59 protein-coding genes, 1 tRNA gene and 1 pseudogene (2 of these 61 only partly in view) are annotated in these 55289 nt (G+C 66.3%); 15 read left to right on the forward strand and 46 right to left on the reverse strand.

Features of this window, described 5'->3' with window-relative positions; all coding sequences use genetic code 11:
- The 8 genes in view from SPI01S_RS02815 to SPI01S_RS02850 are tightly spaced (at most 16 nt apart) and all read left to right on the forward strand, a layout consistent with a single transcriptional unit that may run on beyond the window.
- Window positions 1-344: the 3' portion of a bifunctional cobalt-precorrin-7 (C(5))-methyltransferase/cobalt-precorrin-6B (C(15))-methyltransferase gene (locus SPI01S_RS02815; protein WP_066717858.1), read on the forward strand. The gene continues 853 nt to the left of window position 1, outside the view; 344 of the gene's 1197 nt are visible here — the last part of the coding sequence; the start codon falls outside the window, past its left edge; it ends in the stop codon at window positions 342-344.
- Window positions 341-688, forward strand: coding sequence for a cobalamin biosynthesis protein (locus SPI01S_RS02820; RefSeq protein ID WP_066717861.1), 348 nt, complete (start codon window positions 341-343; stop codon window positions 686-688). Before SPI01S_RS02815 ends, SPI01S_RS02820 begins: the two co-directional genes overlap by 4 nt.
- Window positions 685-1470, forward strand: a complete 786-nt coding sequence (gene cobM / locus SPI01S_RS02825; RefSeq protein ID WP_066717864.1) for a precorrin-4 C(11)-methyltransferase — start codon at window positions 685-687, stop codon at window positions 1468-1470. The genes SPI01S_RS02820 and cobM overlap by 4 nt, the downstream gene beginning before the upstream one ends.
- A complete protein-coding gene (locus SPI01S_RS02830) occupies window positions 1467-2786 on the forward strand; it encodes a cobyrinic acid a,c-diamide synthase CobB (RefSeq protein ID WP_066717867.1) in 1320 nt (439 codons plus the stop codon). The genes cobM and SPI01S_RS02830 overlap by 4 nt, the downstream gene beginning before the upstream one ends.
- On the forward strand, window positions 2783-3520 hold the full coding sequence (gene cobF, locus SPI01S_RS02835) for a precorrin-6A synthase (deacetylating) (RefSeq protein ID WP_066717869.1): 738 nt from the start codon (window positions 2783-2785) through the stop codon (window positions 3518-3520). Before SPI01S_RS02830 ends, cobF begins: the two co-directional genes overlap by 4 nt.
- On the forward strand, window positions 3517-4119 hold the full coding sequence (gene cobO / locus SPI01S_RS02840; RefSeq protein WP_066717870.1) for a cob(I)yrinic acid a,c-diamide adenosyltransferase: 603 nt from the start codon (window positions 3517-3519) through the stop codon (window positions 4117-4119). Before cobF ends, cobO begins: the two co-directional genes overlap by 4 nt.
- Entirely contained in the window at window positions 4116-4760 is a 645-nt protein-coding gene (bluB, locus tag SPI01S_RS02845; protein WP_066717872.1) for a 5,6-dimethylbenzimidazole synthase, read from the forward strand. The genes cobO and bluB overlap by 4 nt, the downstream gene beginning before the upstream one ends.
- Before the next feature lie 16 nt (window positions 4761-4776).
- Window positions 4777-5187 carry a DUF1636 domain-containing protein gene (locus SPI01S_RS02850; RefSeq protein WP_066717875.1) on the forward strand — a complete coding sequence of 137 codons (411 nt, stop codon included), beginning with the start codon at window positions 4777-4779 and terminating at the stop codon, window positions 5185-5187.
- A 113-nt stretch (window positions 5188-5300) separates the two neighbouring features.
- Here the strand turns inward: SPI01S_RS02850 and SPI01S_RS02855 are convergent, their stop codons facing one another.
- Window positions 5301-6050, reverse strand: a complete 750-nt coding sequence (locus tag SPI01S_RS02855) for an SDR family NAD(P)-dependent oxidoreductase (RefSeq protein ID WP_066717878.1) — start codon at window positions 6048-6050, stop codon at window positions 5301-5303.
- A gap of 4 nt (window positions 6051-6054) precedes the next feature.
- Window positions 6055-6423, reverse strand: a complete 369-nt coding sequence (locus tag SPI01S_RS02860) for a DoxX family protein (protein WP_218017571.1) — start codon at window positions 6421-6423, stop codon at window positions 6055-6057.
- 219 nt (window positions 6424-6642) lie between these two features.
- Between SPI01S_RS02860 and SPI01S_RS02865 the strand changes: the two genes are divergently transcribed.
- Window positions 6643-6981 (forward strand): winged helix-turn-helix transcriptional regulator, encoded by a 339-nt coding sequence (locus SPI01S_RS02865; RefSeq protein ID WP_281179417.1) that lies wholly within the window; start codon window positions 6643-6645, stop codon window positions 6979-6981.
- A gap of 124 nt (window positions 6982-7105) precedes the next feature.
- Here SPI01S_RS02865 and SPI01S_RS02870 read toward each other — a convergent pair whose 3' ends face one another.
- From SPI01S_RS02870 to SPI01S_RS22095, 3 genes and pseudogenes are all read right to left on the reverse strand, one after another.
- On the reverse strand, window positions 7106-7426 hold the full coding sequence (locus SPI01S_RS02870; RefSeq protein ID WP_066717885.1) for a hypothetical protein: 321 nt from the start codon (window positions 7424-7426) through the stop codon (window positions 7106-7108).
- Window positions 7427-7508: 82 nt separating this feature from the next.
- Complete coding sequence (locus SPI01S_RS02875; protein ID WP_066717891.1) at window positions 7509-8723, reverse strand: ISNCY family transposase; 1215 nt, start codon at window positions 8721-8723, stop codon at window positions 7509-7511.
- 439 nt (window positions 8724-9162) lie between these two features.
- Window positions 9163-9244, reverse strand: a pseudogene (locus SPI01S_RS22095).
- Window positions 9245-9348: 104 nt separating this feature from the next.
- On the opposite strand from SPI01S_RS22095, the gene SPI01S_RS22575 reads away from it, so the two are divergent.
- Window positions 9349-9570 (forward strand): hypothetical protein, encoded by a 222-nt coding sequence (locus SPI01S_RS22575; protein WP_169804446.1) that lies wholly within the window; start codon window positions 9349-9351, stop codon window positions 9568-9570.
- A 130-nt stretch (window positions 9571-9700) separates the two neighbouring features.
- On the opposite strand, the gene SPI01S_RS02880 is transcribed toward SPI01S_RS22575, so the two are convergent.
- The 11 genes from SPI01S_RS02880 to SPI01S_RS02930 all read right to left on the reverse strand — a co-directional run bounded on the left by SPI01S_RS02880 (window position 9701) and on the right by SPI01S_RS02930 (window position 20303).
- Complete coding sequence (locus SPI01S_RS02880) at window positions 9701-10126, reverse strand: hypothetical protein (protein WP_066717895.1); 426 nt, start codon at window positions 10124-10126, stop codon at window positions 9701-9703.
- 67 nt (window positions 10127-10193) lie between these two features.
- Window positions 10194-11600, reverse strand: coding sequence for an ISNCY family transposase (locus SPI01S_RS02885; protein WP_066717898.1), 1407 nt, complete (start codon window positions 11598-11600; stop codon window positions 10194-10196).
- A gap of 188 nt (window positions 11601-11788) precedes the next feature.
- Window positions 11789-12403: a retropepsin-like aspartic protease family protein gene (locus SPI01S_RS02890; RefSeq protein ID WP_066717901.1), complete on the reverse strand. Its 615-nt coding sequence runs from the start codon at window positions 12401-12403 to the stop codon at window positions 11789-11791.
- Window positions 12400-13170, reverse strand: a complete 771-nt coding sequence (locus SPI01S_RS02895; RefSeq protein ID WP_066718878.1) for an MBL fold metallo-hydrolase — start codon at window positions 13168-13170, stop codon at window positions 12400-12402. Before SPI01S_RS02895 ends, SPI01S_RS02890 begins: the two co-directional genes overlap by 4 nt.
- A 25-nt stretch (window positions 13171-13195) precedes the next feature.
- Window positions 13196-13975 (reverse strand): TatD family hydrolase, encoded by a 780-nt coding sequence (locus SPI01S_RS02900; RefSeq protein ID WP_066717908.1) that lies wholly within the window; start codon window positions 13973-13975, stop codon window positions 13196-13198.
- On the reverse strand, window positions 13972-15477 hold the full coding sequence (gene metG, locus SPI01S_RS02905) for a methionine--tRNA ligase (RefSeq protein WP_066717917.1): 1506 nt from the start codon (window positions 15475-15477) through the stop codon (window positions 13972-13974). The genes SPI01S_RS02900 and metG overlap by 4 nt, the downstream gene beginning before the upstream one ends.
- Window positions 15478-15536: 59 nt before the next feature.
- On the reverse strand, window positions 15537-16520 hold the full coding sequence (locus SPI01S_RS02910) for a DNA polymerase III delta subunit-related protein (protein WP_084253233.1): 984 nt from the start codon (window positions 16518-16520) through the stop codon (window positions 15537-15539).
- A gap of 5 nt (window positions 16521-16525) precedes the next feature.
- Window positions 16526-17692 (reverse strand): D-alanyl-D-alanine carboxypeptidase family protein, encoded by a 1167-nt coding sequence (locus SPI01S_RS02915; RefSeq protein WP_066717919.1) that lies wholly within the window; start codon window positions 17690-17692, stop codon window positions 16526-16528.
- Window positions 17693-17724: 32 nt separating this feature from the next.
- The gene (locus SPI01S_RS02920) at window positions 17725-18570 is read right to left on the reverse strand and encodes an SPOR domain-containing protein (RefSeq protein ID WP_066717921.1); all 846 of its coding nucleotides are present in this window, start codon (window positions 18568-18570) and stop codon (window positions 17725-17727) included.
- Window positions 18554-19591: a lytic murein transglycosylase gene (locus SPI01S_RS02925; protein WP_066717923.1), complete on the reverse strand. Its 1038-nt coding sequence runs from the start codon at window positions 19589-19591 to the stop codon at window positions 18554-18556. The genes SPI01S_RS02920 and SPI01S_RS02925 overlap by 17 nt, the downstream gene beginning before the upstream one ends.
- Window positions 19592-19748: 157 nt before the next feature.
- The gene (locus tag SPI01S_RS02930; RefSeq protein ID WP_066717924.1) at window positions 19749-20303 is read right to left on the reverse strand and encodes an FxDxF family PEP-CTERM protein; all 555 of its coding nucleotides are present in this window, start codon (window positions 20301-20303) and stop codon (window positions 19749-19751) included.
- Between the two features lie 249 nt (window positions 20304-20552).
- Between SPI01S_RS02930 and SPI01S_RS02935 the strand changes: the two genes are divergently transcribed.
- Window positions 20553-20642: transfer RNA gene (locus SPI01S_RS02935), tRNA-Ser, on the forward strand.
- Window positions 20643-21612: 970 nt separating this feature from the next.
- Here SPI01S_RS02935 and rpmE read toward each other — a convergent pair.
- From rpmE to SPI01S_RS03010, 15 genes are all read right to left on the reverse strand, one after another.
- Complete coding sequence (gene rpmE / locus SPI01S_RS02940) at window positions 21613-21843, reverse strand: 50S ribosomal protein L31 (RefSeq protein ID WP_019369383.1); 231 nt, start codon at window positions 21841-21843, stop codon at window positions 21613-21615.
- A gap of 82 nt (window positions 21844-21925) precedes the next feature.
- Window positions 21926-22153, reverse strand: coding sequence for a hypothetical protein (locus SPI01S_RS02945; protein WP_066717927.1), 228 nt, complete (start codon window positions 22151-22153; stop codon window positions 21926-21928).
- Window positions 22154-22172: 19 nt separating this feature from the next.
- Window positions 22173-22652, reverse strand: a complete 480-nt coding sequence (fabZ, locus tag SPI01S_RS02950; RefSeq protein ID WP_010543557.1) for a 3-hydroxyacyl-ACP dehydratase FabZ — start codon at window positions 22650-22652, stop codon at window positions 22173-22175.
- A complete protein-coding gene (locus SPI01S_RS02955; RefSeq protein ID WP_066717930.1) occupies window positions 22649-23419 on the reverse strand; it encodes an OmpH family outer membrane protein in 771 nt (256 codons plus the stop codon). The genes fabZ and SPI01S_RS02955 overlap by 4 nt, the downstream gene beginning before the upstream one ends.
- Window positions 23419-26172, reverse strand: a complete 2754-nt coding sequence (bamA, locus tag SPI01S_RS02960) for an outer membrane protein assembly factor BamA (RefSeq protein WP_084253256.1) — start codon at window positions 26170-26172, stop codon at window positions 23419-23421. Before bamA ends, SPI01S_RS02955 begins: the two co-directional genes overlap by 1 nt.
- Before the next feature lie 68 nt (window positions 26173-26240).
- Window positions 26241-27374, reverse strand: a complete 1134-nt coding sequence (locus SPI01S_RS02965) for a M50 family metallopeptidase (RefSeq protein ID WP_066717932.1) — start codon at window positions 27372-27374, stop codon at window positions 26241-26243.
- Window positions 27371-28528 (reverse strand): 1-deoxy-D-xylulose-5-phosphate reductoisomerase, encoded by a 1158-nt coding sequence (locus SPI01S_RS02970; protein ID WP_066718883.1) that lies wholly within the window; start codon window positions 28526-28528, stop codon window positions 27371-27373. The genes SPI01S_RS02965 and SPI01S_RS02970 overlap by 4 nt, the downstream gene beginning before the upstream one ends.
- Entirely contained in the window at window positions 28525-29325 is an 801-nt protein-coding gene (locus tag SPI01S_RS02975; protein WP_066717935.1) for a phosphatidate cytidylyltransferase, read from the reverse strand. Before SPI01S_RS02975 ends, SPI01S_RS02970 begins: the two co-directional genes overlap by 4 nt.
- On the reverse strand, window positions 29322-29990 hold the full coding sequence (uppS, locus tag SPI01S_RS02980; protein ID WP_066717938.1) for a polyprenyl diphosphate synthase: 669 nt from the start codon (window positions 29988-29990) through the stop codon (window positions 29322-29324). Before uppS ends, SPI01S_RS02975 begins: the two co-directional genes overlap by 4 nt.
- A 108-nt stretch (window positions 29991-30098) precedes the next feature.
- Window positions 30099-30656 carry a ribosome recycling factor gene (gene frr, locus SPI01S_RS02985; RefSeq protein ID WP_066717941.1) on the reverse strand — a complete coding sequence of 186 codons (558 nt, stop codon included), beginning with the start codon at window positions 30654-30656 and terminating at the stop codon, window positions 30099-30101.
- A 33-nt stretch (window positions 30657-30689) separates the two neighbouring features.
- Window positions 30690-31418 carry a UMP kinase gene (pyrH, locus tag SPI01S_RS02990; protein WP_066717944.1) on the reverse strand — a complete coding sequence of 243 codons (729 nt, stop codon included), beginning with the start codon at window positions 31416-31418 and terminating at the stop codon, window positions 30690-30692.
- A 123-nt stretch (window positions 31419-31541) separates the two neighbouring features.
- The gene (gene tsf, locus SPI01S_RS02995; protein WP_066717947.1) at window positions 31542-32471 is read right to left on the reverse strand and encodes a translation elongation factor Ts; all 930 of its coding nucleotides are present in this window, start codon (window positions 32469-32471) and stop codon (window positions 31542-31544) included.
- Between the two features lie 83 nt (window positions 32472-32554).
- On the reverse strand, window positions 32555-33322 hold the full coding sequence (gene rpsB, locus SPI01S_RS03000; RefSeq protein ID WP_066717949.1) for a 30S ribosomal protein S2: 768 nt from the start codon (window positions 33320-33322) through the stop codon (window positions 32555-32557).
- A 435-nt stretch (window positions 33323-33757) separates the two neighbouring features.
- The gene (gene pssA / locus SPI01S_RS03005) at window positions 33758-34582 is read right to left on the reverse strand and encodes a CDP-diacylglycerol--serine O-phosphatidyltransferase (RefSeq protein ID WP_066717951.1); all 825 of its coding nucleotides are present in this window, start codon (window positions 34580-34582) and stop codon (window positions 33758-33760) included.
- Window positions 34579-35307 (reverse strand): phosphatidylserine decarboxylase, encoded by a 729-nt coding sequence (locus SPI01S_RS03010; RefSeq protein ID WP_066717953.1) that lies wholly within the window; start codon window positions 35305-35307, stop codon window positions 34579-34581. The genes pssA and SPI01S_RS03010 overlap by 4 nt, the downstream gene beginning before the upstream one ends.
- 196 nt (window positions 35308-35503) lie before the next feature.
- On the opposite strand from SPI01S_RS03010, the gene SPI01S_RS03015 reads away from it, so the two are divergent.
- The gene (locus SPI01S_RS03015) at window positions 35504-36127 is read left to right on the forward strand and encodes a class I SAM-dependent methyltransferase (protein ID WP_066717955.1); all 624 of its coding nucleotides are present in this window, start codon (window positions 35504-35506) and stop codon (window positions 36125-36127) included.
- Between the two features lie 100 nt (window positions 36128-36227).
- On the opposite strand, the gene manD is transcribed toward SPI01S_RS03015, so the two are convergent.
- The 5 genes from manD to SPI01S_RS03040 form a co-directional block, all read right to left on the reverse strand.
- The gene (gene manD / locus SPI01S_RS03020; RefSeq protein ID WP_066717958.1) at window positions 36228-37436 is read right to left on the reverse strand and encodes a D-mannonate dehydratase ManD; all 1209 of its coding nucleotides are present in this window, start codon (window positions 37434-37436) and stop codon (window positions 36228-36230) included.
- Window positions 37437-37605: 169 nt separating this feature from the next.
- Window positions 37606-38394: an SDR family NAD(P)-dependent oxidoreductase gene (locus tag SPI01S_RS03025; RefSeq protein WP_066718884.1), complete on the reverse strand. Its 789-nt coding sequence runs from the start codon at window positions 38392-38394 to the stop codon at window positions 37606-37608.
- Window positions 38395-38399: 5 nt separating this feature from the next.
- Entirely contained in the window at window positions 38400-39416 is a 1017-nt protein-coding gene (locus tag SPI01S_RS03030) for a phosphotransferase family protein (protein WP_066717959.1), read from the reverse strand.
- On the reverse strand, window positions 39413-40498 hold the full coding sequence (locus SPI01S_RS03035) for a Zn-dependent alcohol dehydrogenase (protein WP_066717960.1): 1086 nt from the start codon (window positions 40496-40498) through the stop codon (window positions 39413-39415). Before SPI01S_RS03035 ends, SPI01S_RS03030 begins: the two co-directional genes overlap by 4 nt.
- A gap of 10 nt (window positions 40499-40508) precedes the next feature.
- Window positions 40509-41792 (reverse strand): acyl-CoA dehydrogenase family protein, encoded by a 1284-nt coding sequence (locus SPI01S_RS03040; RefSeq protein WP_066717961.1) that lies wholly within the window; start codon window positions 41790-41792, stop codon window positions 40509-40511.
- Window positions 41793-41932: 140 nt separating this feature from the next.
- Between SPI01S_RS03040 and SPI01S_RS03045 the strand changes: the two genes are divergently transcribed.
- Window positions 41933-43168 (forward strand): TetR/AcrR family transcriptional regulator, encoded by a 1236-nt coding sequence (locus tag SPI01S_RS03045; RefSeq protein WP_066717962.1) that lies wholly within the window; start codon window positions 41933-41935, stop codon window positions 43166-43168.
- Between the two features lie 21 nt (window positions 43169-43189).
- On the opposite strand, the gene SPI01S_RS03050 is transcribed toward SPI01S_RS03045, so the two are convergent.
- From SPI01S_RS03050 to cyoA, 7 genes are read right to left on the reverse strand one after another with little or no spacing between them, the layout of a single operon-like run.
- Window positions 43190-43717 carry a response regulator transcription factor gene (locus tag SPI01S_RS03050; protein WP_066717963.1) on the reverse strand — a complete coding sequence of 176 codons (528 nt, stop codon included), beginning with the start codon at window positions 43715-43717 and terminating at the stop codon, window positions 43190-43192.
- Entirely contained in the window at window positions 43714-44985 is a 1272-nt protein-coding gene (locus SPI01S_RS03055) for an ATP-binding protein (RefSeq protein ID WP_157084541.1), read from the reverse strand. The genes SPI01S_RS03050 and SPI01S_RS03055 overlap by 4 nt, the downstream gene beginning before the upstream one ends.
- The gene (locus SPI01S_RS03060) at window positions 44982-45647 is read right to left on the reverse strand and encodes an SURF1 family protein (protein ID WP_066717966.1); all 666 of its coding nucleotides are present in this window, start codon (window positions 45645-45647) and stop codon (window positions 44982-44984) included. The genes SPI01S_RS03055 and SPI01S_RS03060 overlap by 4 nt, the downstream gene beginning before the upstream one ends.
- Window positions 45648-45670: 23 nt before the next feature.
- Window positions 45671-46063, reverse strand: coding sequence for a cytochrome o ubiquinol oxidase subunit IV (gene cyoD, locus SPI01S_RS03065; protein ID WP_066717969.1), 393 nt, complete (start codon window positions 46061-46063; stop codon window positions 45671-45673).
- Window positions 46060-46686, reverse strand: coding sequence for a cytochrome o ubiquinol oxidase subunit III (gene cyoC, locus SPI01S_RS03070; RefSeq protein WP_066718886.1), 627 nt, complete (start codon window positions 46684-46686; stop codon window positions 46060-46062). Before cyoC ends, cyoD begins: the two co-directional genes overlap by 4 nt.
- Window positions 46687-46690: 4 nt before the next feature.
- Window positions 46691-48691, reverse strand: coding sequence for a cytochrome o ubiquinol oxidase subunit I (cyoB, locus tag SPI01S_RS03075; RefSeq protein WP_066717972.1), 2001 nt, complete (start codon window positions 48689-48691; stop codon window positions 46691-46693).
- An 8-nt stretch (window positions 48692-48699) separates the two neighbouring features.
- Window positions 48700-49833 (reverse strand): ubiquinol oxidase subunit II, encoded by a 1134-nt coding sequence (cyoA, locus tag SPI01S_RS03080; RefSeq protein ID WP_066717974.1) that lies wholly within the window; start codon window positions 49831-49833, stop codon window positions 48700-48702.
- Window positions 49834-49961: 128 nt separating this feature from the next.
- Between cyoA and SPI01S_RS03085 the strand changes: the two genes are divergently transcribed.
- Together SPI01S_RS03085 and mazG are read left to right on the forward strand one after the other, a co-directional pair.
- Window positions 49962-51293: an MFS transporter gene (locus SPI01S_RS03085; protein WP_066717976.1), complete on the forward strand. Its 1332-nt coding sequence runs from the start codon at window positions 49962-49964 to the stop codon at window positions 51291-51293.
- Between the two features lie 80 nt (window positions 51294-51373).
- Window positions 51374-52126: a nucleoside triphosphate pyrophosphohydrolase gene (mazG, locus tag SPI01S_RS03090; RefSeq protein WP_066717979.1), complete on the forward strand. Its 753-nt coding sequence runs from the start codon at window positions 51374-51376 to the stop codon at window positions 52124-52126.
- A gap of 179 nt (window positions 52127-52305) precedes the next feature.
- On the opposite strand, the gene hflX is transcribed toward mazG, so the two are convergent.
- From hflX to ntrX, 3 genes are all read right to left on the reverse strand, one after another.
- Entirely contained in the window at window positions 52306-53598 is a 1293-nt protein-coding gene (hflX, locus tag SPI01S_RS03095; RefSeq protein ID WP_066717982.1) for a GTPase HflX, read from the reverse strand.
- A 7-nt stretch (window positions 53599-53605) separates the two neighbouring features.
- Complete coding sequence (gene hfq / locus SPI01S_RS03100; RefSeq protein WP_281179423.1) at window positions 53606-54157, reverse strand: RNA chaperone Hfq; 552 nt, start codon at window positions 54155-54157, stop codon at window positions 53606-53608.
- Window positions 54158-54221: 64 nt separating this feature from the next.
- Window positions 54222-55289 carry the 3' portion of a nitrogen assimilation response regulator NtrX gene (gene ntrX / locus SPI01S_RS03105; protein WP_066717988.1) on the reverse strand. Its footprint extends 312 nt past the window's final position, so 1068 of the gene's 1380 nt are visible here — the last part of the coding sequence; its start codon lies beyond the right edge, outside the window; it ends in the stop codon at window positions 54222-54224.

A 55289-nucleotide genomic window follows, 5' to 3' on the forward strand; every position in this document is an offset into this window, starting at 1 on the left:
GTGCCCAACGCGCCCGCGCCAACGCAGCGCGGCTGGGCGTCGAGCGCCTGGACGTTCTGGAAGGCCGCGCACCCGGCGTCCTGCCCGAGGGCCGGGCCGATGCCGTGTTCATCGGCGGCGGCCTGTCGCAGGCGATGCTCGAGGCCCTGTGGGCGCGTCTGCCTGCAGGCACGCGGCTGGTGGCGAACGCGGTGACGCTCGAGTCCGAGGCGCTGCTCGCCCAGTGGAACGGCGCGGCAGGCGGCAGCCTGTTGCGCATCGAACTGGCTGACGCGGTGCCGCTCGGCACCCGCCATGGCTGGCGCGCCCGCTATCCGGTGGTCCAGTGGAGCGTCACGCGATGATCGTCGCAGGCTTTGGCTATCGCACCGGCACGACCGCCGCCTCGCTGCGATCGGCACTCGCCCTGGCGCAGACCGGCGTGCCGCCCGTAACCCATGTCGCCACGGCAGCGGACAAGCTGCCGCTGCTGGCCGCGCTCGGCCTCCCGATGATCGCGGTAGAGGACCTCGCAGCCGTGGCGACGCCCACCCGATCGCCTGCCAGCCTCGCCGCGCGCGGCACCGGCAGCGTCGCCGAGGCGGCCGCGCTGGTCGCCGCCGGCCCCGATGCGCGGCTGCTCGTCGCGCGACAGATCTCCCCCGATCGCATGGTGACCTGCGCCATCGCTGAAGGAACTTCCGAATGACCGTTCATTTCATCGGCGCCGGTCCCGGCGCACCCGACCTGCTGACGCTGCGCGGCCGCGACCTGATCGCGGCGAGCCCGGTGTGCCTCTATGCCGGCTCGCTGATCCCGGAGGCGATCCTCGCGCATTGTCCGCCGGGCGCGCGGATCGTGAACACCGCGCCGATGGACCTGGACGCGATCCTGGCGGAGATCGTTGCCGCGCATGCTGCCGGCAACGACGTTGCCCGGCTGCACTCGGGCGATCTTTCGGTATGGTCGGCGATGGGCGAGCAACTGCGCCGGCTGCGCGCGCTGGGCATTCCGTTCACCGTCACACCGGGCGTCCCGTCCTTCGCCGCCGCCGCCGCCGCGCTCGAGGCGGAGCTGACCCTGCCCGAGCTGGGCCAGTCGCTGGTCCTCACCCGCACGCCGGGGCGCGCCAGCCGCATGCCCGAGCGCGAGAGCCTGACCAACTTTGCCGCGACTGGCGCGACGCTGGCGATCCACCTGTCGATCCACAATCTGGCGACGCTGGTCGCCGATCTGCTGCCCGCCTACGGCGCGGACTGTCCCGTCGCCGTCGTGTGGCGGGCGAGCTGGCCCGACCAGCGCATCGTTCGGGCGACGCTGGCGACGATCGAAGGCGCGGTGGCCGGTAGCATGGAGCGGACCGCGCTGATCCTGGTCGGGCCGGTGCTGGCGGCGGAGGACTTTGCCGAGAGCAGCCTCTATGCCGCCGGCTACGACCGCCGCTTCCGGCCGCAGGACGCGTCCTCGCCGTTCGCCGGGCGCAGCGAATGAGCCCGCCCGGCCTGATCGTCGCGGCGCCGGCCTCCGGCACCGGCAAGACCACGGTGATGCTGGGCCTGCTCCGCGCGCTGCGGGACGAGGGCATCGCTGTGGCGCCGTTCAAGAACGGCCCCGATTATATCGACCCCGCCTTTCACCGCGCCGCCTCCGGACGGCCCTCCCGCAACCTCGATAGCTGGGCGATGGACGGGGCGCTGCTCGACGCGCTGGTCGGAGAGGCGCGGGGAGCCGATCTGGTCCTGGCCGAGGGATCGATGGGCCTGTTCGACGGCGTGGCCCAGCGCGGCGCAAGCGGCACCGGGGCAACCGCCGATCTCGCCCGACGCTATGGCTGGCCGGTGATCCTGGTGGTCGACGTGTCCGGGCAGGCGCAGTCGGCCGCGGCGACGGCGCTGGGCTTTGCGGGGCTGGATCCGGACGTGCCGTTCGCCGGCGTGATCCTCAACCGCGTCGCCAGTCCCCGCCACGAGCGGCTGGTCCGCACCGGCATGGACGCCGCCGGCATTCGCGTGCTCGGCGCCCTCCCGCGGCGTGCGGATCTCGTCCTGCCGGAGCGGCACCTGGGGTTGGTGCAGGCGGTGGAACATCCCGACCTCGACCGCGTGATCGGCGACTATGCCGATTTCCTGCGCGAGCATGTCGATCTCGCCGCAGTGCGCGCGGCAGCGCAGGCGTCGGCGCAGATGGGCGCGGGGGAGGCGGGGGCCGGCGGCCCGCCGCCGCCCGCACAGCGGATCGCTATCGCCCAGGATGCGGCTTTTTCCTTCCTCTACCCGCATCTGCTCGAGGGCTGGTTGCGCGCGGGGGCGGAGATCCTGCCCTTTTCGCCGCTCGCCGACGAAGCGCCGGCGAGGCATGCCGACCTCGTCTGGCTACCGGGCGGCTATCCGGAGCTGCATGCCGGCACGATCGCGGCAGCCGGGCGCTTCCTCGGCGGCCTGCGCGCCCATGCCGAGACGCGGCCGGTCCACGGCGAATGCGGCGGCTATATGGTGCTGGGCGAGGCGCTGGTCGACAAGGCCGGCGAAACGCACCGCATGGCGGGGCTGCTCGGCCTCGTCACCAGCCATGCGCAGCGCCGGATGCATCTCGGCTATCGCCAGGCGATACTCCACGCACCCGTCGCGGGCCTGCCGGCGGGGGCCCGGCTGACCGGCCACGAATTCCATTACGCCACGATCGTTTCGCAAACCGATGCGCCGCTGGCCGACGTGCGCGATGCGGACGGCAACCTCGTTCCGGAAACCGGGTCGGTGCGCGGGCGGGCGACCGGCAGCTTCTTCCACCTGATCGCGGCGGCGGCATGATCACCCTCCAGCTGATCGGCATCGGAACCGGCAATCCGGCGCACCTGACGGGGGAAGCGGTCGCTGCCCTCAACGCCGCCGACCTGATCCTCGTGCCGCGCAAGGAAAACGCGCCCGATCTCGCCGATCTGCGCCGATCGATCTGCGCGGCGGTGCTCACCCGCCCCGTGTCGATCGCGGAATTCGACATGCCGGTGCGGGCAGGGGAGGACTATATCCAGGCGGTCCATGATTGGCACGACGCGATCGCCGCCGCCTGGACCGCCGCCTTCCACGCGCATCTGCCCTGCGGCGGCACGGCCGCGCTGCTCGTCTGGGGCGATCCGTCGCTCTACGACAGCACGCTGCGGATCGCGGCGCGGCTCGCCGGTGCCGCCGTGCGGGTCGTGCCCGGCATCACCAGCATCCAGGCGCTCACCGCCGCACACGCCATTCCGCTCAATCCGCTGGCCGGTGCCGTCACCATTACCACCGGCCGCATGGTGCGCAGCCATGGCTGGCCGCCGGGCGCCGATACGCTGGTCGTGATGCTCGACGGCGGCTGCGCCTTCCAGACCCTCGATCCACAGGGCATCCGCATCTGGTGGGGCGCCTATCTGGGCATGGAGCAGCAGGCGCTCGACCACGGCCCCCTCGCGGAGGCTGGGCCGAGGATCGTTGCGGCCCGCCCCGCACTGCGCGCGCGCCATGGCTGGATCATGGACGTCTATCTGCTTCGAAAGGAACCCCTATGACCCGCGACGACGCCGCGCATGCCGAGAAGATGCGCAAGATCCAGGCCGCGCGCGCCATGATGATGGAGAGCAAGACCGAGGAAAAGGGCCTGCTGATCGTCCATACCGGCAAGGGCAAGGGCAAGAGCAGCGCCGCGATGGGCATGGTCGTCCGCGCGATCGGCCACGGCATGAAGGTGGGCGTGGTCCAGTTCATCAAGGGCGCGATGATGACGGGCGAGAAGGCGGTGTTCGATGCCTTTCCCCGGCAGGTGGAGTTCAAGCCGATGGGGGAGGGGTTCACCTGGGACACGCAGGATCGCGCCCGCGACATCGCCGTGACCCGCACCGCATGGCAGGAAGTGCAGCGGATGATCGCCGATCCTTCCTATGACATGGTGCTCGCCGACGAACTGAACATCGCGCTGCGCTATGACTATCTGCCGCTCGACGAGGTGCTGGCGACGCTCGCCGCGCGTCCGCCGATGAAGCATGTCATCGTCACGGGCCGCAACGCCCCCGATGCGCTGATCGAGGCGGCGGACCTCGTCACCGAAATGACGCAGGTGAAGCATCCGTTCCGCTCCGGCGTGAAGGCGCAGCGGGGGATCGAGTTCTGAGCGGACCGCCCATCTTCGACGCGGCCTTTCTTGAACGCTTCGACACGCTGCTGCGCTGGCGCCGCGACGTGCGCCATTTCGCCGCGACCCCGATCGCCGAGCGCGACCTGCAGACCTTGCTCGAAGCGGCGGCTCTCGCGCCGTCGGTCGGCAATGCGCAGCCCTGGCGGTTCGTGCGCGTGCGGACGCCCGCGGTGCGTGCGGGGCTCGCGGCCCATGTCGATGCCGAGAACGCCCGGGCGGCCGGCGGCTTCGCGGACGAGGCGCGGCGGGAGGCCTATCGTGCCCTGAAGCTCCACGGGCTGCGCGAGGCGCCCGAGATGCTCGCCGTCTTCTGCGACGAACGCCCCGCCGCCGGCCACGGCCTGGGCATCGCCACCATGCCGGAGATGCTGCGCTATTCCTGCGTCACGGCGATCCACACGCTGTGGCTCGCCGCGCGCGCCCGCGGCATCGGGGTCGGCTGGGTATCGATCCTCGATCCCGCTGCCGTCGGCACCCTGCTGGACGTGCCGCAGGACTGGACGCTGATCGCCTTGCTCTGCCTCGGCTATCCCGCGGCGCCTTCCGAAACCCCCGAGCTCGAACGTCGCGGCTGGCAGGCGCGTGAGCCGCTCGCCGACCGGCTGTTCGAACGCTGATCCCCAGGAGAAATCAATGCTTACTTCCGTAGAAGACGGCCCCGCGATCGTCGTGTGCAACACCTGCCGCTTCAGCACCGAGACGCGAGAGGATGCGCAGGGCCGCCGCGGCGGTGCATTGCTGGCGGATGCGCTGACCACTGCTCGCGACGCCGACCCGCGTTATGCCGGCATCGCGATCCAGCAGATGCCGTGCCTGTTCGCCTGCAACGATCACTGTACCGTGCACCTGCGGGCGCCGGACAAGGTAGGCTATGTCCTGGGGCGCTTCACGCCCGACGCCGAGGCGGCCGGCGCGATCCTCGACTATGCAGCACATTATGCGGCGAGCGAGCATGGCCGGGTGCCGTTCGCGCAATGGCCGAAGGGCGTGAAGGGACATTTCATCGTCCGCGTGCCCCCGGCGGGCCAGGTCGTCGAAAGCTGAGGGCTGACACGCGCGCGGCTGTCGGTCGCGCGATCCACCGATGGTCGCAGCGCGCGCGACGGCAGCATCGACCGCGAGAGCGGACGGGCAGCTCGCGCCCCACTTGCGGACATTCAGCGTGCACTGTCGATCATCATCCCGCCATCGGGCGAGAGGCTGTAGCCGGTCAGGAACTGCGCATCGCGACTGGCGAGGAACAGGACAACGGGAGCGATGTCCTCCTCCGGCGATCCCAGCCGCGCGAGCGGGGTGTTGGGAGCGGGCACCCCCGCCTCGGTCATTTCGTCATAGGTCGCCGCCACTGGCAAAACGTTGTTCACCGTGACACCGTACGGCCCCCATTCACGCGCGGCGACTCGAGTCAGTGCCCGGATCGCTTCCTTGGCCATTGCGTAAGGCCCGTAGGGTACCATCCCGTGGACGCCGGCCACCGAAGCGAAATTGATGATCCGGCCCTCGCGGTTTGCCTTGAGGTGCGGGAAACAGGCCTGCATCATGCGCAGGTGGGCGATCGGCCCGGTGTCGAAATTGCGCTGCAACTGCTCGACCGACAGCTCGATGATCGGTGAACTGACAACCGAGGGATCGAAGGCGTTGTTCACGAGGATGTCGATACGACCATAGGCAACGATCACCTGGGCGACCGCAGCCTCGATCTGCTGCGGATCGCTCACATCGCAAGTTACACCAATCGCTTCACCGCCAGCGTGCTCGATGTCCGAGACGACGGTCGCGACGCTATCGGCGGTGCGCGCGAGCACCGCAACCTTCGCACCTTCGGCGGCAAACAGCTTGGCGGTCGCGCGACCGATACCACGGCTGGCGCCGGTGACGATCGCGACCTTTCCTTCGAGACGGGGCATGAACTTATCCTTTCGCGTGCGCGGCCGAGGCCGGGGAATAGGGGGAGATGCCGTCGCGCACGGCGTTCTGCGTCATGAAAGAGGCAGCGAGGAGCGCGAGACCGACGATGGCAGGGATTGCACCTTGAGGTTTGCGCACGCCAAGATGCGCCATCGCCGAGAGCAGCAAGTGGAAGAACATGCCGGCGTAGGCGAGGTCGCTGAGCGGCAAGCTGACGCGCGACAGGATCGCTGCTGGAGCCAGCAATTTCACCACGACCAGAAACTGTACGAGGTGCGGGACCTGATAGCCGAGATCGGCCTGCGCCTGGCGGGCGAAGGCGGGCTTCGCCACATACAGCGCCGCTGACGACAGGTAGAGCAGCGACAGCAAGGCTGTGCTAATCCAATAGACGTACGTCGAAGACATGATCTTTCCTTCTGCGCTGCCTCGGGCCGCTGTGTTCCCAGACGTCGCAATGCCCGAGGCGGGCATTCTCAGCGATACCGGGAACGTGTAGGAAGATGTCGTGCTGGACGATTCGCCGCAAGTAGGATGAATTATTGACAGCTAGTATGGAAAACCCGACTAATGACTGATGGCGACTTCACGATGCAGGACGAGATGCGGCGCGCCTTCGCCTTGCTTTCGGGCAAATGGAAGCTCGAGATAATGTGGCTGCTGCATCAGCGGATCCACCGCTTTGGCGAGCTGCGGAAAGCAATTCCGGGGATCACCCAGCACATGCTCACGGCGCAGCTGCGCGAACTGGAGGCCGATGGGCTGATCTCGCGCACCGTCTATGCCGAGGTGCCGCCGCGGGTCGAATATGAGATGACGGCGAAGGCGCGCGGGCTTGGGCCGACGATGGAAGCCCTCGCCGCGTGGTGGGCAGAATACGGAGCCTCAATTCCGACCAGAGCGACAGCTCGCGGCCGAAAGCCTGCATAAAGCAGACGGTCCGCTCTCCACCACCTTCGGCCGTTCATCCGATCGGCCGCGCCGAAAGCCGCCACTCCAGTGAATTGAGGAAGCTTGCTCCAGCAGATGACCGAAGGTGGTGGGGAACGGACGTTCACCGCCGATGCATGGAAACCACCGCGACGGAAGTTAGTAAGCTGACCGGCAAGGCAACGATCGTCATACCGAGCACTCCAACCAAAAGCATGCCAGCTGCATCTGGCGAGTTTTCGGTGCTCATCAACACGAACGCTAAGAATCCCAAGGCGAAGACGACAGCGGGGAGCGCCAATGCCGAAGTGATGGCGACGGCGGCACTACTGGCGTTAGGTCGCGCGCGTCGCGTAGAAATCGTTATGGCAGCAGTAAGAGTGGCGATCACTGCAACGAAGCCTAACAAGAAAGGTATGTCCCCGCTGTTCGCAAACCCCGACATGCAACCTCCAAGTATAAGGTTTAGCGGTAGCCGACCAGGCGAACCTACACAATTGGGGCGCGAGCGGATAGATGGGCTTCCATCAGCTACCGGTTCCGACGCCCCCAGGAGAGCAGGAAGCCCCGGCGGGTCGAATCCGCTTGAGCTTCGGCGTGCATAGCGTTCTGCGGTCGATTTTCGGTTCCGCAGGGGTAGGGGCCGCGAACACGCCTACCGACGTCGAACTGCGTACCGGCTCGCTGTTGTTCCGCTTGCGGTGGTGCGGCCTCGCCGCCTGCAACGCCTGCGCCATAGCGAGGGCCGCGCCGAGACGCTTGTTCTCGACGATCTCGGCCTGGTTCACCCGCTGCATCTTGTCGTAGACGCGGTAGGGCAGGACCACTTCGCCGTGCCGCACCTCGATGCGGCCGTCGGGAAACTCGCAGACATGGACGCGCTTGCGGGCCAAAGTCCGCGCGAGTGGCGTCGGCTCCAGGATGAACATCGCCTTGTTGTAGTGCAGCGCCAGGGCGCCGGTGACGGAGCGCTCGACGCGCCAGACCAGCTCGGCCTGGACATTCTCGTGTGGCGCCAGCGGGCGATGCGCGTCCTGCGGATCCGCCGGCACGCAGGCGAAGCGCGCATTGTGCTGGGCGAGGTAGGAGGGGAGGAAGCGATTGGCCTGCGCGATGCTGGAGACACCCTCGAGCCGCATCGCCTTCACCAGCCTGTCCTGCAGCGTGCTGTTGGCGCGCTCGACCCGGCCCTTGGCCTGCGGCGAGTTGGCGCAGATGATCTCGATGTCGAGCGCATCCAGGGCGCGCCCCAGATGCGTCATGCCGTCGCTATCGGCCGAAGCGCGGTTGTTGCGGAACACGCTGTGCTTGTCCGAATAGAAGGCAATCGGCTTGCCGTGCCGCTCCAGATAAGTGCGGGTGGCCTGCATGTAAGAGAGGGCGGTCTCAGACTCGGCCATCTCCAGGTGCATCAGCTCACTGGTGGCATCGTCGATATAGACCAGCAGGCTGCAGCGTGGGCCGCGACCCTCGAACCAGTCATGGTCCGAGCCGTCGACCTGGATGAGTTCGCCGCGGCGCTCGCGCCGGTTGCGGGTCTGGTGGAGCCTGGCGCGCTTGGCAGCCTTGGCCTTCCACAGGCCGGCGCCGATCATCAGCTGCCGCAGCGTCTCGTGCGAGAGCGTGCTGCGCTCCAGCCTCAGCAGCTGCATGGCCTCAGCGGGCCGAAGCTCGCCGCGGTCGAGCCGCATCAAGGTGTCGAACCGGGAGATCTCGGCATCGCTCATTGCCATCACCGCCATCACTGCACGCCCTCATTTTCGAGAGCGTCCATGGACACGATCGGCTCAGCGGACGCACGCGTGTGCCATCTCTATTTTGCTGAGCTGTGCCATTTGTACGTTGCGCTTACAAACGGTCAGGGCAACTGTTGCCGCCAGTTAGAAAAGGCACATTCCGCCGCAAGATAGAAATGGCACAAACGCTGTCGGCAGCGGGGGCTGCGTGGAGCCCTCCTCATAGCGCAGCGCTGCCCCCGCTGATGCCCCAACCTCCCGGCTCCTGCCCCGGACCCGCTGCGCACGCAGTGGGCCCGGTCACACCGCCTCAACGATGCAGGTCGTGCTATCGGGTAGGGCGTCGACGGCAGCTTCGGCGGAGAAAGCGGCCTGTCCGTTCTCGCCCCAATTACGGTCGTTCCGACCGACCATGAGCGACCACCGAAACGGCCGTTGTGAGGTTGGCCAACGGCAAGGTTCGAACTTGCAATCTGCCGAGGCAGGGCGGTTGTAACCGGCGGGTCTACCAATTCCCCAACGCTGGCCGCGAGCGGCATATCGCCGGAATTCGACCAGTTCAATGAGCAGGCCGCTGCCGCCCCAGTAGCGGACATTGCGGCGGAGCTTTTGACACATTAATGCTCTCGATATGTGGTCGTTCGGCTCATCTTGGCGGCTGTTCCCGCGCTGGTTGAAAGCAGTGACGCTTTTGATTGGCCTTCCAGCATGGCTTGGCTTTGCGGCTATGATCGTGACTGGTTCGATCCTCGAACACCAGACCACGACGCTAACGCTCTTTGGTGCCGTCGTGTTTGTAGCCGTCTGCCAAACGACCTTCATGGCTCGGGCGGCTTGGCGGAACGATCTCTAACAAACGTCCGCTCCCCACCACTTTTGGACGTTCAGGCGAGCTGCCGTGCCAAAAGCCGCCATTCGCCGCTCGCCCAAGGAAACGTCCGCTTTTTGCTCGAACCCCCTCGGCGACGGCCGAGATTGGGTGGCTAGCTGCCGTGCGCCAAATCATCAGCGCTCCCGCCATGCGCGAGGAAGAGAAGCGACAGCAGACTGGCTCCAGCAATCGGCAACGGAGAGAACGGCATCAAAATGCCCAACCCGATGTTGGCTCCTCCACCTTCATACGGGCGGGTGATCACGTAGGCATAGCAGGCCCAGAACGCGAAGGTGAGGCTCAACGCCACGACCCAAGGCCGCCGCGCCCGAACTCCAAGCAAAGCCAACAAGATAAAAGGCGCGCTCGCGATTAAGATCTGCATCGGGCTGGCATCGTCCCAGAGCGAAAAAAGGGGAAACCCTGCCGTGATCGCGCAGATGGTGTTGCACGCCCCTACGACCGCAACTCCGATGATCGCCGCGGCGAAAAGGCCGGTGAACAATCGCTTCAAATACGTCTTTGAAAGGTCCGTCATGCGCCCAGCTTAGCGGCACGACGAGCGTCCGCAACTGGGCGGGAGCAGACCGGCAGCTTTTCCATCATCAGCGGACAGCCTGCTTTTCTTCGGCGGCGGTGTCCAGTTGACGCTTGACGCGGGGGAGGGGCGGTCTTCCCCGTCGCTTTGGTAGCTCGTTTCCCAATCGTCCCTCATCCAGCACCACCCGCGGCGCAGCGAAAACGCCCACCGACTGTGAGCTGCGAGCTGGCGCATTGTTGTTCCGCTGTCGGTGGTGCGGGTTGGCGCTTTGCAAGGCCTGCGCCATGGCCAGGGCCGCGCCAAGCCGCTTGTTTTCGACGATCTCGGCCTGGTTGACCCGCTGCATCTTGTCGTAGACGCGGTAGGGCAGGACCACTTCACCGTTCCGCACCTCAATGCGTCCATCGGGAAATTCGCATACGTGGACGCGCTTGCGGGCGAGCGTCCGCGCCAGCGGCGTCGGCTCCAGGATGAACATCGCCTTGTTGTAGTGGAGCGCCAGAGCGCCGGTGACGGAGCGCTCGACACGCCAGACCATCTCGGCTTCCACATTCTCGTGCGGGGCAAGCGGCCGATGCGCGTCCCGAGGATCCGCAGGTGGGCAGGCGAACTGAGCATTGTGGCGCAAGAGGTAAGAGGGGAGGAAGGAGTTGGCTTCCTCGATGGAGGAGATGCCTTCAAGCCGCATCGCTTTGACGAGGCGGTTCTGGAGCGTGCTGTTGGCCCGCTCGACCCGCCCCTTGGCCTGGGGCGAATTGGCGCAGATGATCTCCACGCCGAGCTTGTCGAGCGCGCGGCCGAGGTGTGACATGCCATCGCCGTCGGCCGTCGCGCGGTTGTCCCGGAAGGCGCTGTGCTTGTCCGAATAGAAGGCGATCGGCTTGCCGTGGCGCTCGAGATAGGTGCGTGTCGCCTGCAGGTAGGAGAGGGCGCTCTCGCTCTCCGCCATCTGCTCGCTCGTGGCATCGTCGATATAGACCAGCAGGCTGCAGCGCGGGCCGCGGCCCTCGAACCAGTCATGGTCCGAGCCGTCGACCTGGATGAGCTCGCCGCGGCGCTCGCGCCGGTTGCGGGTCTGGTGGAGCCTTGCGCGCTTGGCGGCCTTTGCCTTCCAGAGGCCGGCGCTGATCATCAGCTGCCGAAGCGTCTCGTGCGACAGCGTGATGCCGTGGCGCTCCGCGAGGTACTCGGCCGCCAGCGTCGGGCCGAAATCGGCATAGCGCTCGCGAACGACGCCGAGGATCTGCTCGCGGTGGGTCTCGCTCAACCGGCGGTTGCTCGGCCGACCGCGCTTCCGGGATATCAGGCCAGCAGCGCCGTCAGCGCGGAACCGGTCGAGCAGCCGGTACACCTGGCGCCGGCAAAGCCTGAGGAGCTCGCCAGCCTCGCTTGCGGTGATCTCGCCGCGCTCGATCCGCTGCAGCGTTTCGTACCGTGACAACTCGCTCCGGCTCATCGCGACCACCGTCATCAGCGTGCCCCCAATTACTCGGGCGGCATGCCACTCGGAAAGCGCCGACCAGAGATTGCGACATCTCTATCTGGCGGATGAGTGACATTTGTACGTTGCGCTTACAAACGGTCAGGGCAACTGAAAACGATAATATTGATTATGTAAAATATAAGCCAACCCGATGCTGTGCTCGATGACCCGGTGCCCTATTTCGTGGTCGTCGGCGCTTTGGGTTCCAGCACGAGCACATTGCCTTCGACCCGCCAGCTGTGCAGCCGCGACAGGAAGTTCATTCCCAGCACGTCGAGGTCGCCGAAATTTTGCGACACCACCACGCCGATGTCGCGCATCGTGAGCGGGCCCAGGGACACCGTGCCGATCCGCCCGCGCCGCGCAGCGACACTGCCGTTGGCCGTCTCGATGATCGCCGGCAAGCCATCGGCGGACTGGATATCGGCCTCCTTGGCGGTTCGCTCGGAAATCGCGGTGATCGTCGCGCCGCTGTCGATCAACATCCGGCGCTCCACGCCGTTCAGCGTCACGCGCGCCCAGAAATGCCCGTCAGGGCTCATCCGGATGCGCACGGTATCGCCCTCGACCCGCTGATCCTCGATCCCGAGCTTCGCGCTCAGCGACGACCAGGCTGCCGCCAGTTCATAGCGGTGGCCCACCGCGAGCACCACCAACAGCACGATGGCGGCCCAGCCGAGCAGCGTCCGCACGAACACCCCCAGGCCGATCCGGCGGACGGACAAGGCGCTGACCACCAGCACCAGCGCCCCGACGAGCCAGACCATGTTGACGCCGTCGAACCCGTTCACGCGTGCAGCTCCAGCCCGTCATAGCCCGGCTCGACGCCCGCCGGCAGCTCGGCGGACAGCGTAGCATAGTCCATGGAGTGATCCATATGAACCAGCGCGGAGCGGCCCGGCTTCAGATCCGCGATCCAGTCCAGCACGTCGCTCAGATGCGGGTGCGTCGGGTGCGGCGCACGGCGCAGGGCGTCGACCACCCACAGATCCAGGCCCGTGTACAGCGCGCGCATATCCGACGTCATTTCATGAAAATCAGTCGCATAGCCAATGACCTTGCCACCGCATTCGAACCGCAGTCCGGCAGAGGTGATACCGCCATGGGGCTGATCAACGACGCTTACGGCAATATCGCCGATTAGAAAGGCGTCCGACATCACCTCGAGCGCGACAACGGGCGGGTAATATTTTCCTCTGCCTTCAAATATATAGGGAAAGCGCTTGCCGAACTGTTCGAAGGTGAACGGCCGCGCCATGCCGCGCACGGGGGTGCCGCCCCGCGCGTGCATTAACTGGCGCAGATCGTCCATGCCGTGGCAATGATCGGCGTGATCATGCGTCCAGAGCACGGCGTCGACATCGGACAGGCGCGCGGCGATCAACTGCTCGCGCATGTCCGGGCTGGTATCGACCAGGATCGTCGTTGTGGCGCTGCGCACCAGCACCGAGGATCGGGTCCGCCGGTTGCGCGGCTCGGCCGGGTCGCAGGCGCCCCAGTCGGGGCCGATGCGGGGCACGCCCGAAGACGTGCCCGAGCCGAGAATGCGGATGCTCAGCACGAGCGTCTGCTCCCCTGCCCGGTCACGCCAGCGCCTTGGCGAACAGCGTGTGGAAGTTGGCGCGGGTCGCCGCCGCCAGCGCCTCGGGATCCTCGCCGCGGAGCTGGGCAAGGAAGCGGCACGTATCTGCAACGAAGGCAGGCTCGCCGGTCTTGCCCCGGTGCGGCACCGGCGCGAGGAACGGCGCGTCGGTCTCGATCAGCAGCCGGTCGAGCGGCAGCGCGGCGGCGGTTTCCTGCAGGTCCTTGGCGTTCTTGAACGTCACGATACCGGAAATCGATATGTAGAAGCCAAGTTCCAAGGCGATTTCGCCGAACGCGCGGCTGGCGGTGAAACAATGGATGACGCCGGGAAAGGCGCCCTTCCCCATTTCCTCGCGCAGGATCTCGGCGGTGTCCTCCTCGGCATCGCGGGTATGGACGATGATCGGCAGCTGCGTCTCGCGCGCGGCCGCCAGATGCGCGCGGAAGCTCGCCCGCTGGCGATCACGGTCGCTATGGTCGTAGTAATAATCGAGCCCACTCTCGCCAATGCCGACCACGCGGCGGTGCTGCGCGCGCTCGACCAGCTTGGCGGTGTCGACATGGGGGTGGGTATCCGCCTCGTGCGGATGGATCCCCACGCTCGCCCACACATCCGCTTCGCGCTCGGCCACGGCGATCACCTGATCCCACTCGTTCTCGCGCGTCGAGATGTTGAGCATCGCCACCACGCCGGCATCGCGGGCGCGCGCCAGAACTTCGGGTTGCTGCTCGCCGAGACCCTTGTAGATCAGGTGGCAATGGCTGTCGGCGAGCTTCATGCGTCCTCGGAAGCCTGGAGTTCAAGTCGCGGAAAGATGGGGGTTGGCGGGGCAATCTTGAAGTCCGCGTCGCCCTCGGGGCCCAGCTGGGCGAGCAGCTTCGCCGCCGAGGTCGGCACCACCGGCTCGATGGTCACGCCCAGGCGGCGGATCGCCTGGAGCAACGTGCCGAGCACCGCGTGCATCCGCTCGGGATCGGTCTTGCGCAGCGTCCAGGGCGCCTGCGCGTCGATATACTGGTTGCAGGCGAACACGCCGGCCATCCACGCCTCCAGCCCCTGGCTGAGCGCCAGATCCTGGAACGCGCGGGTGAAGGCGGCGCAGGCGGTTTCGACCTCGGTCAGCAGCACCGCATCGGCATCCTCCGCGCGACCGGCCTGCACCGCGCCCTCGCAATTCTTGGCGATGAAGCTCAGAGTCCGCTGCGCCAGATTGCCGAAGCTGTTCGACAGATCGGCGTTCGCACGCGTGACGATCGCCTCGTCGCTGAACGTGCCGTCCTGGCCGAAACTCACGTCGCGCAGCAGGAAATAGCGCAGCGCATCGACGCCGTAGGTCTCCGCCAGCGCCATCGGATCGACGACGTTGCCGACCGATTTCGACATCTTCTCGCCGCGGTTGAGCAGGAAGCCGTGGCCGAACACCTGCTTGGGCAGCGCGATGTCGGCGGACAACAGGAAAGCCGGCCAGTAGACGGTGTGGAAGCGGACGATGTCCTTGCCGATCAGGTGCAGATCGGCCGGCCAGTAGCGCGCCAGCCGCTCGGCATCGTCGGGAAAGCCCGCGCCGGTCAGATAGTTGGTCAGCGCGTCGACCCATACATACATCACATGTCCGGGTGACCCCGGCACCGGCACGCCCCAGTCGAAGCTGGTGCGGCTCACCGAGAGGTCGACCAGCCCGCCCTCGACGAAGCGCAGCACCTCGTTGCGGCGCGATTCCGGGCGGATGAAGTCCGGATTGGCGGCGTAGAAATCGAGCAGCGGCTGCTGGTACTTCGAAAGGCGGAAGAACCAGGTCTCCTCCTTGGTCCATTCCACCGGCGTGCCCTGGGGCGAGAGCTTCTGGCCCCCTTCCCCTTCCTGCAGTTCCTTCTCTTCGTAGAAGGCCTCGTCGCGGACCGAATACCAGCCCTCGTAGCGATCGAGATACAGGTCGCCCTTGGCCGCCATCCGCTCCCAGATCGCCTGGCTGGCGCGGTAATGATCGGGCTCCGAGGTGCGGATGAAACGATCGCACGAAATATCGAGTTTATCCGCCATAACGCGGAAATAGCTCGACATTTCATCGGCAAGCTCGCGCGCGGTCATGTCGCGGCCGCGGGCGGTCTGCACCATCTTGAGGCCATGCTCGTCGGTGCCGGTCTGGAAGAACACGTCGCGGCCCTGCTGGCGCTGGAAGCGCGCGATCGCGTCGGCGGCGATCATCTCATAGGCGTGGCCGATATGCGGCTTGCCGTTGGGATAGTGGATCGCGGTGGTGATATAAAAGGGGTCAGCCATGCCCGCCGCTTTAGAATGCGGCGCAGCAACGGGCAACTGGTACGCTCAGCCCCCCCCTGTCAGCCTCTGGCAAGCCGCGCGAGGATGCCGCTCATTTCGAACACCGTGGCGGTCGCATCCAGCGAGAGCCCCAGCGCCGCCCCGGCAAGTTCGCGCGCGGCCGCATACGCGTCGAGCGCCGTCCGGAGCGCCTCGCCCTCCAGTCGCTTGGCGCGCGCAGCGATGAAGCTCGGCGTGCGCTCCAGAAACGCCTCGTAGCGCGGCTGCGCGGCCTTCAGCCCAAGCTGGCGGCCGAGCCGGGTGCGCAGCGCATTGTCGGGATCGCCATAGTCGGCGAGCTGCGCCATGTCCGCCTCCAGCGCCGAGAGGTCGAGCCCGGCGAAGCGCAACGCACGGCCCGGCGAACCCTCCGCAGCCTCGACCAGCGCGGCGATCTCGATCTCGCTGGCCTCCGGGATATGGCGGCGGAGGACCGTGGTCGTCTCGGCATCGGTCAGCGGCTCGAAACGGAGCAGCCGGCAGCGCGAGCGGATCGTCGGCAGCAGCCGGCCGGGCGCGTGGCTCACCAGCAGGAAGATCGTCCCCGCCGGCGGCTCCTCGAGGTTCTTGAGCAGCGCGTTGGCGCCGCCGCGCTCGAGATCGTCGATCGCGTCGATGATCACCACCCGGCGCGGGCTCAGCGACGGCTTGGTCGCGAACAGCGGCTGCAGGCTGCGTACCTGCGCGATGGTGATCGAGCGGGCGAGCGCCTCGTCCGGCTTGTCCGCGTCCTTGGGCAGCCGGGCGAGGATCTTGAGGTCCGGGTGGCTGCCGGCGGCGATCAGCGCGGTGGTGCGGCTGGTCTCCGCCACGTCCCAGCCGGGCAGCAGCCGATCGGGCTCGGACGCCTCCGCCAGCATCCGCGCGGCGGCGATGCGGGCAAAGGTCCCCTTCCCCACGCCCTCCGGCCCGGCGATCAGCCAGGCATGGTGCAACGCGCCGCTCGCCATGGCGGCGGCGAGCGCGTTGCGGGCGTCCTGGTTGCCGATCAGCGCGTCGACCAAGTCGATCAGGCCAGGTGGAGCAGCGACATCAGCCCCGCCCAGGCGCGACCGAAAAAGCCCGCCTGGCCGACATCCTCGGCAGCGACCAGCGGCAGCACCTGCTGCGGCATGCCTTCGCCTTCGATGATCAGATCGGCAACATGGTCGCCCTTCTTGAAGCCGGCCTTGACCGGCCCCTGATAGACGATCTTGCCGGCGAGCTTCGGGCTCAGCCCCGAGGGCAGCGTGATGTTGAGGTCGCGGGGTGCTACGACGGCCACCTTGTTGGCGGTGCCGCCCTGCACGTCGACGGTGCCGACGGTGCGGTCCTTCTTCACCACCGGCTTGGTGCTCCAGGCGGCAAAGCCCCAGCGCATGAAGCGCACGGACTCGTCGGCGCGGCCGCTATAGCTGTCGAGCCCGGCGACCACCATCACCAGGCGGCGACCATTCTGCTCGGCCGAGCCGGTGAAACCATAGCCGGCCTCTTCGGTGTGGCCGGTCTTGAGCCCATCGGCACCCGGCACCTTGCCGAGCAGCGGATCGCGGTTGCCCTGCTCGATCGCCGCGCCCGCGCCCAGCGTCTTGCCCCAGGTGAAGCTCGGCAGCGAATAGAAGGACTTGTAGAGATCCGGGAACTCCCGGATCGTGGCGGCCGCCAGATGCGCCAGGTCGCGCGCGGTCACATAGGTACGGCCCTCGTCCGGCCAGCCGTTCGACGTGCCGAAATGGCTGTTGGCGAGGCCGATCTTCTTCGCCCGATCGTTCATCAGGTTGACGAAGCCTTCCTCGGTGCCGGCGATGCCTTCGGCCAGCACGACGCAGGCGTCGTTACCCGACAGCGTGACGATGCCCTTCAGCAGGTCCGCCACGGTCGGCTGCTCGCCGACGCCGAGGAACATGGTCGAGCCCTGCGAGTGCCACTTCTTCCAGGTCTCGGGCCGCACCTCGATCTTTTGGTCGAGCTTCAGCTCCCCCTTCTTGATCAGGTCGAAGGCGACATAGACCGTCATCATCTTCGCCATCGAAGCCGGCGGCATACGGCGATCGGCGTCCTTGGCGAACAGCACCGCGCCCGAGGACATGTCTTCCATGTAGGCGATCGGCGCGGGCGTCGGGAAATCGGGGCCGGCGGCCTGCAGCGGCGCGGCGATGGCGAGCGCCAGGAACGAAATAGCGGCGAGCTTCTTCATGATGATCGGTCCAGAACGCGAAAATTAACCCTCTATCGGACCGAGGTGCGGCGCGCATCTCCGAACCCGGCCCGAACGGCCCCTTCCCGTGCCCGCTCCGCCGCCGCCTCCGTTGCGAAGGGACCGAGCTGGACACGATAGAGCCCGCCCCCTGCCTTTACGAAGCCCTTTAGCTTTTGGGCAAGCGCAGTCGCGCGCTCGGGCGAAGAAAGTGCGGCCACCTGCACCAGATAGCGGCCCTGGGCCGGTTTCGGGACGGCCCTTTCCGGGACCGGCCCGGGCTTCGCCGGGCGCACCTTGCTCCCGACGGGATGCGGGGTGACGTCGACGATCGGATAGGGCTGCGACGGAGGGGACGGTGGCGGCGGCAAGGGCTCGCTCGGACCGGTTGGTTGCGGCAGCTGCAGCCGCAGCGCGCGCAGCAGCGCAGGGGGCGAATCGATGCGGGGCTGCGCGGCGCCGGCGCTGCGGAGGGCAGCCTGGTCCTCGGCAGAGGGGCGCACCGCACGGATCCGCACCGCCACCAGCCGGTTGGAGGTCACGCCGAGCTGGCTGGCGGCGCCTTCGGAGATCGCGGCGATCGCACCCGGCACGTCCGCCGTCTCGGCAATGCGGACCAGGATCGTGCGGCCGCTGTCGAGTGCCGTAACCTCGGCATAGCTTTCGGCCGGGAGGTTCGGGCTCACCGCCAGGGCGGCGGCGCCCAACGGCTGCACCGCGGCATAGCCGACCGCATCGTACCGGCCATCGCCCGGCTGGCGCTGGGACGTACCAAGCGGCCCGCTCGCCGCAACGGTCGGATCCGTCTCCTGCGCATGGGCGGTCGCCGCGGCGAACAGCGCAAGGGCAAGCGTAATCGGTCTAGCGTTCCACTGCATCGGCCAGCAGGCCTACCGACAAAGCGTAAAAATTCGAGCAATTATAGTCGAGGATCACCCGGTAATTGCCGGTGAGCAGATAGGCGGTGGCGCCCTGCCCGTCCGGCTCGATCAACGTCGCCAGCACGTCGTCGTTCGGCCAGGCCCGCGCCTGCGGCACCACGCCCAGCGTCCGCCATTCCGCCATCGTCTTCCACTGGCTCTGGCGACCATGGACGCGCGAACAGCGCGGGCTGGTGGTGCGGTTGGCGATCATCCGCCGATCGAGCGACGCGGGTACCGACACCGCGAAGCCCCAGGGCACCCCGGCGCGCCAACCCGCGTTGGCGAAGTAGTTGCCGATCGACGCGAGCGTATCGGCATCGCTGTTCCAGATATCGGCCACCCCGTCGCCGTCACCGTCACGGGCGAGCCGCAGATACACACTGGGCAGGAATTGCGGGCCGCCGAACGCACCGGCCCAGCTGCCGACGAGCTTCTCGCGGGGCACGCCGCGGTCGATCATCTTCAGGGTCGCAATGAATTCGTCCGTGAACAGCGTGCGGCGGCGCCCCTCATAGGCGAGGCTCGCCAGCGCGCGCGGCAGGTCGAAGCTCCCCATCACCCGGCCATAGCTGGTCTCGTGCCCCCAGATCGCCACCATGATCGATTCGGGCACGCCCGTCTCGCGCTCGATGGCGGAAAGCCGACCGCGCGCCCGCACATAGGCGGCCCGACCGCGGATGATGCGATCGGCGTCGACATGGCGGGCCTTGTACGGCGCAAACGCCGGGATAGGCGCGTTGGGGCTGCTCTCCGGCTGCTGGCGATCCAGCTCGACCACGCGGGCATTATAGGTAAGCGCGGGGATCACCGCATCGATGGTGCGGCGACTGACCCCGGCGGCAGCCGCCTGCGACGCAAGCGTCTGGAGGTAGCTTTGAAACCCGGCTTCATCCTGCGCCAGCGCAGGGCGGACCGGCAGGGCAAGGGCAAGGGCAAGACCGGCGACCCCGGCAACATACGAGCGAAAACGCGACATGGCCCGGCTGTTGCACAGCGGCGCGCCGACAGAAAGCCCGGCCGCCGTCCCAACGCGACGAAAACGGCTCGGCGCGGCGACCAAAAGAAAAACACCGGCCGCGAGCCGCGACCGGTGTCCTTCCATCCAGCGCACCCGGGGGTACGGGAAACTTGGTTCAGGCGAACGCGACGCGCGCGGTGTTGCGACGACGCAGCGCACCGCCGACGAACGCGAAACCGCCGATCATCATCGCCCAGCTGGCGGGTTCCGGAACCGGGGCGAAGGTCGCCTGGGCGCCATACGAACCGTTGCCGCGCGACAGGCCCTTGATGACGATCGTGTTTTCCTTGCCGGCTGCGATCGGCACGTCGTTGGCGAACACTGCCTCGTTCAGGCTGCCATAGGTGCCGGTCAGCGCGACGCCGTTGAAGACGACCGAGAACAGGTCGAGATCGTTGGCTGCCTTGAGCCGCACCGCGCTGGTGTTGATCGAAGCGCTGCCCGTCAGATAGGCCGGCAGGGTGAAGGTGTAGATGTGCTCGAAGTTGCCGGACACGATGCCCGACTTGCCGAAGTCTGCCGAGTAGGTGCCGTCGGTGCCGAGCGCGATGTTCATGTTTGCGCCGGTATAGTTGGTCTTGGTGGTGATCACCGAAGCGGCCTGCGCCGGGGCCGAGAAGGAAACGACGGCGGCAATGGCGCCGAGTGCCGGAAGAAGCTTGTTGATCATGAACCCTCTGTTTCGCTGGTGTCGAACGGTTGCTGTAAGCCTCTTTCGAACTACTGATCCGGACGGCTGCTTCAACAAGTCGCTGGTCCCGAAGGGGGACCGTGTCTCGCGACGGAACAGGGCAGGATGGTTTGTTTACGATCTTTGTCGCTTTGCTCCGCGCGAATCGACAAAGACGCCTTGGTGAACGGCAGCATGCACGAGTGGATTGATCCGGGCGCAAACTCGGACTAGGCGCTGGCACCGCGCGGAGAGGTGGCCGAGTGGTTTAAGGCAGCGGTCTTGAAAACCGCCGTGGGTGCAAGCTCACCGTGGGTTCGAATCCCACCCTCTCCGCCAACACGCTTTTTCGTGTTGGCGCAGCCCATCGCCATATCGCCATATCGCCATATCGCCATATCGCCATGTCGGCATCGCGTGCGGCGTTTAGCTGAAGATTACCAAGGCATCGCCACCGGCAGCCTTGGACAAATCAACCAGCTGCATATCGAACATCAAGGTATTTAATTCGCGGCGATGGGCCGTCAGAACGAATGATCGGCCCATCACCGCACCATTACATTACCACGAGCTATAACATGGAGCAGGGCAATTCCAAGTTCCACCCGCTGGCGGAAGAGTGGAACTACCCGGATGAAGCGGCGCCTGGCCGGCCGGCGACTCCCCATTGGTCATACATACGTCGATCGCAGCCCTGTAGGCACTTGTGTACCGATCCCAGCCCGCGCGATCATTGGAGAAATCTGGCGCCCCTCCCGGAAACATCTCATCGAGAGCCTCATTTGCTTGATTCAAGCAGCGGGTGGTGATCGGGGTACTATAGGACTGCGCGTGTACCGCTGGGATCACGGGAATAGTAGCCAACACGAAAGCTGAAAATCCGATCAGATTCAGTGACTTAATCATGACGCTTACTCCTCGCGGAAACGACCTCCGCGAAGCCGATGATGCGCCAGACATCACAGCAGTCAACCGTAAAACTATGACTTCTATATGAAATCTTGGCGAATAAGACCGGCGTCATCGCCCCGGACTCATACCCGGCGTCGCACCCAAGCGGCTTGTCAAAGCGAGCATTCAGATGTTGCGCGTCATGCGATCAAGACTTGGGCGATAGGACGGTCAGCGCTGCGCAACTGAATGATGCGACGCGATTGATCGGCTACCTGATGTGCGTGCGTGGATCGATAACGACGGCACCGAGCCGCAATCGCTTAGCCTTCCGCATGCAAAAAGGCTCCCGGCGCACCTTCGTGCGCGGGAGCCTTTTCCGAAGCATTGGTCCGGGCGAGGTCGCCCGGCGCGCAGCTTACTTCTTGCCGAGCGAGAGACCGCCGAAGCGCTTGTTGAAGCGCGCGACCTGGCCACCCTGGTCGAGCAGCTGACCGCGACCGCCGGTCCAGGCCGGGTGCGCGAGCGGATCGATCTCGAGCTGCATGAGATCGCCTTCCTTGCCCCAGGTGGAGCGCGTCTCGTACACGGTGCCGTCGGTCATCTGCACCTTGATCATGTGATAATCGGGGTGGGTGTTCTGCTTCACATCGAATTCCTTGAGAAAAGCCGCCGGTTTCCGACCGGCAGCGGACGCGCGCGCCTAGCAAAGCATCGGCGTCGGCGCAACCTTATTGCGGGGCGGCGTAGCGCATTCCCCACCAGCGTCGCAGCGCGACAAGCGACCAGATCGCCTCTACCAGCCCGAACGGCCAGGCTCCCTGCAGAAAGCCATAGGCCGATCCGAGCAGGCAGGCCCCGGCAAAACCGAGTACCCACCCGGTCGATCGCGCCTCCAGCGCATAGGTGACGAGCATCGCCGTCACCGCGAACAGGCCGAACCAGGTCAGAGCGTCCACGGTTCGGCTCCTGCCCGCTTTACGCGCTGGGCGGATCGGCGATCATCGCGGTGAATTCGCATTCGGCCGCCAGTTCGCCGTCGATCAGCGCCTTGCCGGCGAATTTGCAGACGCGCGAACGCTTCTGCACGAACTCGACATGGAGCTTGAGCAGAACGCCCGGCTCCACCGGCTTGCGGAACTTCACGTTGTCGATCGCCATGAAGTAGACAAGCTTGCCCGAGCCGGCGAGCCCCAGCGACTCGACCGCCAGCACGCCCGCCGCCTGGGCAAGCGCCTCGACGGTGAGCACGCCGGGCATGATCGGACGGCCGGGGAAGTGACCCTGGAAGAAGGACTCGTTGATCGTCACCGCCTTCACCGCCACGATCGACTGGTCGAGGATCAGTTCCTCGACCCGGTCGACCAGGAGCATCGGAAAGCGGTGGGGCAGCGCCGCCATCACCCGCCCGATATCGAGCGGACCGATGTTGCTGCCCCCCTGCTCGCCCCCGCTCACCGCGGTTCGGGCTTCGCCGGCTTGGTGCCGGCAGCGGCCGGACGGGCTGCCGGAGCGGCTGCGCCCGGCGCCGCGGCGGCACCTTGCTGCTGCTGCTGCTGCGCGCGCTGGGCGGCGAGCTGATAGGCACGACGCTTCAGTTCGTTCACCTGCTGCTGGAACTGCACGGTGCGCTGCTGCGGCTGCCAGTTTGCCGGCGGCGTGATCGCCACGGTCGGCGTCTTGTCGAGCTCGGCGACGACGGCGTCGGTGATGTCCACCGCGTCGGGGGCGTAGACGATCGCTTCCGGCGTCAGGATCACGTTGACCTTGCGGGCGTTGACGACCGAGATCTGCGCCGCGTCATAGAGCGCCAGGATCTTCTCGAACGCGAACAGCTCCGCCAGGATCGACGGCATCTGCAGCTTCTGGATTTCCTCGTTCGCCTGGTTCTGCAGGGTCATGAGCTGGGTGTAGTTCGGATCCTTGCGCGCGGCTGCGGCCTGCTCTTCGGCTTCCGAAACCTGGCCGTCCTTGTTGGTGTCGATCGTGGTGATCAACGTGCGGGCATCGGTCTGGAACTTGGTCTGGCGGGCCTGGATCTGGTCGCGGACGGGCTTGAAGGTCGTGTCCAGCTGCGTCTCGGCAGTGGTGAACGCCTTGGCGCGGGTGATCGCTTCGATCGTGTTGATCGTGGCAATGCCGGCGACCTGCGCCGAAGCCGGCGCAGCGACGGCGATCGCCGCGGAGGCGGCAAGCGCCGCCGCGAATACACGGTTCTTCATCATTAGAACTGGGTCCCTACGTTGAAAGTAACAAGCTTCTTGTCGTCGCCGGGCTGGCTGACCAGCGCCTTGGCGACATCGATACGCAACGGGCCGAACGGCGAGTTCCAGTTGACGCCGAAGCCAACCGAAATGCGCGGCGACGCGGTGCTGCCGCGATATTGTTCGTAGAAGAGCGGCGTCGAGTTGAGCGCACGCGTATTGACCGACGTGCCGACGCAAGGCTGCCCGGCCGCCGCAGCATAACCGACGGTGCAGGTCGTGAAGCTGCCCTGGAACGTCCCGGTCGTGACCGTGTAGAGCGCGTTGCCGGCGGTGTCGTTCAGCAACCGCGGCGTCACCGACGGCGAGTTGAGCGCATCCTTGTTGATCCCCGGCAAGCCGGTCTGCGGATCGATATAAGGCGGGAAGTAGTTGTTGGTCTGGGGCCTGCGGATCGAGAACAGCGACCCCATCTGCAGATAGATCGAGGGGCGCAGGCCCAGTTCCGCCGCACCCGAACCCAACGGCAGCTCCAGCTCGGCCTTGGTCAGGTAATAGGCCTTGCCGCCCAGTGCGTCGTCGATGATCTGATCGCGGCTGGTGACGACCGCCTGCGTTCCCGTCGCCGGATCGCCGGTATACTGGTAGCGCTGCACGCGCGGGCCGACGCCGCGAATGTCGAAGCCGCGGAACTGCGGCTCGCCCAGGTAGAAGCGATCGGTGATGCGGATCTCGCTGCCGTCCAGGCTCTTGATAGCCCCGCCCTCGCCGGTAAGCGAGAAGACGAAGCCGCTGCCGAGGCCCCAATATTTGGCGCCGTCGAACCGCGCGCGCGCATAGCGTACGTCACCGCCAAGGCCCGCCACGTCCACGCCGAGCGACACCCGCTGACCGCGCGTCGGGCGCAGGCGGCTGTTGAGGCTGTCGTAGATCAGCGACACGCCGACCAGCGAGGTCAGGCGGTTACCCACCGCTTCGCAATAGTAGCGGCCAGCAAGGAACGGGTCGCACTTGCCATCCGTATAGAACTGGCTCTGGTCTAGCGTGACATTGTCCTTCGCCAGATAATAGCGCGCCGACAGCGTCCAATATTCGGTGAGTGGCAGGCCGGCAACCAGCTGGAAGCCGGTCGAGACCTGCTGGTAGGTGGTGTTGCGCGAATTGTTCAGGCCGTAGCTGAAGCTGTTGTAATCGCGCCGGAAGATGGTCGCGCCCAGCGCGATGTTGCTGTCGAACAGATAGGGCTCGGTGAAGCCCAGTTCGACCGACTTCGAATAGCTCGAATAATCGGCCGAGATGCTCGCCGTCTGGCCCATGCCGCGGAAGTTGCGCTGGCGGATCGACGCCTGGAGGATGAAGCGCTCGAGGCTCGAGAAACCCGCCGACAGCGTCAGTTCGCCGTTCGGCTTTTCTTCCACGTTCGCACCCAGCACGATGCGATCCGGGGCCGAGCCTTCCTTGCGCTCGATCTCGAACTTATCCTGGAAATAGCCCAGGCTGTTGATGCGGTCCTGCGAGCGCTTGACCAGGAAGGTGTTGAAGGCATCGCCCTCGGCCACGCGCATTTCGCGGCGGATCACCTTGTCCTGGGTCTGCCGGTTGCCCGTGATTTCCACACGCTCGACATAGGTACGGTTCGCCTCGCCGATGTGGAAGTTCATCGACATCGTCAGCGCTTCCTTGTTGCGCTGGAAGTCGGGACGAACGTCGGCAAAGGCGTAGCCGAACAGGCCGGCGGTCTCGCTCAGCTGCTCGACCGTGTCTTCCACGGCCTTGGCGTTATACCACTGGCCTTCCTTGATCGGCAGCGCGCTGGCGAGCTTCTTGTCGTCAAAGTCGCGGATCGCGCTGTCGACCGTCACCGGACCGAATTTGTAGCGGGGGCCTTCTTCCACCACGTAGGTGATGATGAAGTCCTTCTTGTCCGGCGTCAGCTCGGCCACGGCCGAGATCACGCGGAAATCCGCATAGCCCTCGGTCAGGTAATATTGGCGCAGCTTCTGCTGGTCATAGGCCAGGCGGTCCTGGTCGTAGGACGTGTTCGAGCTGAGGAAGTGCGACAGGCTCGCGACCTTGGTGGCCATCTGCGCGCGCAGCTTCTTGTCCGAAAACACCTCGTTGCCGATGATGTTGATCTGACGGACCTTAGACTTCGCGCCTTCGTGGATCTCGAAGATCACGTCGACGCGGTTCTGGTCGAGGCTGACCATCTTCGGCTCGACGCGCGCGGCAAAGCGGCCCTGGCGGCGATACAGCTCGATGATCCGCGCGATGTCCGCACGCACCGCGGTGCGCGTGAAGATCTGACGGGGCCTGAGCTTGATCTCCTTGTCGATCTTGTCCTGCTTCAGCCGCTTGTTGCCCTCGAACACCACGCGGTTGATCACCGGGTTCTCGCGGATGCGCGCAACCAGGTTGCCCGTTTCCACGCCTTCGAACACGACGTCGGCGAGCAGTTCGGAGGCGAGCAGGTCCTTGATCGCCTGGTCGATCGTCTCGTTCGTATAGCTGTCGCCCACGCGCAGGCGGGTGTAGCTGAGCACCGTCTCCGGCTCGATGCGCTGCGAGCCTTCCACCCGCAGCGACTTGATCGTCCGTACCGCCGCCGGTGCGGCCGCAGGCGCGGTCGCCTGGGGCTGGGCGGCGGCAGGTGCCGCGGGCTTTGCCGCGGTCTGCGCTTCCGCCGGCGCTACCACGCCCGACAGGATTGTCCCTGCCAACAGCGTAGCCGTCGCCCGCGCGCCCAAATTGCTTGCCTTGATCGCAGTCACCATCCCACCCCAGTCGGAATCCAAATATTGCCGGAACGCGCGCGGCTCATTGCCGCCCTGCACGAACCCCCTCAGCCGATCAAGCCGGCCAGATGTCTCCACACACCGAATGCACCCAGATCGTTGAGCGTAACGAACAGCATCAGCGCGAGGATCGCGAGCATGCCGCCCCGGAACGCCCATTCCATCACCTGCGGTTCCACCGGGCGCCGGCGGACCGCCTCAACGGCGTAGAACAAGAGATGACCACCATCCAGCACCGGGACTGGCAACAGGTTGATGAATCCCAGATTAATGGAGACGAGCGCGATCAGGAACGCGAACTCGATCGGCCCCATCGAAAGCCGTTCGCCCGAAACCTGCGCGATCTTCAACGGCCCACCAAGCTCGGATACCGAGCGGCGGCCGGTGATGATCTGGCCCAGCCCGTCCACCGTCATGCGGACGATGTCGACGGTGGTGCGCAGGCCCACCAGCGGCGCCTCGACGATGCTTACCGGGACCTGCGTCGATCCCGCCGCGCCGATGCCAAGCTGGCCGATGCGATACTCGTTGCCAAAGCGATCCCGCTCGCGCCGGGCGCCGATGACGGCATCGACGCTGCGCGCGGTGCCTGCGCGAACGAAATCGATTCGAACCGGCTCGTTCGGCCGCAGCTGGGTGAACTGCACCATATCGCCATAGTTCTCGACCGTGCGCCCCCCGAGGCCGGTGATGCGATCGCCCGGCTGGAGGCCGGCCTGCGCGGCGGCACTGCCCTGCAGCACGGTGCCCACCACCGAGGGCGTGCGGTTCTCGCCGAACATGAAGGCAAAGGCGGAGAGTATGACGATGGCCACGAGGAAATTGGCGACAGGCCCCGCCGCGACGATGATCGCGCGCTGCCACAGCGGCTTTGCCTGAAACGTCCGCGCGCGCTCGCTCGCCGGCAGCTGCAGCCACTCGGGCGAGGGCTGGCTCGCCGGGTTCATGTCCCCCGCGAAACGGACATAGCCCCCCAGCGGCAACAGGCTGAACTTCCAGCGGGTGCCGCGGCGATCGGTGATGCCGGCGATCTCGCGGCCGAAGCCGATCGAGAATTCCTCGGCCTTCACCCCAAAGATGCGGCCGGCCAGATAATGTCCCAACTCGTGCAGGAACACGAGCGGCCCGATCACCAGCGCGAACGCCAGAATGGTGAGCAGGATGCCGGGGGATTGGATCAAGCGACGCAGTCCTTCACTCGCTCAGCCGCAAAGTACCGCGCCTCCTCGTCGATCGCCAGTACGGCATCGAGCGTTTCCGGAGCGGCCGGGTCATAGCGACTAAGCGTATCGGCAGAGATTGCGGCAATTTCAAGAAATCCGATCCGACCGGCAAGAAAGGCAGCCACGGCGACTTCGTTGGCGGCGTTGAGAATCGCCGGCCGCGCCCCGCCCGCCTTCAATACCTCCATCGCCAGCCCGAGCGCCGGGAAACGATCGAGATCGGGATTTTCGAACTCCAGCCGGCCCACCGCGGCGAGGTCCAGCGGCGGGCACGGCGTCTCCATCCGCTCCGGCCAGGCCAGCGCATAGGCGATCGGCGTGCGCATGTCGGGCGTGCCGAGCTGCGCCAGCACCGAACCGTCGACATATTCCACCATCGAGTGGACGACCGACTGGGCGTGCACCAGCACCGCCAGCTGATCGGCGGCGACCGGGAAAAGGTGGAAGGCCTCGATCAGCTCGAGGCCCTTGTTCATCATCGTCGCCGAATCGACCGAGATCTTAGCGCCCATCGACCAGTTGGGATGCGCCACCGCCTGCGCCGGGGTGATGCCGCGCATCGCGTCCTTCGGCGTCGAACGGAATGGACCGCCGCTCGCCGTGAGGATGATCCGGCGCACGCCCCTGGGTGCAGTCCGATCGAGGCACTGGAACACCGCATTATGTTCCGAATCGACGGGCAGCAGCGTGGCGCCGTGCGCGCGCGCCGCCGCCATCATCACCTCGCCTGCCGAAACCAGCGATTCCTTGTTCGCCAGTGCCACCGTGCCGCCGGCTTCCAGCGCCGCCATCACCGGCTTGAGGCCGGCGCTGCCGACGATCGCCGCCATGGTCCAGTCGGCGCCCATGCGCGCGACGTCGCACACCGAATGCGCGCCGCCCATCGGCTCGACACCCGTCCCGGCCAGCCGCTCCTGCAGCGCGGGCAGGCGCGTCTCGTCGGCAACGACCGCACAGCGCGCCCGCGTGCGGATCGCCGCCGCGGCGAGCTTCTCGACATCGCGGTTGGCGGTCAGCGCGACGACTTCGAAGGCGTGCGGATTTCGTTCGATCAGGTCGAGCGTCGAGGTGCCGACCGATCCGGTCGCCCCCAACACCGTAACGCGCTTCACCACCAGTATCCTCCCACAACCACCTGATGATGGATCGCAAAAAACAGGGCCGCAACCGGGGCCGCGAAGACCAGCCCGTCGAGCCGGTCGAGAATGCCGCCATGGCCGGGCAGCAGGTTGCTCGAATCCTTCACGCCGGCGACGCGCTTGAGATGACTCTCGTACAAATCGCCGACCTGCGACGCGAACGCGACCAACGGCGAGACGGCCACCAGCCACCATCCGATCGCGGTGCCCGGCGTCGCGGCGACGAACGCCGCCGAAAAGAGGACCGCGGCAATCAGGCCGCCGATCAGCCCCGCCCAGGTCTTGTTCGGGCTGATCGCCGGGGCCAGCTTCGGCCCGCCGATCGCACGGCCGGCAAAATAGGCGCCGCTGTCGCACACCCAGACGATCGCCATCGCCCACAGCGTCGCCGCAAAGCCCTGCGGATGGTCGCGAAGCAGCAGCAGCGCCAGCACCGGCAACCCGACATAAACCTGCCCCGCCGCCAGCTTCGCGTTGCGCGTGACGATCGCGACGAAGAAGAACGCGCCGAACACCAGGCCGAGCGCGAGAAATCCCGGCCCCGCCGCCGCCGGGCTCAGGATCGCCAGCGGCACCATCATCACATATTGGGTGAGCAGGCGCTTGGACGTGTCGCCCGCGAGCAGCGCCCATTCGCCGATCATCAGCACCGCCATCACGGTGATGACCAGCCAGAAGCCCCAGCCCCCCGCCCACAGCGCGGCGAGCGCGAGCCCGACCAGCGCGAGCCCGACGACGGCACGCTTGGGAAGATCAGAATTCTTGCTCACAGGCCTCCGAAACGGCGCTGGCGCCGCCCGAACTGGGCCAGCGCATCAGCAAGCGCGCGCTCGTCAAAGTCCGGCCACAGCGTGTCGACGAACAGCAATTCGGCATAGGCCGCCTGCCACAGCAGGAAATTGGAAAGGCGCTGCTCGCCAGAGGTGCGGATCATCAGGTCGAGCGGCGGCAGCCCTGCCGTCTCCAGCTCGCTCTCGAACCGCGCCTCGTCGATGGTGGCCGGATCGAGCGTGCCGTCGCGTGCCTGTTCGGCGAGCCGCCGCGCTGCCGCGAGCAGCTCCGCCTGCGCGCCATAGTTGAGCGCCAGCACCAAGGTCGGGCCGGCATTGGTCGCCGTCCGCGCGATGGCGGCATCGATCATCGTCACCAGATCGGGCGAAAGCTGCCGCCAATCGCCGATCACGCGCAGCTTGACGCCGTCGGCGACGATCTCGTCCAGCTCGCGCTCGAGGAACTGCCGCAGCAGCCCCATCAGCGCGCCGACTTCCTCTTCGGGCCGCCGCCAGTTCTCCGAGGAAAAGGCGTAGAGCGTCAGCACCTCGATGCCGAGCGTGCGCGCTGCCCGCGCGACCCGGCGCACGGCCTCCACGCCCTGGCGATGCCCGGCGACGCGCGGCAGCAGCCGCTTCTTCGCCCAGCGGCCGTTCCCGTCCATGATGATCGCGACGTGGCGGGGCGGCGGGCTTCCACCACCCGACGCGGAGGCCAGCTTAACGGCCACCGCGCCCTGCCCTTTCGGCCGCACCAGACCCCCAGGCACGGATCACTTGCCCAGGATTTCCTTTTCCTTCGATGCCGCCGCGGCGTCGATGTCGGCGATCGTCGCGTCGGTCAGCTTCTGCACCTCGGTTTCGTGGCGCTTGCGATCGTCCTCGCCGAACACGCCCTTCTTCTCGTCGGTCTTCAGGCTGTCCATGCCGTCGCGGCGCACGTTGCGCGCAGCGATGCGTGCCTTCTCGGCATATTGGTTGGCGAGCTTGGCAAGCTCCTTGCGGCGCTCCTCGGTCAGGTCGGGGATCGGCAGGCGCAGCGTCTGGCCGTCGACGATCGGGTTGAGGCCGAGGCCGGCCGAGCGGATCGCCTTGTCGACGGGGCCGACGTTCGACTTATCCCACACCTGCACCGAGAGCATGCGCGGCTCGGGCGCCGAGACGGTCGCCACCTGGGTGATCGGCATGTGCGAGCCATAGACCTCGACGGTCACCGGATCGAGCAGCGTGGTGGAAGCGCGGCCGGTGCGGAGACCGCCGAGATCGTGCTTGAGCGATTCCACGGCACCGGCCATGCGGCGCTCGAGATCTGCCTTGTCGTAAGCGGCCATTTACGGCTCTCCTTGAAGCTTGGTTGCGTTGGGTTACGCGGCGTTCGCATCCTGGACGATGGTGGAAGTCCCCTCGCCCCGTAGCACCGAAGCGAGATTGCCCTCGCCGCGGATGTTGAACACCACGATCGGAATATGGTTGTCACGGCACAGCGCGACGGCGGAGGCATCCATCACCTTCAGATTGTCGGCAAGGACGCGGTCGTAGCTGAGCGTCTCGTAGCGCTTGGCGGTCGGTACCTTCTTGGGATCGGCGTCATAAACGCCGTCGACCGAGGTGCCCTTGAACAGCGCGTCGCACTTCATCTCGGCCGCCCGCAGCGCCGCCGTGGTGTCGGTGGTGAAGAACGGCAGGCCGGTGCCCGCGGCGAACAGCACGACGCGGCCCTTCTCCATGTGGCGCTCGGCGCGGCGGCGGATATAGGGTTCGCAGACGCTCGCCATCGGAATGGCCGACTGGACGCGGGTTTCGACGCCCACCTTCTCCAGCGCGTTCTGCATCGCGAGCGCGTTCATCACGGTCGCGAGCATGCCCATGTAATCGGCGCTCGCGCGGTCGAAGCCCTGCGCGGCGCCCGCGATGCCGCGGAAGATGTTGCCGCCGCCCACGGTCATGCAGATTTCCAGGCCGCTTTCCTTGGCCTCCTTCACCTCGAGCGCGACGCGCTCGCAGGTCTCCGGATCGATGCCGAACTGGCCCTGGCCCATCAGGACCTCCCCCGACAGCTTGAGAAGAATGCGGCGGAAGGTCGATACGGTCATGGGGTTCCTGAAATCTTGAGAAGCGGACAGCGAAGCGGCGCGGACCCTAGAGGAGCCGCGCCGCGCGAACAAGCGGGGATGCCGGAGAAAGGCCGCCGAAACGGCCCCTCCCGGCGCGCCTGATTACTTGGTGAGACCGGCCGTCGCCGCCACTTCGGCAGCGAAATCGCTCTCTTCCTTCTCGATGCCTTCGCCGAGCTGGAAGCGGACATAGTCCTTCAGCACGATCGCCGAGCCCGAATCCTTCGCCGCCTTGGCGATGACGTCCGAAATCGGGGTCTTGCCGTCCATCACGAACAGCTGGCTGAGCAGCGCGTTTTCCTTGGCGAACTTCTTCACCGCGCCGTCGACCATCTTCTCGATGATCTCGGCCGGCTTGCCGCTCTCGGAAGCCTTTTCGGCAGCGATCGCACGCTCGCGGGCGAGCACGTCCTGGTCCAGGCCGCTCTCGTCGAGCGCCAGCGGGAAAGCCGCCGCGATGTGCATCGCCAGCTGCTTGCCGAGCGGCTCGAGCACGTCGACACCGGCGTCAGACTCCAGCGCGACGAGCACGCCGATCTTGCCGAGGCCGGGGGCCGCCGCATTGTGGACGTACGGGATCACCGCGCCATTGGCGACTTCGACCTTCTTGGCGCGACGCAGCACCTGGTTTTCGCCGATGGTGGCGATGTTGGCGGTCAGCGTCTCGTCGACGGTCTGGCCCGACGCCATCTTGGCACCCTTGATCGCATCGACGTCGTCACCGGCTTCGAGCGCCAGCGCGGTCGTCTCGCGGACGAAGTTCTGGAAGATCTCGTTCTTGGCGACGAAGTCGGTCTGCGAATTCACTTCGACGGCGACACCCTTGGTGCCGGCAACGGCGAGGCCCACCAGGCCTTCAGCAGCCGTACGGCTCGACTTCTTGGCGGCGGCGGCGAGGCCCTTGGCGCGCAGCCAATCGGCCGCTGCTTCCATGTCGCCATTGGTCTCGGAGAGCGCCTTCTTGCAATCCATCATGCCGGCGCCGCTCTTTTCGCGGAGTTCCTTGACGGCGGCTGCGGTGATCTCGGCCATGTCTCTATTCCTCAGTTAAAAGTCGGGCGGAGCAGTGCGTGTCGCCCTGCCCCGCCCCGATTACGGTTCGATGACGAGGCCGATCAGGCTTCGATCTGAGCCTCGACCGCTTCCTCGACCGGCGGCTGCTCGGCAGCACCGAAATCATAGCCCTGCTGCATCAGCGCTTCGCGGCCGCCACGGGTCGCGGCGATGGCGATGGCTTCGCAGTACAGGCGGATGGCGCGGCTGGCGTCGTCGTTGCCCGGAACCGGGAACGCGATGCCGTCCGGCGAAACGTTCGAGTCGAGCACGGCGACGACGGGGATGCCAAGGGTGTTGGCTTCCTTGATCGCCAGCTCTTCCTTGTTCGCGTCGATCACGAACATGATGTCGGGGATGCCGCCCATGTCGCGGATGCCGCCGAGCGAGAGCTCGAGCTTGTCACGCTCACGGGTGAGCTGCAGCACTTCCTTCTTGGTGAGGCCGTGCGTGTCGCCCGACAGCTGCTCCTCGAGCGTCTTGAGGCGCTTGATCGAGTTGCTGATGGTCTTCCAGTTGGTGAGCATGCCGCCCAGCCAGCGGTGGTTGACGAAGTGCTGGCCCGCACGACGCGCGGCCTCGGCGATCGGCTCCTGCGCCTGGCGCTTGGTGCCGACGAACAGCACCTTGCCGCCGGCGGCGACGGTCGAGCTGACGAACTCGAGCGCGCGTGCGAACAGCGGAACGGTCTGCGACAGGTCGATGATGTGAACGCCGTTGCGATCACCGAAGATGTAGGGCTTCATCTTCGGGTTCCAGCGATGGGTCTGGTGACCGAAGTGCGCGCCCGACTCGAGCAGCTGCTGCATGGTGACGACAGGTGCCGCCATAGGGATAACTCCTTCCGGTTGGTCCTCTGGGAAGCGGGAATTCGGAACATGTCCGAACACCGGGTTATGATGCTTCCCATGCGGGGTTGAGGCGGGCCGCTTAGTCGATTCCCATACGCCGCACAAGATGGAACATTATCGGAACATCGCTTGACGACGGAACAGGAATAGAACATACAGCGATCAGAACGCGATTGGCGGAACAGGCTGGACCCTCGGCAGTTCGAGGTTCTTGGGTTCCGCGGGGATCGGCGTTGAAGATCAGGAGCCGGGTAATGACTGGATTCGCTGTCTTTTTTCTGTTCGGGTCGTCGTTGGTAGCGGCATGCTGGACGCTCTATGCAAGCGTTCACCCGCAACTGCATCGTTTCGCCGAGCTGTTCGGCATGGCGCGGCCGGTAGCGCTTCCCGCCCCGTCGCCGCGCCTCTCGCGCGTCAGGGTACGGTCGGTTCCGGCGCGAATGCCGCGTCCTCACCCGCGGCGCGCTGCCGCCTGATCCGGCGGTAGGAACGGATGCTGAACGGGATACTGGCGAGATAGGCGATCGCGACGATCGCGAGTGTCGTCCAGGGAGCCGATACCAATGCCGCAGCGAGTGCGACCAGCACGGCGATCGCCTCGAAGCGGACATTCTGGCGCAGCCGGATCTTCGGGCCGAAGGTCGCGACGCTCGATACCATCAGGATGGCGATCAGCACCGTCCACACGGCAATGACGAGCGGGGCGCGCGTGATCGCCTCGCCCGTCCACAGCCAGAGATACACCGGCGTCAGGGCCAGCGCCGCTCCGGCGGGTGCCGGAACGCCGGTAAGGAAGCCCGCAGACTTGTGCGGCTGCTCGGCCAGATCGATCTGCGCGTTGAAGCGGGCAAGCCGCAACGCGCAGAACAGCGCATGGAGCAAGGCGACCAGCCAGCCGAACCGGCCGAGCGCCTGGAGCGACCAGAGATACAGGATCAGCGCCGGCGCGACGCCGAACGAAATGGCATCGGACAGGCTGTCCAGCTCCGCCCCGAAGCGGCTCTCGGCGCGCACCAGCCGGGCGATGCGGCCGTCGATGCCGTCGAGCACCGCGGCAGCGAGCACCATCAATACCGCCGCCTCCCAATTGCCTAGAATCGCGAAGCGAATGCCGGTCAGACCCGAACACAGGGCGAGTGCGGTGACGGCGTTCGGCAGGACTGCGCGCAGCGGGATGCCGCGCGGCAGTGCCGGCCTGCGCCCCAACCCGCGCCGGGTGCGCGGGTGTTGATCGATCATTGCGCCACCCCGGTGGCATTCGGGATGTTGCGACGGGCGATGATCGTCTCGCCTGCGATGGTGCGCTGGCCGAGGATCACCTGCGCGCCATATTCCTCGGGCAGGAACACGTCGACGCGGCTGCCGAAGCGAATCAGGCCGATGCGCTGGCCGGCAACGACCATGTCGCCGGGCTTGACGAAAGCAACGATGCGGCGCGCGACCAGGCCGGCGATCTGGGTGAAGCCGATGCGCAAACCGTCGCGATCCTCGACCACCATGTGCTGGCGCTCATTCTCGTCGCTCGCCTTGTCGAGATCGGCGTTCATGAACTTGCCGGAGATATAGATGACGTGGCGGATCGTGCCGGTGATCGGCGTGCGGTTCACATGGACGTCGAACACGCTCATGAAGATCGACACCCGCACCATGGGCGCGGTGCCGAGCGCATGCGGCCCGGCGAGTTCAGGGGGCAGCGGCACGCGCTGGATCATGGTGACGAGGCCGTCGGCAGGGGCGACGAGCACGCCCTCCTCGACCGGCGTCACCCGTACGGGGTCACGGAAAAAGGCGGCGACGCCGAGCGTCAGGAAAAGGAGCGGCCAGGTGAGGACGTCCCACACCCAGAGGGTGGCAAGCGCGATCGCGGCAGCGATCAGCACATATTTGCGGCCTTCGGGGTGGATATCGGGGAAACGCCACTTCACCGTCGAGGTACCGACCGGGGGCTTATCGAGCGATGTCATGCGCGCAGGTGTAACCGGCCGGGGACGGATTTCCTAGATACTCCTGCGCTCCGGGAAAATGCAGGGCAACAAAGTGGCTCTCCGGCGTTGTTGCCCTGGCCAGAATCGGGATGCTTTTCGACGACGGTCGCTTGCATATCCGCCGGAATTTGCGCAACCGATGTCCCCGAAGCGTAATATTTTCGTAAGGAAGCCCATGCCCCCTTCGACCGCCACCGCAAAGCGCCGCAGCGCCCGCCGCAGCCGCCCCGCCGGTGTGCCCTCGCCCACCATGTTCTTCCTGCAGCAGTTTCTGAAGCGGCCGGTGATGGTCGGCGCGGTGGCCCAGTCCTCGGGCCGGCTGATTCGCCGCATGCTGAGCAAGGTCGATTGGGCGAACACCAAGCTGTTCGTCGAATATGGCCCAGGGGTCGGCACCTTCTCCCGCCCGATCCTCGAGCGCCTCGGCCCCGACGGCAAGCTGATCGTGATCGACACCAACCCCGATTTCATTCGCTATCTGCGCCAGTCGATCGACGATCCGCGCTTCGTCGCGGTGCTCGGCTCGGCAGCGGACGTGCAGAAGATCGTGCGCGACAACGGCTTCGAGCAAGCCGACTATATCGCCTCGGGCCTGCCCTTCTCGACGCTGCCCGACGGCATCGGCGATGCGATCGCCAAGGCGACGCGCGACATCCTGCGGCCCGGGGGCGCGTTCCTGGTCTACCAGTACAACCCCAATGTGCGGAACTTCCTGACGCCGCACTGGGACAATATCGAGCATGAGATGGAGTGGTGGAACATTCCGCCCGCCCAGCTCTGGTGGGCCTGGAAGGACTGATCTCCCTTCGCAATCGCGCAAAAAAAGGCGACCCTGGTTTCCCAAGGTCGCCTTTTTGATGTCCGGCATGCAGGGCGGCGCGAAACCGCCCTTCCGACACTCACCAGTTCCACATCGTCCCGTCCTCGAGACGCGCGACCGGCAGATAGGCGGGCTTGTACGGATATTTCGCCGCCAGTTCCTCGTCGATGTCGACGCCGTGCCCCGGCGCTTCGCCGCAGAACAGATAGCCCTGATCGAAGTGATAATCGTGCGGGAACACCGCATCGGTCTCTTCGGAGTGGCGCATATATTCCTGGATGCCGAAATTCGGGACCCAGGTATCGAAATGCAGCGCACAGCCCATCGTCACCGGCGACAGGTCGGTCGCCCCGTGGCAGCCGGTACGCACCTGATAGAGGCTCGCCAGATCGGCCAGGCGGCGCAGATGCGTCAGGCCGCCCGCGCCGACTACGGTCGCGCGCAGATAGTCGATCAGCTGGTTCTGGATCAGGTCCTTGGCGTCCCAGATCGTGTTGAAGACCTCGCCCACCGCGAGTGGCGTGACGGTGTGCTGGCGGATCAGCTTGAACGCTTCCTGGTTCTCGGCCGGGGTCACGTCCTCCAGCCAGAACAGCTGGTAGGGCTCAAGCATCTTGCCCAGGTTGGCGGCTTCCTGCGGCGTGTAGCGATGGTGGCCGTCGTGCAGCAGATGGTGGTCGAAGCCATAGGTCACGCGCAGCTTCTCGAACAGCTTCGGCACATAGTTGAGCGCCTTGCGCGTATCCCAGCCGGTGACCGAGGGCAGCGCCGCATCGGCGGGCTCGTAATACATCGTCCCGCGGCCGACGCCGTACGCATCCTTGATACCCGGGACGCCGGTCTGCGCGCGGATCGCCTTGTAGCCGAGGTCGATATACTTGCCGACCGCCTCGACGGTCTGCTCGATATCAGCGCCATTGGCATGACCATAGACCATCACGCCGTCGCGGCTGCGGCCGCCCATCAACTGGTAGACCGGCATGCCGGCCATCTTGCCCTTGATGTCCCACAGCGCCATGTCGACCGCGGCGATCGCGCGCATCGTCACCGGCCCGCGGCGCCAATAGGCACCGCGGTAGAGATACTGCCAGATATCCTCGATGCGGCGCGGGTCCATGCCGATCAGGCACGGAATGACGTGATCTTCGAGGTAGGAGACCACCGCCAGCTCGCGGCCATTGAGCGTGCCGTCGCCGATGCCGTATACGCCCTGATCGGTGTGGATCTTCAGCGTCACGAAATTGCGGCCGGGGCAGGTTACGATAACCTTGGCCGAGACGATCTTCATCGAGCTACCTCTATAGGCTGTTTGTTGCTTCTGGCCTGACCAATCCCGCCACTCCTGTCAAGAGCTGCGGGATTGGCCAGACCGCCGGCACGTAGCCTAGAGGCGGCATGCTAATCATTTCTCAACACCGGCGAACGGCCACCGACGGCCAGGATGCTGCGGCGAAAGCTCAGAATGCCGGTTTGCCGAAGGCCTGCCGCGTGACGGGATGGCTGCTGCTCAGCCCGCCGTCGACGGCGATCGCCTGGCCGTTGACATAGCTCGCGGCATCGGAGGCGAGGAACAGCGCCACCTGCGCGATTTCCTCTGGCCGTCCTGCCCGACGCAGCGGATTGAGCTGGCCGAGCTTCTCTTCCTTGCCCTGTTCGCGGGCATGGTCGAACGCGCGCTGCGTCATGCCGGTTTCGATCAGACCGGGACAGATGGCGTTGACCCGAACGCCGGAGGTGGCGAGCTGCTGCGCCGCCGTCTGCACCAGGTTGATCACGCCCGCCTTGGATGCGGAATAGGGCGTGCCCCCCGCCCCCGACCGGAGCCCGGCGACGCTGGCCGTGCACAGGATCGCACCGCCGCCGCGCGCAACGATGCGCGGGGCTGCGTGCTTGATGGCGAGTGCCGGACCGATCAGATTGACCCGCAGCACCTCTGCCCAAAGCTCTGCACTTGCGTCGAAAATGCCGGCAGTGCCGCCGGAGATTCCGGCATTGGCGTAGAAGATGTCGATCCCGCCGAAGCGGTCGCATGCGGATTCGACCAGCCGCTGGACATCGCTTTCGTCACCCGCATCCATGGTAACGGCGAGCGCAGCCTCGAGGCCGGCGATCGTTTCCTGCACGTCGGCGGACAGATCGGCGGCGACCACCGCGGCACCTTGTGCGGCAAAGGCACGCACTGTTGCCCGCCCGATGCCGGAGGCGGCGCCGGTCACCACGGCCACCTTGCCGGCGAAGTTCGACATGCCGCTCATGCTCCAGCCCTCTGCGCAAAATGCCACGCGGCAGCAGCCAGCCCGGGCAGCCGTTCCACCGTGCTCGCGGCCTGGGCGCTCGAAGCATTGCCGTCCAGCATTCGCTTCTTGATGCCTTGCACGATGCCGGTCAGGCGGAAGAGGTTGTAGGCGAAATACCAGTCGAGGTCCGGCACGCCGTCGCGGCCGGTGGCCGCGCAATAGCGATCGACCATCGCCTCGATCGTCGGGATGCCGGTGGCGGGGCCCGCCAGCCCTTTCACGCCCGAGCGCCCTTCCGGTTCGGTCACCCAGTTCATCAGGAAATAGGAGAAATCGGCCAGGGGGTCGCCCAGCGTCGACAATTCCCAGTCGAGCACTGCCAGCACCTCCGGTCGATCGGTGGCAAAGATCATGTTGTCGATGCGATAGTCGCCGTGGACGATGCTGACCCGCGTCTGCGGCGGCACGGTGCGCGGCAGGAACGCGATCAGCGCCTCCACTTCGGGCAGGTCATCGGTCTGGCTGGCGCGATATTGCCGCGTCCAGCGTTCGACCTGGCGGGCGAAGTAATTGCCGGGCTTGCCATAATCGCCCAGCCCCACCGCCTCCGGCTCGATCCGGTGGAGCGCGGCCAGCGTATCGACGATCGCCTCGTAGATCGCCGTCCGCTCCGCCGGCGCCATGCCGGGCAGCGACCCGTCCCAGAACGTCCGGCCGTCCACCAGTTCCATCAGGTAGAAGGGCGCGCCGATCACCTGCCGGTCCTCGCACAGCGCATAGGGCCGCGCGACCGGAAAGCCCGCGGGATGCAGCGCGGCGATCAGCCGATACTCGCGCTCCACCGCATGCGCGGAGGGCAGGATCGTGCCGAAAGGCTTGCGGCGAAGCACATAGGTACCGCTGTCATTTTCAACGCGATAGGTTGGATTGCTCTGCCCGCCTGGAAACTTCGTGACCGTCACCGGCCCGGTGAAGCCGGGAACGTGCGCCGCAGCCCAGGCAGCAAGCCGGGTCTCATCGAGGTCGCTCATGCGAATTCGATCACCGAGCGGACGCTCGTGCCCTGGCGGAGCTTGTCGAGTGCCTCGTTGATCTGCGGCAGCCGGATCCGCTCGGCCACCATGGTGTCCAGATCGAGCCTGCCTTCGAGATAATGCTGGACCAGTCGCGGCATGTCGATGGGGAAGCGGGTGCTGCCCAGCAGCGAGCCCTGGATCTTCTTGCCGCTCAGGAAGCTGGGACCCGGCAGGCTCACCGACTGTCCCGGCGCGATCATGCCGAGGATCGTGGCGGTGCCGCCCCGTCGCAGGATCTGCCAGGCGAGTTCGGCAGTGGCGGGTCGCCCCACCGCTTCGATCGCATAGTGGACGCCGTCTCCGCTCACTCCCAGAACCTGCTTGGCGACGCCATCCACCATCGGATCGAAGCTGTGCGTGGCGCCCATCTTTTCGGCGAGTGCGCGCTTTTCCGGCACGGGATCGAGCGCGATAATCTGCCCCGCCCCCGCGATCTTCGCCGCATTGATCGCGGCAAGTCCGATCCCGCCCGCCCCGATCACCGCGACGCTCTCGCCGGGGCGCAGGCGGCTGTCGTTGAAGATCGAGCCCGCGCCGGTGATCACCGCGCAGCCGAGCAGGGCCGCGCGATCGAGCGGCATCTCCTTGCTGATCGCGACACAGGCATTTTCGTGCACCAGCATCATCTCTGCAAAGGCGGAGAGGTTGAGGAAGGGGGCGAGCGGCGCCCCGCCGGCGAGCTTGAGCCGGGGTTCGGCGCCCGGCGGGCGCCGCGTCGACGGATCGACGCAGAGCGAGGGCCTCCCCGTCACGCACATCTCGCAGGCGCCGCAGAACACCGTGAGGAAGGTGACGACATGATCCCCGGGCCGGAGATGCGCGACATCCGATCCCACTGCCTCCACCACGCCCGCAGCCTCATGACCCGGCACGGTCGGCACCGGATGCGGGAAGGCGCCATCGACGAAATGAAGGTCCGATCGGCACACGCCCACCGCGGCCGTGCGGATCAGCACCTCCCGCGGGCCCGGCCTGGACACCTCCACCTCCTCGATGACGAGCGGCGTCTTTGCTTCGAACAGGACGGCTGCTTTCATCCTCCGCCTCCTAGCGACTGACGCCGAGGTCGCCGGACGAGGCGCGATCCGCCTTGAAGTCGGCATATCTGCCGAACTCCGCACGGGCGATCGCGCGGGCATGGACCTCGTCGGGCCCGTCGGCGAGCCGCAGCGTGCGGATGCTGCCCCAGTTGTGCGCGAGATCGAAATCGTCGCTCACCCCGGCGCCGCCATGCGCCTGGATGGCATCGTCCAGGATCTGCAGCGCCATGTTCGGCGCCTGCACCTTGATCATCGCGATCTCGAGCTGGGCGGCCTTGTTGCCAGCCTTGTCCATCATGTCCGCCGCCTTCAGGCAGAGCAGCCGCGTCATCTCGATGTCGATCCGCGCCCGGGCGACGCGCTGTTCCCAGATCGAATGGTCCGCAATGCGCTTCCCGAAGGCGACCCGGCTGACGAGGCGCTTGGCCATCGCCCCGATCGCCTCTTCCGCGACCCCGATCGTTCGCATGCAATGGTGGATGCGCCCGGGCCCGAGGCGGCCTTGCGCGATCTCGAAACCGCGCCCCTCGCCGAGCAACAGATTGTCCGCCGGCACACGCACGTCGCGCAGCACGATCTCGGCATGGCCGTGCGGCGCGTGATCATACCCGAACACCGAAAGCATCCGCTCGATGGTCACGCCGGGGGTGTCGAGCGGCACCAGGATCATGCTCTGCTGGGCGTGCTTGGCGGCGCCGACATCGGTCTTGCCCATCAGGATGGCGATCCTGCAGCGCGGATCGCCCGCGCCCGAGGACCACCATTTGCGCCCGTTGATCACATAATGATCACCGTCGCGCTCGATCCGCGTCTCGATGTTGGTCGCGTCGGAAGAGGCGACCGCCGGCTCGGTCATCAGGAAGGCCGATCGGATCTCGCCGTGCATCAGCGGCGCCAGCCACGCGTCCTTCTGGGCCCGCGTGCCGTAGCGATGCAGCACTTCCATGTTGCCGGTATCGGGCGCGGAGCAGTTGAACACCTCCGACGCCCAGCCAACCCGGCCCATCTCTTCCGCGCACAGCGCATATTCCAGATTGGTGAGTTGCTCGCCTTCGAACACGAAGCTGTCGTCGACATGCGGTCGCCCGGATTGCGGCGGCATGAAGAAATTCCACAGGCCCGCGGCCTTGGCACGCGCCTTCACCTGCTCCAGAACCGGGTTGACAGCCCAGCGGTCCCCGGCGGCCGCGGCCGCGCGATAATCGGCGTCACGCGGCCGAACCTCGGCATCGATAAAGGCCTTCACCCGATCGCGGAAATGGGTCTCGCGCGCGTTCAGCGTGAAGTCCATGGCATCGCTCTCCTGTCACTCTTTGACCAAGGCTTAGCCCGTACCCGATATTCGGTAAAGGGTGGCCACCGATCAAATTCGCGACATACCCGCTTCAAAAAACCGTTTTGGCGCGCGACGGAAACGGCTAAGCTGGCGCGATGCAATCGCCGCCCAAGATCGAGACCACGAATACGAAACGGTTCCAGGCCAAGCGCGACGCCATCCTCGCCGCCGCCGCCGCCGCCATCAACGAGCAGAGCGCGAAAGGCATGACCTTCGCCGACGTCGCGCGGCGCGTCGGCCTCAACACCACGTCGGTAACCTATTATTTCAAGCGCAAGGAAGACCTTGCCGCCGCCGCGTTCGAGCAGACGCTGGCCTGGCTGGACGCGATCCTCGACCAGGCGCTCGCCGAGCCCACGCCGGAGGCGCGCGTCGCCCGCTTCCTCGCCACCAACATGGAACGGCTGGCGCGCATCGGCCGCGGCGAGGAACAGGCAGTCGCCATCCTCTCGGACCTGCGCGCAATGGAGGAGCCGCTGAAGGGCAAGCTGCTGACCGGCTGGCGCAATGTCTTCCGCAAGACGCGCAGCCTGTGGGGCAGCGAAGGCTCCCGCGCCGAGACCGACCTGCGTGGCGCACGTGCGCATGTGCTGCTGGAGAACAGCTTCTGGCTGAACGCGTGGATGTCACGCTACGAGATCGACGAATATCCGCGGGTCGAGGCACGGCTGATGGACGTGTTTCGTCACGGCATCGCCGCACCGGGGCAGGTCTGGACGCCCGAACTGTTCGAACTCGTGCACGAGGAGCCTGAGCCCGGCCGCGAGGCGTTTCTGCTGGCCGCCACGCGGCTGATCAACGAACTCGGCTATCGCGGCGCCTCGGTGCAGCGGATCGCCTCGGAGCTCAATGTCACCAAGGGAAGCTTCTATCACCATCTCGATGCCAAGGACGACCTGGTCATCGCCTGCTACAAGCGCAGCTTCGACATCCTTGCCGATGCGCAGCGGCTGGCGGAAAGCCACGCCGGCACCCAGTGGCAGCGCATCGAAAGCACGCTGGCCACGCTGCTCGACTACCAATTTTCGGAGCGCGGGCCGCTCCTCCGCACCACCGCGCTTTCCGGCTTGCCGCCGCATGTCCGCAACACGATGCTCGATCGATCAAACCGGATCGCGCGGCGCTTCGCCGGCATGCTGTCCGACGGCATCGCCGAGGGTACGATCCGCTCGATCGACCCGCTGGTCGCCAGCCAGGCGTTGATGGCGCTGCAGAACGCCGCGTTCGACATGCGCAAATGGGCAGGCACCATGCCGCGCGACCGTGCGGTGGCCTTTTACGCGTCCACCCTCGCCTTCGGCCTGTTCGACGATCGCGTGCTGCGCGGCTGAGGCCGCGGCCGCAGGCTCCCGCTAGAGGTGCTTCTTGTCGAGCTTTCGCGCCAGCGTTCGGCGATGGAGGCCCAGGCGCCGCGCCGCTTCGGACAGGTTGTAGTTGGTGTCCGCCAGCGTCTGGTGGATATGCTCCCATTCGAGCGTCTTGATCGAGGTAGGTCGCGCCTTGAGCTCGGTATCGACATCGCCGTCGACGCGATCGAACGCTGCTTCGATGTCGTCGGTGTTGGCCGGCTTCATCAGATAGTTGGTGGCCCCCAGCTTCACCGCCTCCACCGCCGTGCTGATGCTGGCGAAGCCGGTCAGCACGACGATCCGCATCGCCGCGTCGATCTCGTGCAGCTGCTTGACACAGGCAAGGCCCGAACTGCCACCGAGCCGCAGGTCCACCACCGCGCGATCGGGCTCGAACTGCCGGGCGAGCGCCTCCAGATCCTCGGGCCCGTTGCGGACCTCCACCGTGTAGCCGCGTCGCTCGAAGGACCGGCCCAGGGTGCGGGCGAAAACCACATCATCTTCCACGATCAATAACTTATGTGCGGTCATTCGCTTTCGTCCTCAAGTGCGAGAGCAGCCTCGGGCACGCGCAGCATCACCTCCGCACCGCCCGTTTCGCAGTTGCGCGCCGTCAGCGTGCCGCCCAGCGTGCGTAGTACATTATGGGTCAGGAACAGCCCCAGCCCGGCGCCCTGCATGCCCTTGCTGCTGTTATAGGGGTCGCCGATCCGCGGGAGAATGTCGGCAGGAAAGCCCCGCCCGTCGTCACGCACCGCCAGCACCAGTGCGTCGTCCTGCTGCGCGATCGACAGCCGGATGTGGGTCGCGCCCGCCTCCACTGCATTGTCGAGCAGATTGACGATCGACTGCCCCAGTGCGCGATCGGCGACGATCGGCAGGTCGCTGCCGAGGCGGTAGTCGAGGATCACGCTGTCGTTGCGCGGCCAGCCTTCCACCAGTCCGGTGACGAACCGCCGGAGCGTGGTGCGCTCGGGCGACTCGCCGCTGATCTCGCCCGCCGCGAACAGGATCCCGGCGACGATCGCCTTGCAGCGTGCGACCTCTGCCTGCATGTCCGCCACCTCGGCGCTGAGCTGCGGATCCTGCGCGATCTTCTTGTCCGCACGCCAGTCGCCCAGCGCGACGGAGATCGACGCGAGCGGCGTTCCCAGTTCGTGCGCCGCGCCGCTGGCGAGCAGCCCCATGCGCACGATATGCTCCTCTTCGGCCGCGCGCTGGCGAAGCTCGGCAAGGCGCGCGTCACGATCGCGCAGATTGCGCGCGATGCGGGTGACGAACTGGACGATCAGCGTCGCCGTCAGCGTGTAGTTGAACCACAGCGCGAAGAGGAACGGGCCCGAGAGCGATGTGGCGAGCATCGGCGGCAAGGGCAGCGGCCGGTGCACGATCGCCAGCACCGCGAAGGCCGAGCTGGTGAGCAGCACCAACACCCAGCTCGATCCCGTTTCCAGCAGCACGGCACCCAGCACCACCTGCAGCAGGTAGAGCGAGACGAAGGGATTGGTGGCGCCGCCGCTGAGGTAGAGCAGCACGGTGAGGCATGCGACGTCCACCAGCAGCCCGGCCATGACCTGCGCATTGGTGGCGGGGCGCAGCGCGCGCGCCGGATACATCGCCAGGTTCAAGGCTACCAGCACGCCGACCGTGAGGAGCATCGGCACCAGCGGCAGGCGCACGCCGAAGAACAGATGGACGCCGAGGATCGTCGTCAGCTGCCCCAGCACCGCCAGCCAGCGCAACTGGACCAGCAGCAGCAGGTTGCGGCGGGCGGCTTCCTCCGGCGTCGCCGTGGTCATGCGTCTCCACGCCCGCGCCATGCCCACCATGCAAACCAGGCGGTCAGCAGGGCGAGGCCGAACCAGGTCAGCGCGTAGACGAGATGGTTGTTGGGGAAACGGACGACCGTCATGCCGCCCCGCGGCCAGCCATCGCCGCTACGATCGGCGTCGATGAAATAGGGCGCGAGCTGCGGAAGCCCCCGCCCCATTGCACCCACGTCGCGCGAATACCAGCGGTCGGCAGCGGGATCGTTGGCGCGCAGAAAGCCGCCCTTGGGTTCGCTCAGGCGCAGCAGACCGGAAACACTGACCGGCTTCGCGCCTGCCGACGTGCAGTCCGGCAAGGACCGGCCTTCCGGCAGGAACCCGCGATTTACGAAGACCGTAAAGCCCCGATCGGTGACGAGCGGTGTCATCACCCATTTGCCAGGACCGAGATCGGTGACAGCCTGCGCGAGCTTCGTGCGGCAGGGAAGATAATAGCCGGTGGCGCGTACACGGCGGTAGGTCGCCTCGGTGGTGATGCCTGCCCATTCGGCGGGCCCCGGGGCGGGACCCGGCGCCGTGGCCAGCCCCCGCTCTACCCGGTCGATCAATGCCAGCTTCCAGGCGCGTCGCTCGACCTGCCAGATGCCGAGGCCGAGAAGGATGGCGATCAGCGGCAGCAGCGCGATCGCCATCCCGTTGCGGGAAGCCGGCCGGCTCACATGCCGGCGCCGGAAGCCATCCCGGGCATCATGTTGAGGTTCATGTTGTACATCACCCACAGCGAGCCCGCGAGCGCGATGACGATGATGATGATCGTGAACACCAGCGCCATCAGGGTCCAGCCCTGCTCCGACTTGCTGTTCATGTGGAGGAAGTAGATCATGTGGACGACGATCTGCACCATCGCCAGCGCCGCGCAGACCGCCACCGCCACGCGGGTGTCGACGATCCAGCCGCCCATAACGATCCCGAAGGGGATCGCGGTGAGGACGACCGAGAGCAGGAAGCCGGTGATGTAGCCGCCGCGGGTCGAGTGCGGCGCGTCATGGCCATGATCATGCCCGTGGGCGTGGGTGTGGCCGGCGTGGCCGTGGGTGTCCGCGCTCATCGCATGGCTCCAAACAGATAGACGAAGGTGAACACGCCGATCCAGATCACGTCCAGGAAGTGCCAGAACAGCGACAGGCACTGCAGGCGACGGACGTTGGCCGGGATCAGGCCCTTGCGGCCGATCTGCACCATCAGCGTGAACAGCCAGATCAGGCCGAAAGTGACGTGCAGGCCGTGGGTGCCCACCAGGGTGAAGAACGAGGAGAGGAACGCCGAACGCCAGGGGCCGGCGCCCTCATGGATCAGCTCCGAGAACTCATAGAGCTCGATGCCCAGGAAGGCGGCGCCGAACAGCGCGGTCAGCAGCAGCCAGGCCTGGACGGCGCCCTTGCGCTGTTCCTGCATGGCAATCATCGCGAAGCCGTAGGTGATCGACGAGAACAGCAGCATCGCCGTGTTCACCGCCACCAGCGGCAGCTTGAACAGTTCGTGGGAGGTAGGGCCTCCCGCGAAGCTGGTGCCATAGACGCCCCAGGCCGCGAACAGCATCGCGAAGATGAGGCAGTCGCTCATCAGGTACATCCAGAAGCCGAGCAGCGTGCTGCCGCCGGGTTCGTGATGCTCCTCCTCGAGCTGGTAGAAGACGGGCGTGTCCCCCGTCGGTACGGTCGTGGCGCTCATCGCGTCAGGCTCCCAGGCGCGCGAGCACCGTGGTGCGCGCATTCTCGGTTTCGGTCACTTCTTCTGCGGAGATGTAGAAGTCGCGATCATAGTTGAAGGTATGGACGATCGCCGTGACGAGCAGACCCAGGAAGGCCGCTGCCGCGAGCCACCAGATGTACCAGATCATCGCGAAGCCGACGACGAGCGAGAAGCCCGCGAGGATGATGCCGGTGCCGGTGTTCTTGGGCATGTGGATCGGCAGATAGCCGGTGATCGGACGCTTCGCGCCGCGCGCCTTCATGTCGTACCAGGCATCCAGGTCGTGGATAACGGGCGAGAACGCGAAGTTGTAGGCCGGCGGCGGCGACGAGGTCGCCCATTCCAGCGTGCGCGCGTTCCACGGATCGCCGCTGTCGTCGCGCAGCGCCTCGCGGTTACGGATGCTGACGAAGATCTGCATCAGGAAGGCAGCGATGCCGACTGCGATGATCGCGGCGCCGATCGCGGCGACGACGAACCAGATCTGCAGGCTCGGATCCTCGAAGTGGCGCAGGCGACGGGTCACGCCCATCAGGCCGAGGACGTAGAGCGGCGTGAACGCCACCCAGAAGCCCACCACCCAGCACCAGAAGGAGACCAGGCCCCACTTCTTGTCGAGCTTGAAGCCGAACGCCTTCGGCCACCAGTAGTTGATGCCGGCAAACAGGCCGAACAGCACGCCGCCGATGATCACGTTGTGGAAGTGCGCCACCAGGAACAGCGAGTTGTGCAGCACGAAGTCGGCCGGGGGCACCGCGAGCATCACGCCGGTCATGCCACCGATCACGAAGGTCAGCATGAACGCGACGGTCCACATCATCGGCAGTTCGAAGCGGATGCGGCCCTTGTACATGGTGAACAGCCAGTTGAAGATCTTGGCACCCGTCGGGATCGAGATGATCATCGTGGTGATGCCGAAGAAGCTGTTCACGCTTGCGCCCGAGCCCATCGTGAAGAAGTGGTGCAGCCAGACGAGGTACGACAGGATGGTGATGACCAGCACGGCGTAGACCATCGAGGTATAGCCGAACAGGCGCTTGCCGGAGAAGGTCGAGGTGACTTCCGAGAAGATGCCGAACGCCGGCAGGATCAGGATGTAGACTTCCGGGTGACCCCAGATCCAGATCATGTTCACGTACATCATCGGGTTGCCGCCGCCGGTGTTCGTGAAGAACTGGGTGCCGACATAGCGATCGAGGCTGAGCATCGCGAGCACCGCGGTGAGCACCGGGAAGGCGGCGACGATCAGGATGTTGGTGGCAAGCGCGGTCCAGGTGAAGATCGGCATCTTCATCAGGCCCATGCCCGGGGCGCGCATCTTGACGATCGTGGCGACGAGGTTGACGCCCGACAGCAAGGTACCCACGCCCGCGATCTGCAAGGCCCAGATATAATAGTCGACACCGACGTCCGGCGAGTAATCGAGGCCCGACAGCGGCGCCATCGCCAGCCAGCCGGTCCGCGCGAACTCACCGATGAACAGGCTGGCCATCACCAGCGCCGCACCGGCCGCCGTCATCCAGAAGCTGAAATTGTTCAGGAACGGGAAGCTGACGTCGCGCGCGCCGATCTGCAGCGGCACCACGAAGTTCATCAGGCCGGTGACGAACGGCATCGCCACGAAGAAGATCATGATCACGCCGTGCGCGGTGAAGATCTGATCATAGTGGTGCGAATTGAGATAGCCTTCGTTGGCGCCGAACGCCATCGACTGCTGGAGACGCATCATGATCGCGTCGGCAAAGCCGCGCAGCAGCATCACCAGGCCCAGCACCATGTACATGATGCCGATGCGCTTGTGATCGACGGTGGTGAACCACTCCTTCCAGAGATAGCCCCACAGGCGGAAATAGGTCAGCGCGCCAACCAGCGCGATGCCACCGAGTGCGACGCCCGCGAAGGTCGCCACGACGATCGGCTCGTGGATCGGCAGGCTCTCGATGGAGAGCCGACCGAAGATCATCTTGATCAAGGTGTCAGACATGGGAGTGCTCAAGCCTCGCCCGCCGCCGCGCGACCGGGATAGGCCGGCGCGTCCATGCGGGTCATGTTACGGTTCGAATCCGCGCCGGGTTCGCTGTGGCCGGCGGGAGCTCCGTGCGGATGGGTCAGGTGCGGACTGGTCTTCATTTCATCCGGCGACTTCATCAGCGCGCCATCGGCGCCATCGCCCGAACGGTTGTTTACCGCAGGCGCAACTTCCTGGGCACCCGCACCATGGTGCATCATGTGGCCGCCGCAGGTCGTGCCGGGCTTCACGCACATCTGGACGATGCGGTCGAACAGACCGGCCTCGATCGCGCCGAAGTGCATCGCCGGCACCTTCTCGCTCGGCTTTTCGAGCGTGAGATACTGCGCAGCATCGAGCGAACCACCGCTGGCCTTGGTCTTGGCGACCCACTGGTCGAAGCCCGCATTGTCCACCGACAGGGTCGGGAAGCGCATGTCGGAGAAGCCGGCGCCGCTATAGTTGGCGCTCACGCCCTCGAAGGTGCCGACGCGGTTCATCACCGCGTGGAGCTTCGTCTCCATGCCCGGCATGGTGTAGATCATGCCCGCCATCGCCGGCACGTAGAAGGTGTTCATCACGCTCGACGAGGTCAGGCGGAAGCGCACCTGGCGATCGGCCGGCAGCACCAGCTCATTGACCGTGGCGACGCCCTGCTCGGGATAGATGAACAGCCACTTCCAGTCGAGCGAGACGACCTGGATCTCCAGCGGCTCCTGGCCGGCCGGGATCGGCTTGCCCGGGGCGATGCGGTCCAGCGGCCGATACGGGTCCAGCTGGTGCGTGGTCAGCCAGGTCAGCGCGCCGAGCGCGATGATGATCAGCAGCGGCGCCGACCAGATGACCAGCTCGATCCGCGTCGAGTGATCCCAGTCGGGCTTGTATTCCGACTCGGTGTTGCTCGCACGGTACTTGACCGCGAAAACCACCGTCAGGATCATCACCGGCACGATGATGAGCAGCATCAAAAAGACGGACCAGAGGATCAGATCGGCTTGCTGCCGTGCAACATCGCCGGACGGATTCATCACCACAAGGTCGCACCCGCCGAGGATCAGCGGGGCAGCGAGGGTAGCGATCAAGGCCGTCGGCCTGAGGGCGCGACGGAACGGGGTCATGGATCGAAACATAGCGGCCGCGAGTTAGGAGTGGTTGTGCGGGCGCGAAATAGGACAATTTGTCCCATGGCTGCAACCCGAGACTTTCCCTAGGTGCTTTCCCCAAAGCTTTGCGGTAGACATATCCCATGGCCAATGCTCAGCTTGGTTCGACGCAGATCGAACATGACGCCCGCCTGATCAACACCTCGCACGGTGAAGATCACCTCCGCCCCGGCGATATCGCCATCGGCGTGGTCATCGGGCGAACGTCCGAGTTTTTCGACTTCTTCGTGTATGCGATCGCATCGGTGCTGGTGTTCCCGGCGCTGGTGTTTCCCTACATGGATCGGGTGACCGGCACCCTCTGGTCGTTCGCCTTGTTCCCGCTGGCCTTCATCGCCCGTCCTATCGGCACACAGATCTTCATGCGCATTGACCGCCGTCATGGACGCGGCGCGAAACTCACCCTCGCGCTGTTCCTGCTGGGCACCGCGACGGTGACGATGGCATTCCTGCCCGGATACGCGCAGGTTGGCGCATGGTCGGCCATCCTGCTCGCCGCGCTTCGGATCCTGCAGGGCATCGCCTTGGGTGGCGCCTGGGACGGCCTCGCCTCGCTGCTTGCGCTCAACGCGCCGCCCGCGCGTCGCGGCTGGTACGCGATGGTGCCGCAGCTCGGCGCCCCGCTTGGCCTGATCGTTGCAAGCGGCCTGTTCGCCTATTTCCTCGGCGCGCTCGACTCGGCCGACTTCATGAGCTGGGGCTGGCGCTACCCGTTCTTCGTCGCCTTCGCGCTCAACGTGGTGGCGCTGTTCGCCCGCCTGCGCATGGTCGTCGCGCCCGAATATGTGAAGCTGTTCGAAAGCCGCGAGCTGACCCCGTCGCGTGTCACCGCGACGATCAAGGCGCAGTGGCGCAACATCATCATCGGTGCCTTCGCCCCGCTGGCGAGCTTTGCGCTCTTCCACATGGTCACCGTGTTCCCGCTCTCCTGGATCGCGCTCTACACGACCGAGGACATGACGCGCTTCCTGTGGATCGAGGTCGGCGCCGCCGCCTGCGGTCTGGTCGCGATCGTGATCTCGGGTATCCTCGCCGACCGGATCGGTCGCCGCTCGCTGCTCGGCTACACCGCCGCTGCGATCGCCGCCTATTCGGGCTTCGCGCCGCAGTTGCTCGAGCGCGGCAATGCCGGCGAAACGGTGTTCATGGTGCTTGGCTTCATCCTCCTCGGCCTGGCGTTCGGCCAGTCCTCGGGGGCGGTCGCGAGCAACTTCCCGAAGCGCGCCCGCTATACCGGGGCGGCGCTGACCTCGGACCTCGCCTGGCTGTTCGGCGCCGGCTTCGCGCCGCTCGCCGCGCTGCTGCTGGCCAGCAACTGGGGCGTGATCGCCTCGGGCCTGTACCTGCTCTCGGGTGCCGCCGGCACGCTGATCGCGCTCTACTTCAACAAGGAGCTCGGGCGCCGGCTCGACTGAGCTTGACCGTACGGCTTGCCTAAGCTGCGTGCGATCTCCAAAGGCCTCCTGTCCGCACCCGCGTTCAGGAGGCCTTTTTCATGACGTCCCCCACCGGCATCGATCGCCTGATCGCCATCATGGAACGGCTGCGCGATCCGGAACGTGGCTGTGAGTGGGACGTCGCCCAGACCTTCGAGACCATCGCGCCCTACACGATCGAGGAAGCCTATGAGGTCGCCGACGCGATCGAGCGCGGCGATATCGCCGAACTGAAGGACGAGCTGGGCGACCTGCTGCTCCAGGTGGTATTCCATGCCCGCATCGCCGAGGAATCCGGCCAGTTCGCGCTGGCGGACGTGGTCACCTCGATCAGCGACAAGATGGAACGTCGCCACCCGCATATCTTCGGCGACGTTGCCGAGGGCGGCCATCACCTGTGGGAAGTCATCAAGGCCGAGGAGCGCGGCGCCAAGGGCGCGTCGAGCGCGCTCGACGGCGTCGCGATCGGCCTGCCCGCGCTGCTCCGCGCCGAGAAGCTCCAGAAGCGCGCGGCGCGCACCGGCTTCGACTGGCCGGATGCGACGGGCGCGCGGGAGAAGATCCTTGAGGAATTGGAGGAGGTCGAGACGGCCGAGAACGACGCGCATCGCGCCGAAGAGGTGGGCGACTTGCTGTTTGCGGTGGTGAACTTCGCCCGCAAGCTGGGCGTGGAGCCCGAGGCGGCGCTGCGCGCGGCGAACGGCAAGTTCGAGCGGCGCTTCAAGGCGATGGAAGATCGCGCCGGCGAGGCGTTCGTGGGGCTGGACCTGGAGGGCAAGGAAGCGCTTTGGCAGGTGGTGAAGCGGGGGTGAAGGGGTTCGGCTCTCCCGGCCGCCTCAACCTCTTAGCTGTCATCCCGGCGAAAGCCGGGATCCATTCGCCTCTCGCTTGAAGCAAGAGCCTCGACGGAGTGCCAATGGATTGCGGCTTTCGCCGGAATGACGGCGTGAGATAAGTCTGCAAAAGCCAAGACGTCGAGAGCGTTTGCTCCCTACCCCCGCGTGACGAACCGCTCATAATCGCGCGGCGCCATCCGCACTTCGTACACCGCCTGCTCGTCTTCGATATGCTGCTCGATGACGTCGCCATGCTGGTGCAGCCATGCCGCCCCGGCGCCATCGGCCGGATCGAGCCGCAAGGTATAGCGGCGATGCCCCTCGGTAAGCCGGGCGGCCACGCCTTCGACCAGCGCGTCGACGCCCTCGCCCGTCAGCGCCGAAATCACCCGGACCTCGTCAGTGCGGCGTGCCGCAGTTGCCATGGCGTCCTCGCGCTGCTCCTCGTCGAGCAGGTCGAGCTTGTTCCACGCCTCGAAGCGCGGGGTATGCTCGGACACGCCGATTTCCTGCAGCACCTTCTCCACATCCGCGCGCTGCGCCTCGGTATCGGGATGCGCGATGTCGCGGACATGGATCAGCAGGTCGGCCGAGACCACCTCTTCCAGCGTCGCCTTGAACGCGGCGACCAGCTGGGTCGGCAGTTCGGAGACGAAGCCCACCGTGTCCGACAGGATCGCCTTGTCGATGCCGGGCAGCGAGATCTGCCGCAGCGTCGGGTCGAGCGTTGCGAACAGCAGGTTCTCCGCCATCACCTCGGCGCCGGTCAGCCGGTTGAACAGCGTCGACTTGCCCGCATTGGTATAGCCGACCAGCGCGACCACCGGCCAGGGCGCGCGCTGGCGCCGGTCGCGGTGGAGCGTACGGGTACGGCTGACCTGGTCGAGCTCGCGCCGCAGCCGCGCCATGCGATCACGGATCAGTCGGCGGTCGGCTTCGATCTGGGTCTCGCCCGGGCCGCCGAGAAAGCCGAAGCCGCCGCGCTGCCGCTCGAGATGGGTCCAGCTGCGGACCAGCCGACCCGCCTGGTAATCGAGGTGGGCGAGTTCAACCTGCAGCCGCCCCTCGGCGGTACGGGCGCGCTCGCCGAAGATTTCGAGGATCAGGCCGGTGCGGTCAATCACCTTGCAGCCCAGCGCGGTCTCGAGGTTGCGCTGCTGCACCGGCGTAAGGCCGGCGTCGAACACCGCGAGCTGGAGTTCGCCGTCGCGGACCGTCTCGGCCAGGGCTTCCACCTGACCCGAGCCGATCAGCGTACCCGGCTTGGGCTGGCGCAGTCGAACGGCGACCCGCTCGACCACGTCGACGCCGATCGCCGCGGCGAGGCCGGCAGTTTCCTCCAGCCGCGCCTCGGCGTCGCGCGAGCTTCCGCCCATGTCGGGATAGACGACAAGCGCGCGTGCGCCCCGCGCGAATTCGTCGGGGTCGCGCTCGAAACCAGTGCTCATGCGAGGATCAATCCTCGTCGCCGCCGTTGGTTTCCTCGGCGAGGTTCAGCGGATGCGCAGGCTGGATGGTGGAAACGGCATGCTTGTAGACCAGCTGGGCCATGCCCTCGCGCTGGAGCAGCATGCAGAACAGGTCGAACGCGGCAATCTGGCCCTGGAGCATCACGCCGTTCACCAGGAACATCGTGACGTTTTCCTGCGCCTTGCGCACGGCGTTGAGGAAGATTTCCTGCAGCACCGGGTTCTTGTGCTGATATTCGCCCGCCGCATCGAGCAGCGCGGCAAGGTCCATCGGACCCGACGGCATGATCGTCGAAATGGCGTGCTTGTAGATCAGCTGCGACTGGCCGTCGCGACGGAGCAGCACCGAAAAATTATCGAACCAGGTCACGATGCCCTGGAGCTTGACGCCCTTGACGAGGAACATCGTCACCGGCGTCTTCGACCGGCGCAGTGAGTTGAGGAACAGGTCCTGAAGCGAAGTCTGCTTCTCTGCCATATGGTGGCTCCACTTATTTTTGGCGGGATTTGTCCCGCGGTGCGCCGTTCCCGGCGTCAGGGTCGGCGCCACCCCGGCGCCGGGATCCAATCTAGGGTGTTCCGGCCTTTCCGTCCATAGTGGCTTAGTCGTCGCGCGCGTCGGTGATGCCGAGCAGCTTGAGCTTGCGGTGCAGCGCCGAGCGTTCCATGCCGATGAAGCTGGCGGTGCGCGAGATGTTGCCCGAGAAGCGGCGGATCTGCACGCGCAGATATTCGCGCTCGAAGCTCTCGCGCGCCTCCTTCAGCGGGGCACCCATGATCGCGCTGGAGGCCATGCCGCTGCCGCTGTCGCTCTGCCGGCCGAGCACGTCCGGCGGCAGCAGGTCGACGTCGATCCGGCCGATCCGATCGCCCGGCGCGAGGATCACCGTCCGCTCCACCACGTTGCGCAGCTGGCGGACATTGCCCGGCCAGTCATAGCTCTGCAGCGCCACCATCGCGTCGGCGGCGATCTCGGGCGTCGGCACGCGGCGCTCGGACGCGTAATGCGCGACATAATGCTCGACCAGCGCGGGAATGTCCTCGCGGCGATCGGTGAGCGACGGGATCGGCACCGGCACCACGTTGAGCCGGTAGTAGAGATCCTCGCGGAAGCGGCCGGCCGCGATCTCCGCCATCAGGTCGCGCGCGGTGGCGGAGACCACGCGCACGTCGACCTTGACGATCCGCGTGCCGCCGACGCGGCTGAAGCTCTGGTCGGTCAGCACGCGCAGGATGCGGGCCTGGGTCGCCACCGGCATGTCGGCGATCTCGTCAAGGAACAGCGTCCCGCCATGCGCCTGTTCCAGCAGGCCGGGGCGGACGAGGTCACCGCTCTCCTCGACGCCGAACAGCTCCTCCTCCACTCGATCGGGCGTCATCCGCGCCGCACTGACGATCACGAACGGTGCGTCGGCGCGCTGGCTCCAGCCGTGGAGCAGACGCGCCGCGACTTCCTTGCCGACACCCGCGCCGCCGGTGATCAGCACCCGGCTACCGGTGGAGGCGACGCGCTTGAGCGTGGCGCGGACCGTGTTGATCGCGGTCGACGTACCCTGCAGGTCGGTCCCCCGCCCCGCCACCGCGCGCAGCGAGGCGACTTCGCGCCGCAGCCGCTCGGTCTCGGTCGCACGGGCGACCATCAGCAGCAGCCGCTCGGCCTCGAACGGTTT

This window comes from Sphingomonas pituitosa NBRC 102491, assembly GCF_001598435.1.
Taxonomy (GTDB): Bacteria; Pseudomonadota; Alphaproteobacteria; order Sphingomonadales; family Sphingomonadaceae; genus Sphingomonas; species Sphingomonas pituitosa.

Bases quoted from the DNA above. Each gene is read 5' to 3' on its own strand.
- pyrH (WP_066717944.1), bottom strand. From the start codon at position 31,418: ATGACCGTATCGACCTTCCGCCGCATTCTTCTCAAGCTGTCGGGGGAG.
- SPI01S_RS03045 (WP_066717962.1), top strand. From the start codon at position 41,933: ATGCAATCGCCGCCCAAGATCGAGACCACGAATACGAAACGGTTCCAG.
- frr (WP_066717941.1), bottom strand. From the start codon at position 30,656: ATGGCCGCTTACGACAAGGCAGATCTCGAGCGCCGCATGGCCGGTGCC.
- SPI01S_RS03085 (WP_066717976.1), top strand. From the start codon at position 49,962: ATGGCCAATGCTCAGCTTGGTTCGACGCAGATCGAACATGACGCCCGC.
- SPI01S_RS02920 (WP_066717921.1), bottom strand. From the start codon at position 18,570: ATGCAGTGGAACGCTAGACCGATTACGCTTGCCCTTGCGCTGTTCGCC.
- SPI01S_RS03060 (WP_066717966.1), bottom strand. From the start codon at position 45,647: ATGGCGATCGCGCTGCTGCCGCTGATCGCCATCCTTCTCGGCCTCGGC.
- cobM (WP_066717864.1), top strand. From the start codon at position 685: ATGACCGTTCATTTCATCGGCGCCGGTCCCGGCGCACCCGACCTGCTG.
- manD (WP_066717958.1), bottom strand. From the start codon at position 37,436: ATGAAGATCGTCTCGGCCAAGGTTATCGTAACCTGCCCCGGCCGCAAT.
- cobF (WP_066717869.1), top strand. From the start codon at position 2,783: ATGATCACCCTCCAGCTGATCGGCATCGGAACCGGCAATCCGGCGCAC.
- SPI01S_RS02955 (WP_066717930.1), bottom strand. From the start codon at position 23,419: ATGATGAAGAACCGTGTATTCGCGGCGGCGCTTGCCGCCTCCGCGGCG.
- cyoA (WP_066717974.1), bottom strand. From the start codon at position 49,833: ATGACCCCGTTCCGTCGCGCCCTCAGGCCGACGGCCTTGATCGCTACC.
- tsf (WP_066717947.1), bottom strand. From the start codon at position 32,471: ATGGCCGAGATCACCGCAGCCGCCGTCAAGGAACTCCGCGAAAAGAGC.
- SPI01S_RS02880 (WP_066717895.1), bottom strand. From the start codon at position 10,126: ATGACGGACCTTTCAAAGACGTATTTGAAGCGATTGTTCACCGGCCTT.
- SPI01S_RS03050 (WP_066717963.1), bottom strand. From the start codon at position 43,717: ATGACCGCACATAAGTTATTGATCGTGGAAGATGATGTGGTTTTCGCC.
- cyoD (WP_066717969.1), bottom strand. From the start codon at position 46,063: ATGAGCGCGGACACCCACGGCCACGCCGGCCACACCCACGCCCACGGG.
- SPI01S_RS03010 (WP_066717953.1), bottom strand. From the start codon at position 35,307: ATGACATCGCTCGATAAGCCCCCGGTCGGTACCTCGACGGTGAAGTGG.
- SPI01S_RS03015 (WP_066717955.1), top strand. From the start codon at position 35,504: ATGCCCCCTTCGACCGCCACCGCAAAGCGCCGCAGCGCCCGCCGCAGC.
- SPI01S_RS02865 (WP_281179417.1), top strand. From the start codon at position 6,643: ATGCAGGACGAGATGCGGCGCGCCTTCGCCTTGCTTTCGGGCAAATGG.
- SPI01S_RS02930 (WP_066717924.1), bottom strand. From the start codon at position 20,303: ATGATCAACAAGCTTCTTCCGGCACTCGGCGCCATTGCCGCCGTCGTT.
- SPI01S_RS22575 (WP_169804446.1), top strand. From the start codon at position 9,349: ATGTGGTCGTTCGGCTCATCTTGGCGGCTGTTCCCGCGCTGGTTGAAA.
- SPI01S_RS02885 (WP_066717898.1), bottom strand. From the start codon at position 11,600: ATGACGGTGGTCGCGATGAGCCGGAGCGAGTTGTCACGGTACGAAACG.
- SPI01S_RS02925 (WP_066717923.1), bottom strand. From the start codon at position 19,591: ATGTCGCGTTTTCGCTCGTATGTTGCCGGGGTCGCCGGTCTTGCCCTT.
- cobO (WP_066717870.1), top strand. From the start codon at position 3,517: ATGACCCGCGACGACGCCGCGCATGCCGAGAAGATGCGCAAGATCCAG.
- mazG (WP_066717979.1), top strand. From the start codon at position 51,374: ATGACGTCCCCCACCGGCATCGATCGCCTGATCGCCATCATGGAACGG.
- SPI01S_RS02830 (WP_066717867.1), top strand. From the start codon at position 1,467: ATGAGCCCGCCCGGCCTGATCGTCGCGGCGCCGGCCTCCGGCACCGGC.
- SPI01S_RS02915 (WP_066717919.1), bottom strand. From the start codon at position 17,692: ATGAAGAAGCTCGCCGCTATTTCGTTCCTGGCGCTCGCCATCGCCGCG.
- SPI01S_RS03040 (WP_066717961.1), bottom strand. From the start codon at position 41,792: ATGGACTTCACGCTGAACGCGCGCGAGACCCATTTCCGCGATCGGGTG.
- cyoB (WP_066717972.1), bottom strand. From the start codon at position 48,691: ATGTCTGACACCTTGATCAAGATGATCTTCGGTCGGCTCTCCATCGAG.
- SPI01S_RS02855 (WP_066717878.1), bottom strand. From the start codon at position 6,050: ATGCCCCGTCTCGAAGGAAAGGTCGCGATCGTCACCGGCGCCAGCCGT.
- SPI01S_RS02900 (WP_066717908.1), bottom strand. From the start codon at position 13,975: ATGAAGCTCGCCGACAGCCATTGCCACCTGATCTACAAGGGTCTCGGC.
- SPI01S_RS03055 (WP_157084541.1), bottom strand. From the start codon at position 44,985: ATGACCACGGCGACGCCGGAGGAAGCCGCCCGCCGCAACCTGCTGCTG.
- SPI01S_RS02850 (WP_066717875.1), top strand. From the start codon at position 4,777: ATGCTTACTTCCGTAGAAGACGGCCCCGCGATCGTCGTGTGCAACACC.
- SPI01S_RS02870 (WP_066717885.1), bottom strand. From the start codon at position 7,426: ATGTCGGGGTTTGCGAACAGCGGGGACATACCTTTCTTGTTAGGCTTC.
- bamA (WP_084253256.1), bottom strand. From the start codon at position 26,172: ATGGTGACTGCGATCAAGGCAAGCAATTTGGGCGCGCGGGCGACGGCT.
- SPI01S_RS03035 (WP_066717960.1), bottom strand. From the start codon at position 40,498: ATGAAAGCAGCCGTCCTGTTCGAAGCAAAGACGCCGCTCGTCATCGAG.
- SPI01S_RS03025 (WP_066718884.1), bottom strand. From the start codon at position 38,394: ATGTCGAACTTCGCCGGCAAGGTGGCCGTGGTGACCGGCGCCGCCTCC.
- cyoC (WP_066718886.1), bottom strand. From the start codon at position 46,686: ATGAGCGCCACGACCGTACCGACGGGGGACACGCCCGTCTTCTACCAG.
- pssA (WP_066717951.1), bottom strand. From the start codon at position 34,582: ATGATCGATCAACACCCGCGCACCCGGCGCGGGTTGGGGCGCAGGCCG.
- SPI01S_RS02820 (WP_066717861.1), top strand. From the start codon at position 341: ATGATCGTCGCAGGCTTTGGCTATCGCACCGGCACGACCGCCGCCTCG.
- metG (WP_066717917.1), bottom strand. From the start codon at position 15,477: ATGGCTGACCCCTTTTATATCACCACCGCGATCCACTATCCCAACGGC.
- uppS (WP_066717938.1), bottom strand. From the start codon at position 29,990: ATGGACGGGAACGGCCGCTGGGCGAAGAAGCGGCTGCTGCCGCGCGTC.
- hflX (WP_066717982.1), bottom strand. From the start codon at position 53,598: ATGAGCACTGGTTTCGAGCGCGACCCCGACGAATTCGCGCGGGGCGCA.
- SPI01S_RS03030 (WP_066717959.1), bottom strand. From the start codon at position 39,416: ATGAGCGACCTCGATGAGACCCGGCTTGCTGCCTGGGCTGCGGCGCAC.
- rpsB (WP_066717949.1), bottom strand. From the start codon at position 33,322: ATGGCGGCACCTGTCGTCACCATGCAGCAGCTGCTCGAGTCGGGCGCG.
- SPI01S_RS02875 (WP_066717891.1), bottom strand. From the start codon at position 8,723: ATGGCGGTGATGGCAATGAGCGATGCCGAGATCTCCCGGTTCGACACC.